Raw genomic sequence first — 57,210 nt, 5'->3', positions numbered from 1 at the left:
GGCGGGGCTGGGTGTCGGCGTCGATGACGACCAGTTCCGTGCGGCTCATCTCCGCCAGGTCGTGCAACTCCTCCACCCCCACCGCCTGCGACAGCACCGTGTGGTGCGGCGCGCCTGCGGTGATCCACGACTCCGCCGACACCGGCAGGTCCGGTCGCGGACGCCAGACCGCGCGGGCCACCGGCAGCCGGCGCAGCGGCTGCGGCGGAGTGACCACGTCGATCTCGTTGGCGACGAGCCGGAACCGCTCGCCCATGTCGGCGAGCCCGAGCACCACCGCCGGGCCGGGCGCGGCGTCGAAGACCAGCCGGACCGGGTCCTCCCGACCGCCGATGCTCAGGGGGTGGATCTCCACGTTGGGAACATCGGAGGCGATGGTCGGACAGACCTCCAGCATGTGGGCGCCGAGCACCAGCTCCTCGCCCGGGGTGAGGTCGTAGGTGTAGTCCTCCATGAACGACGTGCCGCCGTCCACGCCCACCGACATCGCCTTGAGCGTGTGCACCAGGACCGACGTCTTCCAGTCGCCCTCGCCACCGAAGCCGTAGCCGTCGGCCATGAGCCGCTGCACGGCGATGCCCGGCAGCTGACGCAGGCCCCCGAGGTCCTCGAAGTTCGTGGTGAAGGCCCGGAACCCGCCCGCGTCCAGGAACGTGCGCATGCCCAGCTCCAGGCGGGCCGCGTACCGCAACGAGTCGTGCCGATCGCCGCCGGGCAGCAGGTCGCCGCCGATGCGGTAGGTGTCCTGGTACTCCTTGACCAGGTCGTCCACCTGCGCGTCGGTGACCTGGCCGACCACCTCGACCAGGTCGTTGACGCCGTAGGTGTTGACCGAGACCCCGAACCGCAGCTCCGCCTCGACCTTGTCGCCCTCGGTCACCGCGACGTCGCGCATGTTGTCACCGAAGCGGGCCAGGCGCAGCGACCGCATCGCCGACCAGCCGAGCGCGGCACGTGCCCACGCCCCGACCCGGGCGGTGACCCGCGGGTCGCTGACGTGCCCGGCCACCGTCTTGCGGGCCACACCGAGACGGGTCTGGATGTACCCGAACTCCCGGTCGCCGTGGGCGGCCTGGTTCAGGTTCATGAAGTCCATGTCGATGTCGTTCCAGGGCAGCAGCACGTTGGCCTGGGTGTGCAGGTGCAGCAACGGCGTCTGCAACGCGTCCAGACCGGAGATCCACATCTTCGCCGGAGAGAAGGTGTGCATCCAGGCGATGACCCCGACGGCACCCTGGGCGGCGGCGTCCCGGCAGACCTGCAGGATCTCACTGCTGTTGGTCAGGACGGGCTTCCAGACCACGCGGGCGGGAATCTGCGGCGAGTCGTCGAGCGCGGCCGCGATCTGGCGGGACTGCTCGGCGACCTGCCGGAGCGTCTCCTCGCCGTACATGCCTTGGCTGCCGGTGAGGAACCAGATCTCGGGTTGGGTTTGTGGTGCCATGGGGTTGCCTTCCGCGAGAGGAACTGTCACTTGTAACGGATTCCGATGAGGCGCTGGAGGAGGATGAACGCGAAGAGCAGACCGCCGATCACGATCTTCGTCCACCAGGAGTTGAGGCTCCCATCGAAGGTGATGAGGGTCTGGATCACGCCCAGCACCAGGACGCCGAGCACCGTGCCGAACACGTAACCCGAGCCGCCGGTGAGCACCGTGCCTCCGATGACGACGGCGGCGATGACGTCCAGCTCCATCCCGACGGCGATCAACGGCGCGCCGGAGAGGGTGTAGAAGGACAGCAGGATCCCGCCGATCGCGGAGCACAGACCGCTGATGGTGTAGACGGCGATCCTGGTCCGCCCCACCGGCAGACCCATCAGCAGGGCCGACTGGGGGTTGCCGCCGATGGCGTACACGTTGCGTCCCAGCCGGGTGTAGGCCAGCACGTACGCGGCGACGGCGACCACGACGAAGGCGATCAGCACGCTGATCGAGACGAAGTTGCCCCGGGGATCACCGATCCGTTCCTGCGACATCCTGGTCCAGAACCCGTCCGTGATCGGGATGGACGAGCCGGAGATGAACGTGCACATCCCCCGGGCGAAGAACATCCCCGCGAGGGTGACGATGAACGGCTGGATGTCGAAGAAGTGGATGGCACAGCCCATCAGCAGGCCGAGCGTCGGCCCGATGAGCAGGGCGATGACGAGCACCAGCGCCGCCGGCAGGCCCTCCTGGAGCAGCCAGGCCGACACCATGGCCGTCATCGCCACGACGGACCCGACCGACAGGTCGATGCCGCCGGTGAGGATCACGAAGGTCATCCCGATCGCGACCACGAGCAGGAAACCGTTGTCGATGAAGACGTTGAAGATGACCTGCACGTTGGAGAACGCCTGGTACTGGGACACCCCGATGCCGTACATCACCAGCAGGAGGACGAGCGTGGCCAGGACCGGTATCTGCCGCCTCGGCAGCCGGAACCGGGCACGACCAGCGGTGAGCGATCCAGTGGTCATGCCGGTACCTGCTCCTTCGGCTTGTCGGCGATGGTGGTGGGCTTCGGCGCGCTGCGCCTGCGGCGGGCGAACCGGGCCCGGAAGGCCGGCGCCTGGATGAGGCAGACGGCGATGACGACGACCGCTTTGAACAGCAGCGAGGTCTGCGGTGAGATGTTCATGGCGTACACCGTGGTGGTCAGCGTCTGGATGATCAGCGCGCCGATGATCGTGCCGCTGAGGAAGAACCGGCCACCGGCGAGGGACGTACCGCCGATGACGACCGCGAGGATGGCGTCCAGCTCCACCCAGAGGCCCACCGCGTTGCCGTCGGCACTGGAGACGTTGGCCGTCATCATGAAACCGGCGATCGCGGCACAGACGGCGCTGAGCACGTACGCGAGGAAGATGACCCGGCCGGAGCGGATGCCTGCCAACCGGCTCGCCTCGGCGTTGCCACCCACCGACTCGACGATCATGCCGAGTGCGGTGCGCCGGGTGAACGCGGCGACGAGCAGTGCTGCGGCGAGGGCGATGAAGATGGCCAGCGGCAGGGTGAACAGGTGGCCCAGCCCGATCGCCCGGAACGGCTCGGAGTTGATGGTGATGATCTGCCCCTGGGTGATCAGCTGGGCGAGGCCCCGGCCGGCCACCATCAGGATCAGGGTGGCGATGATCGGTTGGATCCCGATCACGGCCACCAGCACGCCGTTCCAGGCGCCGAGCACGAGCGCGACGCCCAACGCCATCGCGAGGGCGGTCAGCACCACGACAAGGCTGTTCTGGTCGGACTGCTTGCTGATGTACATGCAGGCGATCGCGCCGCTGATCGCACACACCGACCCCACCGACAGGTCGATGCCGCCGGTCGAGATGACCAGGGTCATCCCCAGCGCGACGAGGATCAGTGGTGCGCTCAGCCGCAGGATGTCGATCGGCGAGCCGTACAGGTGCCCGTCCTTGAGCTCGATCGACAGGAACCCGGGCCGGTAGATCGTGTTCGCGGCGAGCATGACGACCAGCACGGCGACGGGCCAGAACAACCGGTGACCGGTCACCGCCCGGTAGCGGCCCATGGTGGCGTTCATCGGTCTGCCTCCTCCCGGTGGGACCCGCTGGCGATCGTCTGCATGATGCGGTCCGCGTCCAGGGTGTCGTCGTTGGCGAGCTGCGCGACCATCTGCCGGTCCCGCATCACGGCCACCTTGTGGCTGAGGCGCAGCACCTCCTCCAGCTCGGCGGAGATGAACAGCACCGCCATGCCGCCGTCGGACAACTGGGTCACGAGCTTCTGGATCTCGGTCTTCGCGCCGATGTCGATGCCCCGGGTCGGTTCGTCGAGGATCAACAGTCGCGGCTCGGTGATCAGCCACCGGGCCAGGAGCACCTTCTGCTGGTTGCCACCGGAGAGGTTGCGGACCGGCACCTCCGGGTCCGCCGGCCGGATGTTGAGTGCCTTGACGTACTTGTCGACCAGCTCGTCCTGCCGGCGACGCGGGATGGGCCGCAACCAGCCACGGGCGGCCTGCATGGCGAGGATCATGTTCTCGCGGACCGACAGGTCGGCGACGATGCCCTCCGCGCGACGGTTCTCCGAACAGAAGCCGATGCCATGGTCGATGGCCTGGGCGGGGGTGCGCAGGCTGCTCGCCGTGCCGTCCACCGCGACCTGACCGCCGTCGGTCCGGTCGGCGCCGAACAACAGCCGCGCCACCTCGGTACGCCCGGAGCCCAGCAGGCCGGCCAGGCCCACCACCTCGCCAGCGTGGATGGTGAGGCTGAACGGCTCGACCGCCCCCGCCCGGCCGAAGTTCGACACCGCCACCAGTGGGGTGCCCTCCTCCAGCGCGGCCAGGTCCCGGCGGGAGTGCTCCTCGATGCCTTCGAGGACGTCGAGTTCCTTGCCGATCATCTTCTCGACCAGGGAGAGCTGAGGCAGCTCGGTGGTCAGGTACTCGCCGACGAGCCCACCGTTGCGCAACACCGTGATGCGGTCGGCGATCTCGTAGACCTGGTCGAGGAAGTGGGTCACGAAGAGGATCGCGATGCCCTCGTCACGCAGGTGCCGCATGATGCGGAACAGCTGGGCCACCTCGCCGGCGTCCAGGCTGGACGTCGGCTCGTCCAGGATCAGCACCCGAGCCTTGATGTCGATCGCGCGGGCGATGGCGACCATCTGCTGGATAGCCAGGGAGTACGAGCCGAGCGGCGCACTGACGTCGAGGTCGAGGTCGAGGAGGGCAAGCAGCGCCCGGGCCCGGCGGCGAACTTCACCCCAGTGCACGGCGCCGAGTCGCCGGGGCTCGCGGCCGATGAAGATGTTCTCCGCAACCGAGAGATTGGTGCAGAGGTTCACCTCCTGGAAGACCGTGCTCACCCCGGCGGCGGTCGCCTGCATCGGCCCGCTGAAGGAGACCGGCTCGCCGTCGAGGGTGATGGTGCCCTCGTCGGTGTCGTAGACACCGGTCAGCACCTTGATGAGGGTCGACTTGCCGGCGCCGTTCTCGCCCATCAGGGCGTGCACCTCGCCGGGAAAGAGCCGGAAGTTGACGTCGTGGAGTGCGCGCACCCCGGGGAAGGACTTGCTGATCCCGGTCATCGTCAGGACCGGACGGCTATCCGTCATCCCATCAGACCTCTTCTGGGTTGTCGACACGGAAGGGCCGCCACCGCCCCGTGCGCCCGCCCGGTCGTCCCTGGGGATCGTCCGGGCGGGCGTGCTGCGGGATGGTCGCGGGCCATGCCCGGTCCGTTGCGGGTAGGGGGACGACGCGGCGGGGCCGCCACGCGAGCGCGGCGACCCCGGCGTCGGTCAGTACTTGCGGTTGGGCAGTGCTTCCTTGGCCTGCTCCTGGGTGAAGGTGGTCTCCTCGGTCTCGATCCGAGGCGCCACCTGCTCGCCAGCGTGCACCTTCTTGGCCAGGTCCATCAGCTGCGGGCCGAGCAGCGGGCTGCACTCCGCGATGAAGTTGAACTTCCCGTCGGCGAGAGCCTGCATGCCGTCCTTGACAGCGTCGACAGTGATGATGGTGATGTCCTTGCCGGGCACCTTGCCGGCAGCGGTGATCGCCTCGAGTGCGCCCAGGCCCATGTCGTCGTTGTGCGCGAACAACACGTCGATCTTCGGGTTGGCCTTGAGGAACTGCTCCATGACCTGCTTGCCGCCCGCGCGGGTGAAGTCACCCGGCTGGGAGGCGATGACCTTCAGGTTCGGGTTGGCGGCGATGGCCTCGGCGAAGCCCTTCTTGCGGTCGTTCGCCGGCGCCGCGCCGGTGTTGCCCTGCAACTCGACGATGTTCACCGGGCCCGAGGCGGTCTTCTTCTGCTCGACCAGCCACTCACCCGCGAGCCGGCCCTCCTTGACGAAGTCCGAGCCGAGGAAGGTCTTGTACAGGCTCTTGTCGGCCGAGTCCACCGAGCGGTCGGTCAGGATGACCGGGATGTCGGCGTCCTTGGCCTCCTTGAGCACGGTGTCCCACCCGGACTCCACCACCGGCGAGAAGGCGATCACGTCGACCTTCTGCTGGATGTAGTTGCGGATCGCCTTGATCTGGTTTTCCTGCTTCTGCTGAGCGTCGTCGAACTTCAGCTCGATCCCGGCCGCAGCGGCGGCATCCTTGATCGAGGTGGTGTTCGCGGTACGCCAGCCGCTCTCCGCACCGACCTGGGAGAAGCCCATCGTGATCTTGCCGTCGTCCTTGGAACCGCCGCCGCCGGTGTCGCTGTTGCCGCAGGCCGCCACGCCGCCGACGAGCAGCACGCTGGCGAGGACCGCGGCAGCGCGCCACGGAGCGGACTGCGTTCGCATCTTTCTCATCGGATCTCCTTGGCTCATGTGGTGGGAAACCGCGCCAACCGCCGAGGTGCGAAAGAGCGGCGTACGCGGGTGGTGCGTACTGGTGCGTGCTGGTGCGTCGGTGGTGCATCGGTGGTGCAGACCAGCGGGCTTCGACCTGGCCGAAATGGTCAGGAACCCGCGGGTGCGACTGGTTGTTGACCGTAGACGTTCTGGTAACGGTCATAAAGAGCATCGATGTCTGCCTGCGCCATCGGCACGGGCTGCCCCAGTGCGCGGGCCAGATGCGCGGTACGGGCCACGTCCTCGCACATGACCGCGGCCTTGACCGCGGCGCGGGCGTCGCGCCCGATGGTGAAGACGCCGTGGTTCTGCATCAGCACCGCAGGCGAGCGGTGACCGGCCAGCGTGGCGACGATGCCCTTGCCGATGTCGTCACCGCCGATCAGAGCGAACGGGCCGATCGGGATCTCCCCGCCGAACTCGTCGGCCTGGGCGGTGAGGTGGCACGGGATCGCCTCGCCGCAGGCGGCCCACGCGGTGGCGTACGAGCTGTGCGTGTGCACGACCCCACCGACCTCGGGCATGGCCCGGTAGACGTAGGCGTGCGCGGCGGTGTCACTGGACGGGGCGAAGTCGCCCTCGACGAGAGCGCCGTCGAGGTCACACACCACCATGTTGTCCGCGGTGAGGTCGTCGTAGCTGACGCCGCTCGGCTTGATCACCAGGAGGTCCTGGCCGGGAACCCGCGCGGAGACGTTGCCGGACGTCCAGGCGACCAGGCCGTACCGGGTCAGCTCGGAGTGCAGGCGTGCGACGGTCTCGCGCAGCTCACGGATCTGTCCGGTCACCTCAGTGCTCATGCGACCACCTCCAACGCGGCCTCGGGTGCGGCCGCAGCGGTTCCGGCTGCCGCGTTGCGGATAGCCCGCAGGCGCAGCATGACGTCGTTGCCGCCGCGACCGAAGTGGTCGTGCAGCGTCCGGTACTCGGCGTAGAGGGCGTCGTAGGCACGCGCCCGCTCGGGATCCGGTCGGTACACGGCCTCGTGCACCCGACCCATCGCCTGCGACGCCTCGTGGACCGAGGGGAACTCGCCGGCTGCCACGGCTGCGTGGATCGCCGATCCCAGCGCCGGCCCCTGCGTCGAGGCGATGATGTTCAGTGGCCGCTTGGTCACGTCGGCGTAGATCTGCATCAGCAGCGCGTTGTTGGTGAGGCCGCCGGCGATCACGAGGTCGTTCACCGCGACTCCGGCCTCGACGAACGCCTCGATGATCATCCGAGTGCCGTACGCGGTGGACTCCAGCAGCGCCCGGTAGATGTCCTGCGGCCGGGTGGCCAGGGTCATTCCGACGATCATCCCGCTGAGGTCGTGGTTGACCAGCAGTGAACGGTTGCCGTTCCACCAGTCCAGGGCGATCAGACCGTGCGCGCCGACCGGCTGGCTCGCGGCCAGCTCGGTGAGGCGTTCGTGCGAGTCGACGCCGGCCGGAGCCGCGTGCTCGACGAACCAGCCGAAGATGTCGCCGACACCGCTCTGCCCGGCCTCGTAACCCCACGCGCCGGGGCTGATGCCGCCGTCCACGACACCGCACATACCTGCCACCTCGGCGACCTGGGCGCCGTTGACCACGTGACAGGTCGAGGTGCCCATGATGGCGACGAGCCGGCCGGGCTCCACGGCCTGCGCGGACGCCGCGGTGACGTGCGCGTCGACGTTGCCGACGGCGACCGCGATCCCCTCCGGCAGGCCGGTCCAGGCGGCGGCCCGCGCGGTGAGCGAGCCGGCCCGGGCGCCCAGGGGCAGCAACGGACCGTCCAGCTTGGTCACGAAGTCGCCGAACCCGGGATTGAGCGCGGTCAGGAAGTCCTCACTGGGGTACTGACCGTCCTGAAGGATGCCCTTGTAACCGGCCGTGCAGACGTTGCGGGTCTCGGTGCCGCAGAGCTGCCAGACGATCCAGTCGGCCGCCTCGATGAAGCGCTCGGCGCGGTGGTAGACCTCGGGGTCCTCCTCCAGCATCTGGAGCCCCTTGGCGTACTGCCACTCGGCGGAGATCTTGCCGCCGTACCGGCCGATCCACGGCTCGGCCCGCTCGTGGGCCAGCGCGTTGATCCGGTCGGCGTGCGTCTGCGCCGCGTGGTGCTTCCACAGCTTGACCCAGGCGTGCGGCCGGTCGCGCAGCTCGGGATCCTCGCAGAGCGGGATGCCGTCGGCGGTCGTCGGCAGCACCGTGCAGGCGGTGAAGTCGATGCCGATGCCGACGATCGCGGCCGGATCCACCCCTGCGGCGGACACCGCCGCCGGGACGGCGTACCGCAACACGTCGCGGTAGTCCTCCGGGTTCTGCAGGGCCCAGTCCGGGGGAAGCGGTCGACCTCCCGGAAGCGCCGTGCTGATCACTGCGTCGCCGTACTCGTGCACCGCGGTCCCCAACTCGGCACCATCACCGACACGGACCACCAGAGCGCGCCCGGACAGGGTGCCGTAGTCGACACCGACGACATAGCGGTCGCCTGCTCCGTCCACACGGTTCATGTTCACCTCCACCGTTAACGGGGATAGTGTTAACGCTCACATCCAGCCTCGTCAAGACATCTACCCGCAACAGCTCCGTAACGGAACGCCGAAGGAGGGCCGACTCGGGAGGGTCGATAACGGACCGGCGCAAAAGGCGCGAATCCGGTGCCGGGCCTTTCCTCTGCACTCCGGGTGGGGTTGCCGCGCGGACCGGCCGCCGCCCGGATGCCTCTCGGCGGGCCGGACGGCAAGGTCCCACCCTCCGCCACCACGAGACGGCCGTCCGACGGCGACCGCGTGCCGCTCGCCGATGATGTTGGCGATAACATCATCGAGGCTTCGCGATCTCTTGATCGGATCTATGGAACCGGAGCCGACGGTCGCGCGGGCTCATCGGCGAGCGCCCCGGCGGGCGACCGGCGCATCTCATGATCGGACACCCGGCGGGTGTTATCGATAACATTCGACGTTTCGGTGGTGGCTGCGTCGGTCGCGTGCCCTCGGGTCGGACGGACGGCTCACGATCGGCCTCCCGCGCGCGGCGCCGTGGCGCGACGCTGGCAGTGGCGTGGCCACGTCGTGCGACCTGGTAGATCCACTCGCGTTCATTGAAATCGGGGGGTCCGAGGCACGGCGACAGGCCGAATTCATGAAACCCGAGTCGGTCAAGCCTTCGCGACGCCGCCAGCCCTGCACCACCTCGACCCCGTCCCGCGCGACGTGGCCAGGCGCCGGCGCCCCCCAGGGGGCCGCGCCGCCGGCTGTCCGTCGCGATGGCGGGGACACGAGCGCCGGTCAGGATCAGGTCGCTCGACTGCGGTTGTAGAGGGTCTTGGCCCAGAGGAAGGAGAGCGCGCTGATGACGACGCACCAGATCACCGCGATGATCCCGTTGGCACCGATCCCGGTGCCGAGGAGCAGGCCGCGGAGGGTTTCCATGACGGGCGTGAAGGGCTGGTAGTCGGCGAACCATCGAACCACGGTGGGCATGGAGTCGGTGGGGACGAACCCGCTGCCGAGGAACGGCAGGAGGATCAGTGGCATGGGCAGGTTGCTGGCCGTCTCGACACTGTCGCTGACCAGGCCGAGGGCGACCGACAGCCAGGCCAGCGCAAAGGTGATCATGGAGAGGACGCCGATGGCGGCGAGCCACTCGACCGGGTTGGCCGTGGGCCGGAACCCGACGAGCAGCGCCACACCGGTGACGGCCGCGAGGCTGAGCAGGGTCTGGACCAGGCTGCCCAGGACGTGTCCGGTGAGGACCGACGGTCGGAAGATCGCCATCGTTCGGAACCGGGCGATGATGCCCTCGGTCATGTCCATCGCGACCGAGATGGCGGTGCCCTGCGCCGCGCTGGCCACGGTGATGAGCAGGATGCCCGGCGTGACGTAGTTGGCGTACTGGGAACGGTCGCCGGTCGGCCCGAGGCCGGCGCCGAGCGTGCCACCGAAGACGTAGACGAAGAGCAGCAGGGTGATGACCGGGACGCCGACGAGCAGCAGGGTCATCGACGGGTAGCGCCGCATGTGCAGGAGGTTGCGCCGCAGCATCGTGCTCGAGTCACGGACGGCGAGGGAGAGGGTGCTCATCGCGCTGGAGCCCTTTCGTGGTCGGGGCGGCCGGCGCGGGTGTCCGGCTGGCCGGTGAGGGTGAGGAAGACGTCGTCGAGATCGGGGGTGTGCACGGAGAGCCCGGCCACGGTGATGGAGGCGCGATCGAGCTGGTCGAGCAGGGACCGCAGCGTGCCGACCCCGCCGTCACTCGGCACCTGGAGGGTGAGCGCGGCGTCGTCGCGGGTGGCGGCGGCGAACGCTTGGGCCGCCGAGTCGAGCCCTTCCTGATCGGCGAACTGCAACACGACGTGGCCGCCCGGGATGAGCCGCTTGAGTTCGCGCGGCGTGCCCTCGGCGATCAGCCGGCCGTGGTCGAGGAAGGCGACGCGGTCGGCGAGATGGTCGGCCTCCTCCAGGTACTGCGTGGTGAGCAGGATGGTGACGCCCTCGGCGACGAGGTTGCGGATGATCTGCCACATGGCCCGGCGGCTGCGCGGGTCGAGGCCGGTGGTCGGCTCGTCGAGGAAGATGACGCGGGGCTCACCGACCAGGGTCATCGCGAGGTCGAGCCGTCGGCGCATGCCGCCGGAGTACGTCGACACCGGCTTGCCCGCCGCCTCCACCAGGTCGAACTGGTCGAGCAGGTCGGCGATCCGTCGCCGGCCGGCCGCCTTGTCCAGGTGACACAGGTCGGCCATCAGGCTCAGGTTCTCTCGCCCGGTGAGCAGGTTGTCGACGGCGGAGAACTGGCCGGTGACGCCGATCAGTTCTCTTACGGCGTTGGGCTCTCGGGCCAGGTCGTGGCCGAAGACGCGGGCGTTGCCGCCGTCAGCGTTGATCAGCGTGGAGAGGATCTGCACGGTAGTGGTCTTGCCGGCACCGTTGGGGCCGAGCAACGCGAAGATCGTTCCCTCGGTGATCATGAGGTCGATGCCGTCCAGCACGACCTTGTCACCGTAGGACTTCCGCAGGTCGGTGGCGACGATTGCGGGTTTCGTGGAGCTGGTCATGGTCTCCTCTTTGCGGTCTGTGTGGCAGCGGATCAGGCGCGGCGGATCATGATGTCGCCGTAGGCGGTGTTCGCCCGGACCTCGACCGTCTCGTCGGTCTGCGCCGGGCTGTCGGCGGTTTCCAGGGCGTTGTGTACGCGGCCGTGCTTGGAGCTGACGTCGAGCCAGGCGGCGGTCCCCCGACGGATGCCGACCTCGATGGCCCCGTACGAGGTGTTCAGGTCGATCGATCCCCGTGCGACCTCGCCCAGCCGGAGGTTGCCGTAGGCGGTGCGTGCCGTCACCGAGGCCGTCGACGTGTCGAGGGTGATGTCGCCGTAGGCGGTGTTGACCCGCACGTCGCCGCCGCTGCGGCCGATCCAGCAGTCGCCGGAGGAGTTCTTGATCTCGACGGTGCCGTCGACCGCACCGATGCGCACCTTGCCGGACGAGGCCTTCACCCGGGCGTCACCGGCGACGCGCTCCACGGCGACCTCACCGTGGCTGCTGTCGATGTCCAACGGGCCGGTCTCGTCGAGCCGGATCCCACTTCCGGTCTTGATCCGGCACTCGCCGAGCCGGCCCTCGCAGCGGAATGCCGCCCACGAGGACTCTGCGTGCACCCGCGACCCGGTCGGCAACTCGATCAGGACGTCGACCGACGGGCCGGGGCCGAAGCCGTAGCGGCGCCAACTCTTCGACACCCTGATCAGCAGCTTTCCGGCGGCGTACTCGACGGTGCACTGTTCGGCGGTGCTCACGTCGGCCCTGCTCGACGGGTCGCGGGGCCGCACCGTCACCACCGTGTCGGTGCGGTCGGTCGCGCTGATCCAGACATCCCCGACGGGCAACTCGATCTGGACGGAGATGGGCTCTGGCGTTTCGAAAACAGGCATGGTGGTCTCCCGAAAGGTGGTCGGTGAATGTCGCCGCTGGTCAGCGGCACGAAAACAAAGGGGTACGGGGGGTCAGCGGGCCCAGCCGGTGAAGTGCTGCCCGGAGCGCGGCTCCACCCGCCGGGGTGGACGACGTTCGGTGTCGCCCGCCCCGATGGCACCGGCGACAGCTCGCACCAGCCAGGCGTTGACCGACAGCCCGGCTCGCCCGGCGGCCTCCTCGACGCTGGCCTTCAGGTGGTCGGGGAGCCGGAGGTTGATCCGTGAGGTGCCGCCGTCGTCGCCGTCCGGTGGGAGCACCGGCGCAGGGGGTGCCTGCGGCCCGGTGGCCTCGCTCGGCTCGTCGAGCGGCGGGGTGGCCGGGGTGACCACGAAGTCAGGCTCGCGCCCACGCAGCCGGACGTGCACCGAGCCCGGTGCCAGCTCGCGGGTGATCTCGTCGGCTGCGTCAGACAGTGCCTCCAGCAGGGTGAGTCGGGTAGCGGCCTCCAGTTGGGCGAAGAGCCGCTCGGCCAGCGCGCGGCCGTCCGCGTCGACGCCCTCCGCAGCCACGGCGAACTCGTCACGCAGGTTCTCGACGTATGACCTCAGCTCCATGGCACCATCATGGCACCACTTTGGCTCAACATGCAACACCCATGGCTCAAGGTGATGCCATTGGCTCCGTCACGGTCCGGCCGGCAGGCGCTCAGAGGCCACCGAACGAGCGCCTGACCAGGCGATTCGCGTCTTCCTGGCTCAGTCCTATGGCCACGAGGAGGTCGCTGACCGTCGTACGAACCTGCGCCACCACCACCGCACCGGAGAAGCCGACGCCCTCCCGGTAGGCGTGACCGGCCGTCTCGACCGCCAACAGTGCCTGCTTGCACGCCCGGTCCGGCTCGTCACCCGCGGCGAACTCCCGCTTGAGCAACCGGACGGCCTCGGCGAGATCGGCGACCGCCCTCGGCAGCGGCTCCGGGACCGGTTCGCGGTCCTCGATCAGAGTCACGGAGCGACGGATCAACGTTCCGCTGTTGCGCATCGTCCGGTCGATCGGCTCCGCCGCCTGCGCGTAGCGGCCCACCGGCCCGCGTCGCTGGTGCCAGTGCACCGGTGACAGGGTGCTGGCCTCCCGGGCGCCCTGGGTCGCCTCGACGAACGCCTTCAGCGGGCCCTTGTTCTGCCGCAGCTCGCTGCGGGCGGTACGCGCGCGGGCGGCATCACGCTCGGCCAGCGCGTCGGCGGTGGCGTCGAGCTGGGCGGCCAGGAGATCCAATGCCGGGCGCGCGGCCCGGTTGAGCACCCGCAGCGGGTTCAGCGGCAGCAGCACGGCGGTGACCAGCAGCGCCACCCCTCCCCCGACGAGCGCGTCCACGAACCGGGGAACCTCCAGATCGCGGATCGACGGGCTGAGCGTGGCGATGAGCACCGCCGTCGCCCCGGCCTGGATCACCACCGCGGCACTGCCCGCGAGGAACAACGCGACCATGATCGCCAGGACGACGATCAGGGAGAGCTGCCACCAGCCAGTGCCGATCACCAGGAGCAGCAGATCGCCGATCAGCACCCCGACGGTGACGCCGAGGATCAGCTCGACGGTACGACGCAGCCGTTGACCGACGGACGCGGCGAGGGTCGAGACGGCGGAGATCGGCGCGAACACCGGCTGCGACACGTGCAGCAGCTCGTGCGCCACGAACCAGGACAGCGCCGCGGCCAGCCCGGCCTGCAGGGCGAGGCCCCCGACGGCGCGTACCCGACGGAACCGCTCCCGCACCGTGTCCAGCGCACGGTCCCACAGCCGGGCCACGGTGTTCGCCAGGCCGCCGTGGGCGATGTCCCCGGCACGTGCCGGAACGCCAGCGTCTGCTCCGCGCCGACCGGCAGCGACCATGGCCGCACCTACCCCGCCCTGGTCGGATCAATCCCCTCCCCCGCCGATCGATCGGCGCCAGCGAGCAGGCGCGCGACGGCCGAGCCGACGGTAGGCTCCACGACCGTGACGTTCGCTCGGCTGATCGACGAGCACCGCGACGAGCTGACCGCCCACTGCTACCGGATGCTCGGTTCCTTCCACGACGCCGAGGACGCGGTGCAGGAGACGCTGACGCGGGCCTGGCAGAACCAGCACCGCTACGAGGATCGCGGCACTCTGCGAGCCTGGCTGTACAGGATCGCCACCAACCGGTGCCTGAGCATGATCGAGGGTCGGGGTCGCCGCCGGGAGCTGCCGACCGACCTGACCCCGGGCGCCGCCGCGGTGGCCGAAACGGCCTGGCTCGGGCCGTACCCGGACCGACGCTCCCTGCCTCCGGAACAGCGGGACCCGGCGCAGCGGGTGATCGACAGCGAGCACCTGGAGCTCGCCTTCGTCGCGTCGCTGCAACACCTGCCCGGCCGACAGCGGGCCGTGCTGCTGCTGCGGGAGGTGCTCGGCTACCCCGCCGCCGAGGTGGCCGACCTGCTCGGCACCTCCACCCCGGCGGTCAACAGCGCCCTGCAACGCGCCCGACGGGTCGTGGACGCGCTGCGCCCGACCGAGAGCCAGCAGGCGGAGCTGAGCAGCCTCGGCGACGACACCGTGCGCGAACTGGCACGGCGGTACGTGACCGCGTGGGAGCGCGGCGACGTCGAGGCCATCCTGGCGATGCTCACCGACGACGCCCGGTACTCGATGCCGCCGCTGCCTCGGTGGTACGAGGGCCGCGACGCCATCCGCCAGTTCCTGCTGGACGGCCCGTTGGCGGTGCGGTGGCGGTTCGTCCCGACGTACGCGAACGGGCAACTCGCCTTCGGGACGTACCTCTGGAACCCGGAAGCGTCGGTCTTCACGGCGGCGGCGCTGGACGTCGTCGCGCTGCGCGGCGACCGGATCGCCGAGGTGGTGTCGTTCCTGACCCCGGAGACACTGCCCATGTGCGGTCTGCCGACCCACCTGGACCAGGCTGAGCAGATCCGGTCGGCACACGGCGATGAGTTTGTCGCTCCGCGCAGGTTGTAGAGGTGAGAGCAACCCGACGCACGAGGGAGCACCATGGTCGACGACGAGACACAGATCCGGGAACTGATCGAGCGGTGGGCGCAGGCTGTCCATGCCGGTGACCTGCCCGGCGTCCTCGCCTGCCACTCCGCGGACATCGTCATGTACGACGTACCCCCGCCGCATGAGGGGGTCCGGGGCATCGAGGCGTACGAGCGGACCTGGCCCGACTTCTTCCGGTGGCAGGCGTCGGGGGCCGTCTTCGAGCTGACCAGCCTCGACATCACCGCGGGCGACACCGTCGCCTACGCCAACGCGCTGCTGCGCTGCGGCACCCCCGAGGACCTCGCCAGGCGGCCCGAGCTCCTGCTGCGCCTGACTCTCGGGCTGCGCAAGGAGAACGGCTCGTGGGTCGTGGCGCACGAGCACCACTCGTTCGCCGACGACCGCGGCGCCGACGACCGCGAGACCTCCGAGCGGGAGGTGCGGTCACTGCACGAGCGCTGGTACGAGGCCACCGAGGCGAAGGATCTCGACGGGATCATGGAGCCCGTCGCCGCGACCGTCGTGTCGTACGAGCACGAACTGCCGCTGGAGTACGTCGGCCACGACGAGGTTCGCGAGGTCTGCGCCAACGGTCTCGACGTCAGCACCGGCACCGTCACCTGGATCGTTCCGGACCTGGCGGTCATCGTCCGCGACGACCTGGCCGTGTCGTGGGGCCTCAACCGGATGACCGCGCAGCAGCCGGACGGCACCACGATCGTGAGCTGGTCGCGGGGCACCCGCGTCTTCCAGCGGGCCGGTCGGGGCTGGGAGATGATCCACCAGCACGTGTCGTTCCCCTTCGACCCGGACACCGGGCAGGCGAGGACGGACCTGACACCCGACCGGGAGCGCTGAGCCTCGCCAACGGTCACCGACCCGCTCCCGTCAGCTCGTGCGGTTGAGGCAGTCCGAATCGGGTAGACGGGGCCGCCGAGCGCCTCGGGGGGTCGTCGCATGGATCAGCGCGGTTGAGCGGGTCGGACATCCCCCGCGATGTCGTGGAGCTGCGGGTGCACGGCGTCTCGGGCGCCAGCGCCGCACAGGTGCTCGACCTTCAGCAGACGGCGCAGGTCGCGGGTGACCGCAGCGGTGGCTTCTACCGGCCGCGGCCCCGGTGCGAGGACAGCACCGGAGCGCATGGGGTGACGCTGGAGGCGTACCGCTGGGGTGACCTGCCGTCCGGGACCGTGGCCCGCACCCTGGCAGTGGTCTTCCTGCTGCCCTTCATGCTGGTCAACGTCGCGATCTGGATGCGCCCGGCGAACCCTCGCTCCGAGGCGGTGGTCAAGTCGCTGTGCCGGCTGCTGGCGCTCACACTCACCGTGCTGTACGTGCTCGCCATCGCCGGCGTCGCAGTGGACCTGGTCGGCTGGAAATGCCTCTCCTCGCCGCGCTGCCTGGCCGGGCGCAGCTGGTTGTCCTGGCTGAGCGGACGACCGGTCGGACTGCGACTGGCGGTGCTCGCGCTGGTCCCGGCCGCCGCGATCGGCCTGATCTGGCGGATCAGCAACCGCCCGGGTCGAACGTTCGAGGCGTTTCGCGCACCCGATCGGGAGTTCTCCGGGTCGCGGCTCGGCACCGTCGGTCAGTGGGACGCCGAGCCGCTGGTGGGCCGGCTGCGCTCCATCCACGTCGCCGCCGCGTTCGCGACGCTGGACCTCACCCTGCTCCTGGCCCGGGCCGCGAGCGGCGCCACGGCAACCACGATCACGCTGACGGTCGTCACCGCAGTGGTCCTGGTGGTCTGCGCGGTGCTGCTCTGCACGCCACCGTTGATCGACCGGGCCGCCGGGGACCAGCGGCTCGACCGGGTCACCCGTACGCTGCGGACCGCCGCCGTCGTCCTGACCGTCGTCGTCCTGGCTCACCTGGCGACCGGTCCACCGCAGTGGCACGAGGGGCACGGACTGCCCGGCTACGAGACGCACCTGGCCGGGTTGTTCGTCGCACAGACGGCGCTGCTGGCCGCTCTGGGCGTGGTGCTGCTCTGCCGCCGGAATCGCGGCGCCACCCCGCTGTTCGGGCTGGGCGCCCTCGTGGTCGCGGCCACCGGGATCAGCCTGGCGGTGGCCTACTCCGCGGAGTTGGTCTACCGGGTGGCGGACTTCCTCGATCGCGACGTGCCGACCGGGGAGGGCATCGCGACCGGTCCGCCTCGGGCGTACACCTGGGCGATCTACGGCTTTTTCCGGGCCCTGCTGGCCACCCTGATCGTCGCCGGCCTCGTCATCGTGCTCTCCCGGCGCAGTCGGCGCCGAGCCGCGGCGGCGATCGTCGCCCACGACTACCCGGACGCCCCGGCCGAGGCCGGGCCGCGACTGCGGCAGGTCCGGGACGCGATCGCGCGGGCTCGCTTCACCGAGAAACTGGTGCCGCTGGCCGTGCTCTACGGCTGTCTCACCGGACTCGCCACGGCAACCACCACCGTCGGCCTGCTGGGGCAGTTCCCGGCCGACGTCATCGAGCGGAACCTCGGTCTGCCCGCGGACTCGGTCATCTTCGGCATCGCGTTCGGCAGCTGGGTGATCGCGGCGATCATCCTCGGCCTGCTCGTCGGGGGCATCTTCGCCTACCGGACCGTGCCGTTCCGTCGGCACATCGGTGTCCTCTGGGACCTCGGCACCTTCTGGCCTCGGGCCGCCCACCCGTTCGCGCCGCCCTGCTATTCCGAGCGGGCCGTGCCGGAGCTGGCCCGCCGCATCACGTACCTCGTCGAGCGCGGCGACGCGGTGCTGCTCACCGGGCACAGCCACGGCTCGGTCCTGCTCGCCGCGACGGTGCTCCAGTTGCCGCCGCACGTCGGCAGTCGGGTCGCTCTGCTCACCCACGGGTCACCGCTGCGCCGCCTCTACGCGCGGCTCTTCCCCGCGTACGTCGACGACGCGGCGCTGCACGAGATCGGCCACCGGGTTGGTTGGCGGTGGGTGAACCTGTGGAGTGACGCCGACCCCATCGGCGGATGGATCTTCTCGGCTCACCGGCCGCATGCGCCGACCGGCGCCAGCGGCCCGGCCGCCACCGTCGATCGCCGGTATCGCGACCCTCGCGACGTGGTGACGCCGCCCAGCGACAGCCTCCCCCCACCCATCCAGGGACACTGGCCGGGCGAGTCCGACCAGCACTTCACCGAGGTGGTCCGGGAGTTGGTGCAGCGTCTCGGGCGAGCCGATCCGCCAGACACCCCGACGTAGCGTCAGCGACCGCCGGCCGTCCGGGCACGCCAGTCGTCGAGACGCGTACCGGCGATGCGGGCGCCGTCGGTGGGAACGAGGGAGCGTTCGCCCAGCTTGGCGCCGAAGTAGCGGGCGTCGGGGTCGGCCAACACCGAACGAGGGACCTGCCGGGCGGCGAGCATCGACCGGCCCAGTTCGTCGAGACGGAACTGCTCCGGGCCGGCGACCTCGACCACGGCGTTGGTCGGCGCCGCGACCGCGGCCTCGGCCACCGCAGCCGCGACGTCGTCTGCGGCCATCGGCTGGATGAGCACCGGCGCGAGGTGCGCGGTGTCACCGTCCGTGCCAGCGTCGATGATGCCCTGGAGGAACTCGAAGAACTGGGTGGCGTGCACGATCGAGTACGGGGTTCCGGACGCGACGATGAGCTTCTCCTGGGCGACCTTCGCCCGCATGTAACCGCTGTCCGGGATCCGGTCACAACCGACGATGGAGAGCGCGACGTAGTGGCCCACCCCTTCGTCCGACGCGGCGGCGAGGAGAGTCCGGGTGGACGTCTCGAAGAACTCCAGCACGGCCTTGTCCTCGAACGACGGCGAGTTCGACACGTCCACGACGACCTCGGCGCCGGTGAGCACGTCGGCGACTCCCTCGCCGGTCAGTGTGTTCACGCCGGTCTTCGGCGAAGCCGGCACCGCCTCGTGGCCCTGTCCGGCGAGGCTGTCCACGAGCTTGGAACCGATGAGGCCGCTGCCTCCGATGACGACGATCTTCATGGTCGTACCACGTCCTGTCTGCACCTGGTCGAATCGTGCTGCCAACCAGTAAGACGGAAAGCGTGCGCCGATGCAGGACAATCGCGGGAGAACTGTTCCACCCGCTTCCCGGAGGTCGACGTGGCTACGGTGTCCCACCCGGTGTTCGCCCGGGTCTACGAGCGGCTCAGCGTCGCCATGGACCGTGCCGGCACGGCGGAGTTCCGACGGGACCTGGTCGCCGGTCTGTCCGGCCGGGTGATCGAGGTCGGCGCGGGCAACGGGCGGATGTTCTCCCACTACCCGCCGGGGGTGAGCGAAGTCGTCGCTGTCGAGCCGGAACGCCGGCTACGGGCCGCCGCCGAGCGCGCGGCACCGACCGCGCCGGTTCCGATCAATGTCGTCGACGGCCTGGCCGAGAACCTGCCGGCCCGCGACGGCGAGTTTGACGCGGCGGTGGTCGCGTTGGTGTTGTGCACCGTGCCCGATCAGGCGAGCGCGCTGGCCGAGATCGGCCGGACGCTGCGCCCCGGTGGCGAGCTGCGGTTCTTCGAGCACGTCGCCGCGGACGAGGCCAGCAGGCTGCACCGGACCCAGCGGCTGCTCGACGCGACACTGTGGCCGAAGCTGTTCGCCGGCTGCCACACCGGCCGGGACACCATCGCCGCGATCACGGACGCGGGATTCGTGATCGAGGAGTTGCGCCGGTTCCATTTTCCGGCTGGCAGCAACAGCCCGTCCTCGCCCTGCGTACACGGGCGCGCGACCTGGCCGGCAGCCCGATAGTGGAGGCGGCCGACCCGCTGCCCTGAGATCAGGCGGCGCGGGGCCGAGGCGGCACGGGTCGTCGTGGCAGTGGGCCGGGGTGCAAACGCGAGGCCGTCGAACGGGAACGTGAGACCCGATCCTCTTTGTACGGACGACTGCGGTCGATTATTCCGTTTTGCGGGCATTCACTCGGCGTGCGTGATGTGGTGGTCAGCGCCGCTTGTCGGTGCCATATCGGCCGTAACGCGCGCAGGACGCGGCTCACGAGACGCGTTCCCGCGAGTAGTACCCACGGAGGATGTTCTGTGACAGTGAAACCGAGACTCGGCCTACGGCGGCGGGTGGTGGTGCCGGCGCTCGCGGCCGGAGCCGCCGCGACAGTCGCGGCGAGCCTACTGCTCTTCAGCTCGACTGCCGCCAGCGCGCAGGAAGCGCCGGTGAACCTCGGGACGGCGGCGAACTTCTCCGTCCTGGCCGGGGCCGAGCCCACCAACACCGGCTCCAGCTTCCTGGCGCAGAGCCTCGGGCGGTTCCCAGGAAACACCGCGGCCGGCTTCGAAACGGCGACCATCGGCGGCGAGATCCACCTCGGCGACGCGGTCGCTCTCCAGGCCCAGAGCGACCTGACCATCGCCTTCAACGACGCCGCCGGTCGGACCCCGTTTACCAACCTGCCCGCGGAACTCGGCGGCAACACGCTCAACGAAGGGGTCTACCGGATCGGGGCAGCCCAGCTCACCGGACCGTTGACCCTCAACGGGCAGGGCGACCCGTCGGCCGTGTTCATCTTCCAGGTCGACTCCTCATTGACGACGGCGTCGAACAGCAGCGTCGTGTTGATCAACGGCGCTTCGGCCTGCAACGTGTTCTGGAAGATCGGCAGCTCGGCGACGATCGGCACGGGGACAACCTTCGTCGGCACCATCATGGCGCAGGCGGCGATCACGATGGCCACGGGCGCGACCCTCCAGGGCCGCGCGCTGGCACGAACCGAGGCGGTCACCCTCGACACCAACGTCATCAGCGCACCGGTGTGTGCGGGACCGACCGGTCCGCCCGGACCAACTGGCCCCGCCGGCCCGTCCGGCCCGCCCGGTAGCCCCGGAGCACCCGGCAGCCCCGGAGCACCCGGCTCTCCTGGCGCGCCCGGCAGCCCCGGCGCACCCGGTAGCCCAGGAGCACCCGGCAGTCCCGGTGCACCGGGAGCGCCTGGCAGCCCTGGAGCACCTGGAGCACCCGGCAGCCCTGGGGCACCCGGTAGCCCTGGAGCCCCGGGTAGCCCTGGAGCGCCGGGCAGCCCTGGAGCGCCGGGCAGCCCTGGAGCACCCGGCAGCCCTGGAGCGCCTGGAAGCCCCGGAGCGCCGGGCAGCCCTGGTGGCAAGGGCCCCATCCTGCCGGTGACAGGCGGCAGTGTGGTCCCGGCCATGACGGGCGTTGGAAGTGTGATGGTCGTGCTGGGCGCGTTCGCGTTCTTCCTCGCGCGGCGTCGACGTCAGGAGTCCTGATCGGTGGTCCGGCCGGTGAACTGCCGGCCGGACCACTCCAGGCACTCTCCATTCTGCGCTGACGCCGGCGGTGCAGCCCAGCCGGCAGCCATCCATGGTTGATCTTGACGGGCATCCTGCGATGAATCATCGTGATCAGATGACGTCGCGGGTGTGGCTGCACAGGGACAAGGACTTCCGCCCGGGCGTGGAACTCTTCCGTAGCGACCGGCACTTCTCACTGTGGTCGTACTCGGCGACCCACGGGCAATTGCTCTTGCGGGCGGATCAGCTGCCCGGAGTCGAGGGCCGACTGCCCACGACCATCGAGGTGCTGTTCAGCCCAGTCGAGGCGATGCGGATGCAGAGCGACTACCGAGGTCTCGTCCTCCGCTGCGCCACCGAGGACGAGGCCGCGCGGGTCGCGCGGGACACCTCCCACCACAGCCCCGAAAACGCGCGCGTGCTCATCCTTGAGAGCGAAGGTGTGACCGGGTACGTGGTGACTCTCGGCGTCGGGTGGAGCGAGGGCGTGCTGTCGTACCTGGAGCCGTCACTCTTCAACACCTTCAGCCGATACGACCCCATCTGGCCGACCAAGCCGCTCTCCGGCGTCGGCGGCGAGCTCGACATCGCCTCGCCACAGGAGGTCGCCGAGGCGTTCCTGGCCGGACTCCCCGAGGGCGTACGCAGGCCGCGACGGCACACCGTGCACCTGCTCACCGCGAGCATCGAGGAGGACGGCCGCCGAAGCCGCCACAACGTCGGTGTCTTCCTCACGGAGGCGGACGCCGAGGAGGCCAAGAGGTTGGTCGAGGCACACACAGCGACCTGCTGGGTCGAACCTCTCCCGGTGGTTTTCTAGGGTCCGCCGACGGTCTGTGGCTGGCTGTCGTTGGTCGAGGGCGGGCGCGGCTTCAGTTGCGGGGCAGGCCGGCCAGCCAGTCGTCCAGTTCCGCCGGGGAGCGCAGCAACACCACGGGCGGCACGGAAGCGTCGCTCCGCCAGGCCCGCATCCGCCGTCGCGTCCGACCGAACGCGGTGGCGTGCCACAGCAGGATCGAGTCCCCGGACAGCACACTGCCCAACGACTCACGGTTGCCGTTGCAGATCTCCTCACCCGTCACCACCCGGCGCACGGTGCGCCGCAGCAGCTGCCAGAACGAGCGCCACCGTGGATAGTCCAGGCCGACCACCAGGTCGGCACGGGCCAGCGGAACGTCTCGCCAGCCGTGGTAGGCCCCGTCGATGATCCAGCGGTCCCGTCGGCAGACCTCCTCGATCCGGCCGCGCTGCTGGGCGACGGGCACCTCGACCCAGCCCGGCTGCCAGACCAGGTCGTCCACCGGATACCAGGGCAGCCCGAGGTGGTCGGCCAACCGCGCCGCGAGGGTGGACTTGCCGGAGCCGTACACGCCGTAGATCAGGATGCGACGCGGTGCGCTCATCGCGGCAGCGTACGACGTGAAGGAAAAAATCGTTTGTCGTACCCGGCGCGCTCGGCGAGAGTGGCGTCCATGACGTACTGACGGACTCCCTCCCCCGCTCCGCCCCCGGTGACGCCTCCCGGCGGCGTGACGTCGTCCGTTTCCACCTTCTCAACGAGAAGTGAGTACCCCTTGTCTGAGCACCACCCCCCTCGGATTTCCACGCCCTCCCCCACCTGCGCCTCGGTCACGGTGTTCGCGTCGGCCGCGAGTTGGATCGAATCAGCTGCGCTCGCGCAGTGTCAGCAGGTGGCCGCCCTCGACGGCATGGTCCACGTTGCCGCGATGCCGGACCTGCACCCGGGCAAGGGCGCCCCCATCGGCGCGGCCATGGCGTCGACGGTGCTGTACCCGTTCCTGGTCGGATCGGACATCGGCTGCGGCATCGCCGTGTTCCCCATCAAGCTCAAGCGGGCCGTACCGGAGCGGCTGGCCTCCCGGTTCCCCGACCTCGACCGCGCCCTGGACCCGGAGCGGGACGCCGACGACCCGGCCTGGACCGTCGTTCAGGGCGACGTCCCGGCCGGTCACCTCGACGGCCTGGGGACCGTCGGCCGAGGCAACCACTTCGTCGAGCTGGCCCGTGTCGGCGCCGTCCTCGACCCGGGTCACGCGAGTCGGCTCGGGCTCGACGCCGGCGATCTCGTGCTGGTCGTACACAGTGGTTCGCGCGGTCTGGGCGAGCGGATCCTGCGGGCGCACACGGAGGCCCACGGCGCCGGTGCCGCCCCAGACCCCGCCGCCTACCTGGCGCGGCACGACGACGCTGTGCGCTGGGGTTCGCTCAACCGCCGGGTGCTGGCGGCCCGGGTCGCGTACGCGTTGGGGGCCGAGCCCACCGACCCGATCGTCGACCAGTGCCACAACCTGGTCGAGATCCGCGACGGGGTGTACCTGCATCGCAAGGGTGCGGCGCCGGGTGACGGCCGCGACGTCCTCGTCGCCGGGACGCGGGGGACGGCGTCCTACCTGGTGGCCGCCCACGCAGGGCCGGAGGCCAACCACTCCGTGGCGCACGGCGCCGGCCGCAAGATGTCACGCGCCGACGCGCTGCGCCGGGGCCGCGCCAAGCACACGGTCGAGGAGCTGCGCCGCACACCGGTGGGCTCGCTGGTGGTGTGCGGCGACCGTCAACTGCTCTTCGAGGAGGCGCCCACCGCCTACAAGCGCATCGAGCAGGTGATCGCCGACCTCGTCGAGCACCAGCTCGCCACGCCGGTGGTCACCACGATTCCCCTGGTCACCTACAAGACGCCCGACCTCGGGTCCACGGCGCGGTCCGACCGGCGGGGCCACCGCGGCAGGCGAGGCGGGTCGTGAGCACGCTCCTGCTGCTGTCCGCCGGACGCGGGCCGCGGGAATGCGCCTGGGCGCTGACCCAGCTCCTGCACCGCCTCAACACCGACGGCAGCCGGCGAGGTCTGACCATCCGGCAGGTCAAGGCCGTGCCCGGTGACCGGGCCGGCACCTACCGGTCGGTGCTCATCGAGATCTCCGGCGCCGACGCGGAGACGTTCGCCGGGTCGTGGACCGGGACACTCTGCTGGCAGGCCCCCAGCCCCTACCGGACGAACGTCGGTCGGAAGAACTGGTACGTCACCGCCCAGCCGCCCCGCCTCGACGCCGCGCCGACGACGTTCTCGGAGGCGGATGTCGATATCGTCGCCTGTCGCACCGGCGGGCCCGGCGGTCAGCACCGCAACAAGGCCAGCACGGCGGTGCGGGCGACGCACCGTCCGTCGGGCATCGTCGTGGTGGTGGACGAGGAGCGGCAGTTCAGCCTCAACCGCCGGATCGCCCTGCAACTGCTGCGGCACCGCATCGAGCAGGGCGACGAGACAGCGCGGCGTGCCGTCACGACCGCGCGGTGGCGCATCCACGACGATCTGGTACGCGGCGACCCCGTGCGGGTGGAACGTCCGGAGCCGCAGCGTCCGGGCCGCCGCGGCTGACGCGCCGGGTCAGACCTCCAGCACCGCGTCCGCGAATGCCTGCGGGGCCTCCTGCGGCAGGTTGTGCCCGACACCGCCGCCGATGGTCCGGTGCTCGTAGCGCCCGGAGAACTGCTTGCCGTAGACGCTGGGCTCCAGGTGCGGTGCGCCATTGGCATCCCCCTCCAGGGAGATGCTGGGCACGGTGATCTTCGGTTTCGCGGCCAGGCGCTGCTCCACCTCGTCGTACTGCGGCTCGCCGGCGGCGAGGGCCAAGCGCCACCGGTAGTTGTGGATGACGATGTCGACGTGGTCGGGGTTGTCGAGCGCCGCCGCGCTGCGGTCGAACGTCGCGTCGTCGAACATCCACTGGGGGGATGCGGTGTGCCAGATCAGCTTGGCGAAGTCGCGCCGGTTCCTGTCGTAGCCTTCCCGGCCGCGCTCGGTGGCGAAGTAGTACTGGTACCACCAGGCAAGTTCCGCCTTCGGCGGCAGCGGCACCTTGCCCGATTCCTGGCCGTCGATCAGGTAGCCGCTCACCGAGACCAGACCCCGGCAGCGCTCGGGCCACAGCGCGGCCACGACGTCCGCCGTACGCGCACCCCAGTCGAACCCGGCCAGCTTCGCGGTGTCGATGTGCAGGGCGTCCATGAGGGCGATGAGGTCGAGCCCCATGGCCGCCGGTTCGCCGTTGCGCATGGTGTCGTCGGAGAGGAAGCGGGTGGTGCCGTAGCCGCGCAGGTACGGGACGACGACCCGGTGGCCGGCGTTGGTGAGCAGCGGTACGACGTCGACGAAGCTGTGGATGTCGTACGGCCAGCCGTGCAGGAGGATCACCGCGGGCGCGTCCGGCGGCCCGGCGTCCACGTAGCCCACGTTCAGGACCCCGGCGTCGACCTGTTTCACCTCGGCGAACGACCCCGCACCGGCCACCGCGATCGACCTCTCCCCGCGTCCCGAACTGCTCCGACCTGCTGGCCCTGCCGAATGTAGGGGCCGGTGACGGGCCTGATGGCGCTTTGCGGCAAGGACCGCTGCACGGACGCCGAGCTGGGTATGATGCCGGCCCGAAGTCAGCCGGACGCCTGCCACGAACGCGGGACGCGAACCGGACGACGGTGGAGGTCGTGGGGCCGTCGGGGGATGACCGTAGGGTGAGTGCATGGCTGAGCGACCTCTGACCCTGATGGCGGTGCACGCCCACCCCGACGACGAGGCGACGAGCACCGGTGGCGTGCTGGCCCGCTACGCCGCGGAGGGCATCACGACGGTGCTGGTGACCTGCACCGACGGGCGGTGCGGCGACGGCCCCGGCGGGGTCAAGCCGGGCGACCCGGGGCACGACCCGGCCGCTGTCGTGGCGATGCGCCAGGCCGAGTTGGAGGCCAGCTGCGCGGTGCTGAAGGTGAGCCGCCTGGAGACCCTCGGTTACGCCGACTCGGGGATGATGGGCTGGCCGACCAACGACCAGCCCGGCGCGTTCTGGACGACGCCGGTCGCGGAGGCCGCGGGTCGGCTCGCGGAGCTGATCCGGCAGCACCAGCCGGACGTCATCGTCACGTACGACGAGAACGGTTTCTACGGCCACCCGGACCACATCCAGGCGCACCGGATCACCATGGCCGCCGTCGAGATGACCGACAGCCCGGCGAAGGTCTACTGGACCACCGTGCCGCGTACGGCGTTCGAGCAGTTCGGCCGGATCATGCAGGAGCTCGGCGTGGAGTGGTCCGAGCCGGACCCGGCGGCGGAGCCGATGCCGCAGCTCGGTCTGCCCGACGACGAGATCAGCACCTGGGTCGACACGAGCAGCTACGGCGGGCAGAAGTTCGACGCGCTGGCCACCCATGCCAGTCAGACCGAGAACATCTTCTTCCTGCAACTGGGCCGCGAGCGGTTCACCGAGCTGATGGGTGTCGAGACGTTCGTGCGGGTCCGGGACCGGACCGGCGCGCCCATCCCCGAGGACGACCTCTTCGCCGGTCTGCGCTGACCGCGCGGGTCAGCTCCCGTAACGCCACCAGGCATCGTCGGCCACCCGGTCGACGGTGCCTCGTTGCGTGGCAACAGCACGCTCACCGGCCTCCGAAAGTTTCGCCGACACACCAGGCGATCCCCCCGCAGGTCATATGACGAATTTCCGGAAGTTTTCAGCGTTGACGCCCGGACATAGACGGCCTTAACGTTTCGAGCAGGTTTCCGGTCACCGACCGGAACTACCGGCCCCTCGCCCGGACCAGGGCGCTCGATTCCGAACCCCGCTCCCCACCCGCCCACACCGGACCCGCACCTTCTTGATCGACACGTGTCGATCAAGGGTCTGGAAAGGAAGGCACATGAAGCTGAGACAGTGGACGACCGTCGCCGTGGTCGCCGTCGCGACCGTCGCGGCGTTGAACACGGTGCCGGCCACCGCGAGCCGGCCCTACGACCCCACGGCGCAGAGCCTCGGCGCCCTCGGTCTGCGCCACGGCCTCCACGTCGGCACCGCGGTCAACATGGATGCCCTCAACGACGCCGGTGACCCGCAGTACCGCGCGCTGGCCTCCTCCGAGTTCACCTCGGTCACCGCCGAGAACGTGATGAAGTGGGAGGTCCTGGAGCCCACCCGCGGCACCTACAACTGGGCGGCGGCCGACCAACTGGTCGAGTTCGCCAAGCGCAACCGGCAGAGCGTGCGCGGCCACGTGCTGGTCTGGCACAACCAACTGCCCGCCTGGCTGACCGCCGGTGTCGCCGACGGCTCCATCAGCAAGCAGGAGCTGCGCGAGATTCTGCGCAAGCACATCACCACCGTCGTCAACCGTTACAAGGGCAAGATCTGGCAGTGGGACGTGGTCAACGAGGCGGTCAGCGACCCGTGGGACACCCCGTCGACCCTGCACTACAAGGGCTTCTGGGCGCAGAACCTCGGGCCCGGCTACATCGCCGACTCGTTCCGCTGGGCGCGGGCCGCCGACCCGAAGGCCCTGCTGTTCTACAACGACTACAACATCGAGGCGTTCGGCTCCGGCAACCCGGCGGACGACAAGACCCAGTTCGTCTACGACATGACCAAGGGGCTGCGCGCACAGGGTGTCCCGATCGACGGCGTCGGCTCCCAGGGCCACCTGGGCACGCAGTACGGCAACTTCGACACCCTTCAGGTGACCGCCGCGCTGAAGAAGTTCAGCGGGCTCGGCGTCGCCACCGCGTTCACCGAGGTCGACGTCCGTAGTCAGATGACGGCAGGTGTCCAGGCCGGCAACTCGGAGGAGATCAACCCTCGGCTCCAGGCGTCGGCCGCCAACTTCAGCGTGCTGATGAAGGCGTGCCTCGCGGTGCGCAGCTGCCTGTCGTACACGGTCTGGGGTTTCAGCGACAGGTACTCCTGGGTGCCGGACTGGTTCGACGACCCGCCGGAGGGCCTGGCCACCATCTACGACGAGAACTACCAACCCAAGCGGGCGTACCAGGAACTGAAGTCGGACCTGATCCTCGCTGGACCGCCGTACGTCCTGCCGCGCAGCACGCCCAGGCCCCGCCGCTGACCCGCGGGCCCGGCTGATCCGACGGCACGTATGCCGGCGTAGGGCCGTGTGGGGCGCGGCGGAGCCCCACACGGCCCGTACGTCACCACGGACGTCGAGGTTCGACTCACGTTCGGACGTACCGGGCGGCCATCCGGACGCCATCGGAGGACTGGTGCCGGTTCTACCGGCTTATTGATGGTGTTGGTGTCACTATGGCAGGCGTGGGAACTGCGAAAACTGCCATGCCTGCGATCTCGCCGCTCACCGGCGACCCGATCAAGCGGGCCGATGCCGAGCGGCTTGCGGGGGTGCTGAAGGCCTTCGCCGATCCGGCGCGACTCCGGCTGCTCAGCCTGATCCAGTCCGCCCCGGAGGGTGAAGCGTCCGTCAGCGACCTCACCGCGGCGCTCAACCTCTCCCAGCCGACAGTGAGTCATCACCTGCGGATCCTCACCGAGGCTGGCCTACTCGAGCGGGACAAGCGCGGGGTCTGGGCGTACTACCGCCTGGTGCCCGCCGCGATCGCGCAGATCGCCGATCTGCTGACGCCGCCTCGAAAGCGGGCCACGAAGAAGGCCCGCTGACCCGGCGGCTGCCCCGTCACATCCGCTCCAGGGTGCGGATGCCGAGCAGGTGCAGCCCCTGCCGCAGGGTCCGGGCCGTCAGCTCGGCCAGCAGCAGCCGACTCTCCCGCAGCTCGTCCGGCGCGCGCAACACCGGGCAGCGCTCGTAGAACGCGTTGAACGCGGTCGCGAGCCGATGCAGGTAACCGGCGAGCTGGTGGAAGTCGAGGCTCCGCTCCACCTCGGTGACCACCGCGCCGAAGCCGAGCAACTCGACAGTCAGCGCCCGCTCCGCCGGCTGCGCGAGCACGATGGGGGCGTCCCTCCGCGCCTCCGTGCCGGCACGCCGGAACACCGACCGGATACGGGCGTACGCGTACTGGAGGTAGGGCGCGGTGTTGCCGTCCAGGGAGAGCATCCGCTCCCAGTCCAGCACGTAGTCCTTCCTCCGATCGGTGGACAGGTCGGCGTACTTGACGGCGCCGATACCGACGGCCCGCCCGATCTCGGCGGCGGCCTCGGCGTCCAGCTCCGGGTTCCTGCTCCGGGCCAGGTCGGTGGCGCGGGCGACCGCTTCCTCCAGCAGCCCGACCAGCTTCACCGACTCGCCGGTCCGGCTGCGCAGCATCCGCCCGTCGGCGCCGAGGATCGACCCGAAGCCCAGATGCTCGGCCCGGACCGGCGGGCACAGCCAACCGGCCGCCTGGGCGACGGCGAACACCATCGCGAAGTGCTGCCGCTGCGGTAACCCGACCACGTACAACAACCGGGTCGCTCCCAACTCACCGGTGCGCTGCCGCAGCGCGGCCAGGTCGGTGGCCGGATAGCCGTACCCACCGTCGCTCTTACGCACGATCAGCGGCAACGCTTCGCCGTCCCGCCCGGTGAACCCGGGTGGGAAGACGCAGTCGGCCCCGCCGCTGGAAACCAGCAGCCCCAACCGGTCCAGGTCGTCGACGACGCCCCGAAGCAGGTCGTTGTAGGCGCTCTCGCCCCGAAAATCGTCCTCGGACAACGTCACGTCGAGCAGGTCGTACACGGTCAGGAAGTACCGCTCGGACTGCTCCACCAGCAGCCGCCACAACCGCAGCGTCCGCTCGTCGCCGCCCTGCAACGCGACCACCCGCAGCCGCGACCGTTCCCGGAACGCCTCGTCGGCGTCGAACTTCACCCGTGCCGCCCGGTAGAAGCCGTCCAGGTCACCCATCGACAACTCGTGCGCCGCTTCGGCTTCACCGAGGTCGGCGAGGTGCGCGATCAGCATCCCGAACGGTGTCCCCCAGTCACCCAGGTGGTTGACCCGCACCACCCGGTGCCCGAGCCAGTCCAGCAGCCGCACCGCCGCGTCGCCGATGACGGTCGAGCGCAGATGCCCGACGTGCATCTCCTTCGCCACGTTCGGCGCCGAATAGTCGACCACCACGGTCTGCGGTGCTGCCGCCAGCGGCACGCCGAGCCGGGCGTCGGCTGCCAGCCCGGCGACCAGGTCGGCCAGTGCCCGGTCGGCGATGGTGAGGTTGAGGAAACCCGGCCCGGAAACCTCCGCCGACACGCAGACGTCGTCGAGCACCGCGTGCTCCAGCACCGCGGCGGCGATGTCGCGCGGTGGGCGGCCGAGCCGCCGGGCCAGCGCCAGCGGCGCGTCGGACTGGAAGTCCGCGCGCGGAGACCGCCGCACGAGCGGGTCGACAGGGGCGCCGGCCACCGCCGCGAACGCCGGTGCCAGCCGGTCGGACAACAACTTTTCAAGATCCATGAGTACGCCGATCTCACTCGTACCCGCGCCGTCACGCGAGTCGTTGAAGGGGGAGATGCGGGCGGACCGAGGACGACCAGCGGATGACCGGCGGCTCGATCCGCCGGTCGCAGGAAACAGGTCAGCGGGGGCGGGCGACGGATCGCCGGCGTCGCCGCGCACCGACCAGGACGTCACACGACGGTCCGGTGCGGTGGGCGCTCACGCTGGTCATGCGGGGCAGCCTAACGGCCCGACCGCAGTGGCGGCACCCCGTTTCCCGAGGCCCGGTCCGGCCTCCGCCCACTGTCGTTTCGGACGACTCGTCGCAGGGAACTGCGTCGGAACAGACAAGGGGTGACCATGAGCCGACACGTGACACTGCCGACCTCCCGTACGCGAAGTCTGCTTGTGCTGGTCCCGCTGCTCGGCAGCATCGCACTCGCGAGTGCCTGCACCACGGCTGAGGACTCGCCCGACGCGACCCCGTCGAGCGCGGCGCCGACGACCGCGGGGGCGGCAACGAACCCGAGCGACCCGCCATCGTCGAGCGCGAGCGCTCCGGCGACCATCCCGACGTCAGCCTTCGTCGAGCTGCCCACCGAGCTGCGGAAGTCCCCCCGACGGACGACGCCCGTCGAGGAGGCCCTGCCGAAGCTGTGCGCCAACGAGTTCGGCACCGGAGGTCGACAGGTCACCGCCAGCGCCGCGATGACCGTCACCTACAAGAAGGCCGGCGAACCAGAGACCAACGTGCCGCAGGGGATGATCCACCAGACCATCTTCACCTTCGAGGGCGACGGCGCCTCGGCGTACATGGCGCGCCTGCGTACCGCCGTGCAGGCGTGCCCCTCCTACGACCACTTCGGGAGCCCCGGCACCGTGAAGAGCCGGGCCCTGTCCGGCGTCGGCGACGAGGCGCTGCTGCTGGACCGGACGTGGGCCGGGACGAACCTGAACGGAGACCGCACCGGCGGCAGCTCGTCCAGCCAGATCGCCGTGGCGCGCGTCGACACCACGGTGACGGTCTTCGACGACCAGGGGTGGGAGGGCACCAACGGCGACCCCGCCATGGTGGACCGGGTCCTCCGCGACGGCGTACGCACCATCGACGCCTGGCAGCGGTAGATCAGGCGTTCCTGCTGGCGACAGCCGATCGAGTCAACGGTTGAAGGCGACGTAGAGCCCCAAACCGAAGTTCACGACCAGGATGATTGCGCCGAGGACGGCGAACCAGCGCTGCCATGCCGTCCACCGGACCGTCCGCTGGGATGTGACGATGTCCGCCTCCTCGACCCGGGCCGCGGCGATCCTCTCCCGCTCAGTGTCGTCCCGGCGATCCGAGGTAACGGTGGCGCGGAACGCGGCGGCATTGGCACGTAACTCCTCGGTGAGGGCATGCAGCGCCCGCGTCATCGAGTCGATCGAACCGTTGATCTGCCGCAGGTGTTCATCGTGCCCCTGCAGACGCTGCTCGATGCGTCCCGCGCCGAGACCGCGGTTGTAGGCAGCCGTGTTCTCGGTGTCCTCCGGGCCCGTCACGATGGTCTCACCGGTCGCAGTGGTGGGGCGCTGAACTCGAACACTGACGTGACCATTGCGTCACCCCGATCGGTGGATGCTTCAGTCGTACCACTCACAGACCACGAAAGCCACTGCTCGGATCTGACAAAACCGCAGGTCAAGACCGCTTTTGGCCAGCCGGCGCTGATCACGGGAGACAACTGCGGCGGTACGCCGGGCGGTGTGCGTACATCCCCTGGGGTAGGCCCATCGACATCGTCGGCATGACGACTCACGCGCACTTCGGTTCATACGCTGCGGCGGTAACCGTCGTGGGACCGAAGGGAAACGTGATGTCGATCCGTCGCCTGCTCACCGCCGCCGTTGCCGGCGCTACCGGGGCAGTCGCCCTGGCCGCGCCGGCAGCCGCGCACGCCTCCGTCCAGCCGACCGCCGCCACCGCCATGAGCTCCGGGCGACTCGGCGCCAGCGTGGGCGTACTGCTGGGGTTGGTCGGTGCGGTCATCGGCGGGCTGGCCCTGGCCCGCCCCGCCGGTCGCCTCGGCACCGGCTCCGGGCTGCTCGGCGCCGTCCTGGCCCTGGCGGCGGGCCTGCTCGGTCTGGCGCTCGGAGGGCTGGTGGTGGCCACCTCCGACAGCGGCATCGGCACCGGCAACGGGCGGGGCGGGGCGTATGTGGCCGTGGCGGTCGGCCTGGTCGGCGTGGTCCTCGGTGGGCTGGCGCTGGCCCGCGCCCGCCGCACCGGCCGGCTGGCCGCCTGAGAGTGGCTCAGGATCGGGTGAGCCAGCCGGGAACGGTCAGACCCGACTCATAGGCGAGGATCACCAGCTGGGCTCTGTCCCGCACCTGCGCCTTGGTCATGATCCGGCTGACATGCGTCTTGGCGGTGGCCGGGCTCAGCACCAGTCGCGCGGCGATCTCGTCGTTGGACAGGCCCGCGGCGACCAGTGTCAGCACCTCACGCTCCCGCTCGGTGAGCACGCTCAGTCGCGGCCCCGGGTCCGGATGCCGGACCCGGGCCGCGAACTCGGCGATCAGTCGACGGGTGATCGCCGGCGCGATCAGCGCGTCACCGCGGGCGACCACCCGCACCGCATGGATCAGCTCCGCCGGCTCGGTGTCCTTGACCAGGAACCCGCTCGCGCCGGCTCGCAACGCCCCGTAGACGTACTCGTCCAGGTCGAACGTGGTCAGGATGATGACGCGGGCATCGGTGCGCGCGACGATCTGCCCCGTGGCGGCGAGGCCGTCCAGCACGGGCATCCGGATGTCGATGAGGACGACGTCCGGCCGCAGCCGCACGGCGAGCCGCACCGCCTCCGCCCCGTCGGCGGCCTCACCGACCACCTCGATGCCATCCTCACCGTCCAGGATGGAGCGGAAGCCGGCGCGGACCAGGGTCTGGTCGTCGACGAGCAGCAGCCGGATCACGCCCGCTCCCCCACCGGCGTCGGGTCGGGCCGCAGCGGCAGGCGGGCGCGGACCCGAAAGCCGCCGTCCGGCCGCGTGCCCGTGGTCAGCGACCCGCCCAGCGCCCGGGCCCGTTCGCGCATGCCGAGGATCCCACTGCCGGGCGTGCCTGGTGCGCCGGTGCCGTCGTCCTCCACTTCCACCAGCACGTCGTCGCGGTCGGGTCGGACGCGGACCACCGCGTTGGTGGCGCCTGCGTGCCGGGCCACGTTGGTGAGTGCCTCCTGGACGATCCGGTAGACCGCCAGGTCGACCTCCGGCGGCAGCGCCGGGATCTCCGCGAACTCGGTGCGGATCTCCAGCTCGGAACGCCCCGCCGTGGTGATCAGGTCGTCAAGGCGGTTGAGGCCCGGCGCGGGCACGATCGGCGCCTCACTCTCCTGCCGCAGCACGCCCAGCGTCGCCCGCAACTCACGCAGTGTCTCCTTGCTGGTCTCCTTGATCGCGGTGAGCGCCTGCTCGGACCGGGCGGGGTCCGGTCGGTGCAACGCGGCACTGGCCTGCACGTTGATCAGCGAGAGATGGTGGCCGAGCACGTCGTGCAGCTCGCGGGCGATGCGCAACCGCTCCTCGGTGGCCCGTCGCCGGGACTCCTCCTCCAGCCTCTGCTCGGCGGCAACCGCCCGGGCCTGCGCCTCGGCGAGGTAGGCCCGGCGGTTTCGGGTCACCCCGACGATGACCGCGACGAGCCAACCGGCGTGCAGCAGCGTCGCACCGTTCCTGGTGTCCGGGGAACGGTTGCCGCTGTCGGCGACGGCGAAGGCGATCACCGAGGCGAGGCCGAGCCCGATGGCGGCCCGGAGATGGCCCTCGTCGACAACGGTGTAGAGCGCCACGACGAACACCAACATGATCGGGCCGGTCTTGTGCAACAACGCCCCGTACGCGCCGACGGCGACCAACGCCACCACGCCCACCGGCACCGGGTGGCGGCGGCGGACGTACAGCGCACCGGAGGAGGCCAGCACCGCCAGCAGCGCCGCCGACTCGGCTGCGGTGTCGATGCCGCGCGACTGCACCACCAGGCCGACGAGGGCCACCAGCCCGACGCCGAGCACCAGGCCCGCGTCCGCCGCCCGGCCACGCCACCGCGACCCTGACATGGTCCGAAGCCTAACCTCCGGCGCACAGGCGGGAGTACGCCCGAACCGTCGAACGTGGCCGGCGCTCGTGCCCCCTTTCCCCGCGTCGTTGTTCAGTGGGAGGTCGCGGTGCCCTGGTGCGGAAGCTGGGGCTCCCTGGTCAGGTTGGCGTCGTAGCCAGCGGCCTGGAGGGCGAACAGTTCGGCGTACCGACCGCCGGTGGCGACCAGCTCGTCGTGGGTGCCGGCCTCGACCAGCCGGCCGTGGTGCAGGACGAAGATCCGGTCGGCGTGGCGGACGTTCGCGAGCCGGTGCGTGATGAGGATCGTGGTGGCCCGGCCACGACGGTCGCGGATGGCCTGGAACAGCGCGTCCTCGGCTCGGGGGTCGAGAGCGGAGGACGGCTCGTCCATGATCAGCAGTTCGGCGTCGCGCAGGAACCCGCGGGCCGCGGTGATGCGCTGCCACTGACCGCCTGACAGATCCTGACCTCTCGCGAAGGTACGGTCGAGCAGCGTCTCGTACCCGTGCGGAAGCTCGTTGATCATGTCGTGGGCGACCGCGCGGGCGGCGGCGGCCTCGATGAGGTCCTGCCGGGCCTCGGTGTCGACGTCGCCGATGGCGATGTTCGTCGCCGCGGTGAACGGCCACTTGTGGTATTCCTGCGTCACCACAGCGATTCGGGCCCGCAGCCCGGCGACGTTCCACTCCGACAACTGTCGGCCGTTCCATTCGATGCTGCCCTCGGAGGGGGCCCGGAGGCCGGCGATCATCGCGGCGAGGGTCGTCTTGCCCGAGCCGTTCTCCCCGACGAACGCGACCGTCTGGCCTGCGGTGATCGTCAAGGTGACGTCGTCCACGGCGGGGGTGTCCCGGTCCGGGTAGCGCAGGCTCACCCTGCTGACGGTCAACTCCCGCAACCGTTCCGGACCGGCGGCGGCGGGTCGTGTCGCGTCCGGCAGGTAGGCGTCGGCGCGGGTCATGAAGCCGGTGTAGTCGCCGAAATGCTGGCCCTCGGTGTAGACGTGGTCCACCTGAAAGGTGGCGATGGCCAGGGACCGCTGCGCGGACTGCACCGCGATGACGCAGGTCGCGGCGGCGGCGAGCGGGATCTGCCCGTCCAGGAGCAGCAGGCCGAGCAGTGCGTAGACGGTGCCCGTGGCGAGACCGCCGATCATCGCCCCGATCGTGGTGGTCGTGGTGACCCGACGGGCCAGGGCGAGTTGGATGTCGGTCTCCACCTGCATCACCCGGTCGTACTGATCGAGCAGGAACCCGCGCAGCCCGTACGAGCGCAGTTCCGGGGCGGAGGCCCGTTCGGCCATCAGCTTGTGCAGCAGCCACAGTCGACGTCTGCGCACGGATCCGGCGGTGTACGTCTGGTAGCGCAGGTGCCCGGCCCGCAACGACGCCCACGCGTTGGGCACCGTGGCCACCAACAGTGCCAGCAGCAGCAGTGGGTGGATGATGACGACGGCGGCCGCCACGGCGAGCAGCCCGGCCAGCCCGGCGAGCAGGTTCATCGACGCCTGCACCAGCCCGATCGTCGACTCGGTGCCCCGGGAGGCGCGCTCCATGTCGTCGGCGAACGCGTCGGCGTCGAACGCCTCCAGGCGTACCGCGGTGGACACCTCGAACAGACCCCGTTCCACCTCGCGGCTCACCCGCGGCGTCAAACCGTTCTGCGCGTACCCCGTGGCGATGCCCATCCCCGCCCGCAGGGCGACCGCCGCGGCCAGCACGGCCAGGGCGGGCATCGCCGCCCGCACCTTGTCCGCGGTCGGCCCGCCGGCGAACAACTCCACCAGCACCCGCTGCGTGGCCAACAGGCCGAAGGCGGCCATCACCCCCGCGCCGACCGTCGCCGCGGCCACCACGCCGGTACGCAGTCGGTCGGCGCGCCAGCTGATGCCCAGGGCTGTCCGTACGAGCCTGGGCAGCTCGGCGAAGACGGCGAAGACACCGGCCTCGGCTCGGGCCCGCACCCCCGTCTCCCACCACATCTCCCGCAGCTCCGGCAACACCGACTCGGTGCGCCCGGGGCCGGGGCGACCTGACCGGGTGCGGTGGGGCTCTGCGGCGGCGGTCTCGATCATGGTCGTACCTCCCGGGGCGGCGCAGCCGTCGCCGTCTCAGCCAGGACAGGCGGATTGGCGGGTTCCTTGAGGATTGGACCACTCGGAGATAGCCGCTAGCAATTGCCTGATCACTCGCAGTCATGAGTGAAGGGATGGTTGACGGAAGGCCGCGCCGCTCCATTCCGTCGGACGCTCGTGCCATGATCGCGCTCACTTCACAGCAAGGAGCATGACGGCATGGCCACGGCGATCGTTCGGGACGAGACAGCGACGGGAAAAGCCATCGACCACTGGCCGTTGACCGGGCTGCCGGAGCGCATCTCCGCTCGGGAGCTGGTCCGGCTGCGGGTCCGTGAGGAGGTCGCCCGGTTCAACGCCCAACAACCTCGGCACTTCCGAGGTCTGGTGCAGCCGACTGACACCGAGGCCACGTTGAACGGTTACCGGGTCACCCCGGGCAGGCGGCTCGACTGGGAGCAACAGGCGGATGCCGCCTGTGCCGCCTTTGCCCGCAACGGTTTCCTGCTGCTGGTCGGGCACCGCCAGATCGAGGACCTCGACGAGGAGATCGACCTGCTCGCCGACCCGGATGTGGCGTTCGTGCGACTCGTTCAGCTGGTGGGTGGCTGACGTGGAGGACTGGGCAGCGCTCCTTCCCACACTGACCGACGTGGACCGACGTCGCGTGGAAAGTGATCTCAACGAGGCCGACGCTCGGATCAGGGCGGTTCTGCACGTCGCCAGCACGTACCACTGGGGGTCCTCGATCACCAGCGTTCCGGAATGGAGCGCGGTCGAGTCGTGGCCGGTCGAGGCACGCCGCAGCGCCGCACTGGCCATGCACCTGGAGGCGACGACCAGTTCGACTCCCACCGCGCTCAACGACGTGGTGCGCGCTCTGGCCGACGGCGCCCTGCCCTGGACGCGGGCGGATCTGGTGTGGTGCCTGGAGGTCGTCGCGCGGGGAGAGTCCTATGACAACGGGGCTCACCTGGAGTTGCCAGCCGTGATCGCCGCAGCCCTGCCGCCGACCGAGCTGGGCGACCTGGTGCCGGCCCTCGACGCCCTCGTCAGCGAACTGGTCGGCGACCATTTCGTCGCGGTGGAGCCTCGACGACGCGCTGTCCTGCTGATCGGCCAGGGCCTCGATCGCGCCACCGGTCGACGCGTGCCGTCCTGGCTGCTCCACGACGGAGACGGGTTCGGGCCATCAGCCCGCGCTGAGCTCGGTGCCGTCCTCGCCGCGCCGGGCGTACCGGAGCTGCTCGCGCACTGCGCCTCGCTGGCGAAGCCGGCAGCGCCCACGAAATGGCAGCGCCGCGTCGGCGAGCTCCTCGACACCACACCGGTTGGCGCCACGGCCGTGCGATCGATCCTCGAAGCGTTCGCCTCCTACAACCGGCCCCTGCACGACGACACCGACCGCCTGCTCCGCGGGCTGGTCTGGGCACTGTCACGCCAGCCGGACGAGCGGGCAACGGACCTGTTGGCGCGGGTCACGGCCGCCGCGGCGGCAGCGCCACGACAGGCGTCCGGCTATCCCCATGCCCAGAAGACGGCAGTGGCGGCCATTGCGCTGCTCGCGGCACGGGGCGGCGAGGCACCGGTACGCACGCTGGCGAGGCTGGCGGTCACGGTCCGGAACAAGGCGGTGCAGAGCCGAATCCAGGCCGCGCTGGCCCACCTCGGGGCGCTGCGCGGGTGGTCGCTCAGCGAGGTGCTGGAACTCGCCGTCGACGACCACGGGCTCGGTCCCGACGGGCGACTGTGCACGCGGATCGGGCCGTACGAGGCGGCGGTCGAGGTGACCGGGGAGAAGGCGCGCCTGACCTTCGCTCGTGACGCCGTCGCGCTCAAGGGCGTTCCGGCTCCGGTCAAGCAGGCGTACGGCGACGAGCTCAAGGAGCTGCGTGACCTCGCCAAACGCGTCGGTGCGACCCTCACCGCCGAGCGCCAGCGGGTGGAGGGGCTGCTGTCCGAGGAGCGCACCTGGTCACACTCGGACTGGTCGTCCCGATTCCTCGAACACCCGATCACGGCGGCCTACGGGCCTCGGTTGGTGTGGGAGACCAGCACCGACGGCCACCGGTGGACGGCGGGTCTGCCCCGACGCGACAGCGACGGGTGGACGATCGCCGACCGGGAGGGCCTGGCCATTCCCGGCGACCGGGTCAGACTCTGGCATCCCGCCCGGGCGACGACAGACGAGGTCCTCGCCTGGCGTGAGCACGTCATCGCCACCGGTCTGGCGCAGCCGTTCAAGCAGGCCTTCCGGGAGGTCTATCTGCTCACGCCCGCCGAGGAGCGGACGCACACCTATTCCAACCGGTTTGCCGCCCACATCCTGCGTTACCGGCAGGCGAACGCTCTCATGCGCGCCCGGGGTTGGCAGGCGGGATACCTCGGCACCTGGGACGGCGGCTACGAGACCGAAGCCACCAAGCCCTTCGGCGGTGGTGCGTGGCGGGTGTCGTTCCACCACCAACTGGTCGACAACGCGGATGAACGCCGCTACGACGTCGAGTACTGCTCCACCGACCAGGTTCGTTTCGCCCGACGCGACGGCGCGACGTGGCAACCGACGCCGGTCGTCGACGTGCCACCGTTGGTGTTCAGCGAGTCCATGCGCGACGTGGACCTGTTCGTCGGCGTCACCTCGATCGCCAGCGACCCGCAGTGGGCCGACCGCGGCGAGGACCGCTTCCACGCCTACTGGCACAGCACGGCCATCGCGGAGTTGACCCCGTCCGCGCAGGTACGCCGAGACGCGCTGGCCCGGCTGCTGCCACGCACGACCATCGCCGACCGGGTGAGCCTCTCCGAGCGGCACCTGCACGTCCGCGGCACCATCCGCGCGTATCGGATCCACCTCGGGTCCGGCAACATCCTGATGGAGCCCGACGACGCGTACCTGTGCATCGTCGCGGCGCGCGACCGCACCGGCCGGCTGCACCTGCCGTTCGACGACGACCCGATGCTGTCGACGATCCTGTCCAAGGCGTTCATGCTGGCCGCCGACGACACGATCAGCGACGCCACGGTGCTCGCACAGCTCGCCAGATGAGAGATCAGCCCTTGCCCACGACGTCGAGGCGCGCTCGCAGCGCCGCGGCGATCTCGCCCGCCGCGACGATCTGATCCGGTGTGAGGGCGTCCACGAAGAGTTCACGGATGGCGCGCAGGTGCGGAAAGGTGGCCCCGGCGAACGCGTCGGCTCCGACCTTGGTGAGCAGCACCTCGGCTCCCCGGGGCACGGTGGCGCACTCCTGGCGCCGGATCAGGCCCCGTCGCTCCATCCGCCCCAGGTGGTGGGAGAGGCGGCTCCGCTCCCAGCCGATGTGTGACGCGAGTTCGGAGGACCGCATCGCCTGGCCCTGCGCCTCGCTGAGAGCGAGCAGCACGGCGTAGTCCCCCGTCGACAACGCAGAGTCGCCCTGCAGGCGGGACTCCAGGCGCGAACTCAGCGCTGCCGTCGTCTCGATGAAGTCCCGCCAGATGCGTAGCTCCTCGGCGGTCGGGAGCTGGCGTCCTCCCCGCCGGCCGGGTGTGGTGTCCGTCATGTCATTCTCCCGGGAATTGACGTGTCAATCGCCAAGTTAGCATGATTGACACGTCAACCGGCAGGAGGAGACGATGGCAGCAACAGGCTTCGAGCTGGGGCTCAACTCGTTCGGGGAGGTGGCCACCGACGGCGGCCGCGTCCTGAGCGACGCCGAGACCGTCCGGCTCCTCGTCAACGAGGCGCGACTCGCCGAGTCGGTCGGGCTCGACGTGTTCAGCGTCGGCGAGCACTACCGGGAAGGCCACAACGACTCGGCGACACCCGTCCTGCTCGCGGCGGCCGCGACGGCCACCGAGAGGATTCGCCTCGGCACCTCGGTCACGGTGCTCAGCACGAACGACCCGGTACGCCTGTACCACGAGTTCGCGACCCTCGACGCGGTGTCCAACGGGCGCGCCCAGATGGTTCTCGGACGCGCGTCGGCCACCGAGTCGTTCCCGCTGTTCGGCTACGACCTGACCGACTACGAGCGGTTGTTCGAGGAGAAGCTGGACCTCTTCCTGCGGCTCCAACGGGACGAACCGGTCACCTGGTCCGGCACCGTGCGAAGTGCTCTGGTCGAGCAGCGCCTGCACCCACGGATGCAGCCGGGCGGCATCCCGACGTGGATCGGCGTCGGAGGAAGCCCGAACTCGGTGATCCGCGCCGCCCGGCACGGACTCCCACTGATGCTCGCGATCATCGGCGGGCGACCCCAGCGGTTCGCCGGCCACGTCGAGCTCTACACCAAGGCGCTGGAACAGTTCGGGCATACCCCGCAGCCAATCGGGCAGCACTCTCTCGGCCTTGTCGCAGACACCGACGAGGAGGCGGTGGAGACGTGGTGGCGATACTGGCAGCCGGTGGTGGCCGCGCTGGCCGAGGAACGCGGCTTCTACAAACCCGACCGCGCGCGCTACGAGGCCGAAATCGACCACGGGGCGCTCTTCGTCGGGTCACCCGAGACGGTGGCGCAGAAGATCGCCACGGTCGCCCGCGACCTGCGACTGAGCCGCTTCGACCTGAAGTACGACATCATGCACCTGCCCCGCGAGGCACGCGCGCGCACCATCGAACTGCTGGGCAGTGAGGTCGCGCCGCGGGTCCGGGAGCTGCTGGCGAAGGAGCCCACCCATGTCTGATCTGTTGTTCGGCCTCGACACGTTCGGCGACGTACCGGAGGACGACTCCGGCAAGCTCGTCTCCCACGCCGCCGCGATCCGGCAGGTCGTCGACGAGGCGGTGCTCGCCGACCAGCTCGGCGTCGACGTCATCGCCCTGGGCGAGCACCACCGGCCGGAGTACTCGGTGTCGACGCCGGAGACGGTGCTGGCCGGTATCGCCACCCGTACGTCGCGGATCCGGCTGGCCTCCGGCGTGACGGTGCTGAGCTCCGACGACCCGGTCCGGGTGTTCCAGCGCTTCGCCACCGTCGACGCGCTGTCCCACGGCCGGGCCGAGGTGATCCTCGGTCGCGGGTCGTTCACGGAGTCGTTCCCCCTCTTCGGCTACGACCTGCGCGACTACGACACGCTGTTCGAGGAGAAGATCGAGCTGTTCGTGAAGTTGCTGGACGAGAAGCCGGTCACCTGGAGCGGCACCCTGCGTGCGCCCCTGGAGAACGCCGACGTCTTCCCCAAGACGGAGTCGGGTCACCTGAGCACCTGGGTCGGCGTCGGTGGCTCGCCGCAGTCGGTCGTCCGCACCGCCAAGTACGGCCTTCCGCTCATGCTCGCCATCATCGGTGGCGCGCCCGAGCGCTTCGCGCCCTACATCGACCTGTACCGCCGGGCGGCCGATCAACTCGGCACGACGGCGCACCCGGTCGGAATGCACTCGCCGGGCTTCATCGCCGACACCGACGAGGAGGCCAAGGAGGTGTACTGGCCGCACTACCGCGTGATGCGCAACCGCATCGGCGCGCTGCGGGGCTGGCCACCGATCCGCCGCCAGGAGTTCGACTCCGAGGTGGAGAACGGCTCGCTCTACATCGGCTCCCCGGAGACCGTGGCCCGCCGGATGGCCCGCGCGATCCGCAGCCTCGGCGTCGGCCGGTTCGACCTCATCTACTCGGCCGGGGCGCAACCGGTGAGTGCCCGGATGCGCGCCGTGGAACTGTACGGATCCAAGGTGATCCCCATGGTCCGCGACATCCTGGCGAGCTGACCATCGCACGCACTTCGTACCGGAAGGACGACATGTTCGACAACGACCGGAGCCGGCCGGTAACCCTCGGCATCCTCGGGGCCGGCAAGGTGGGCACTGTGCTCGCCCGTCTCGCCGTCGCCGCCGGCTACCGGGTGCTGGTCGCCGGCTCCGGCGACCCCGCGAAGATCGCCCTCACCGTCGAGGTGCTCGCGCCGGGGGCGGTAGCCACCACCGCGGGTGACGCGGCAGCGGACGCCGACATCGTCATCCTCGCCCTCCCGCTGGGCAAGTACCGCAGCGTTCCCGTCGACGCACTGCGCGGCAAGCTCGTCGTCGATGCCATGAACTACTGGTGGGAGATCGACGGTATCCGCGCGGACCTCACCGATCCGCACACGTCGTCGAGCGAGATCGTCCAGGCCTTCCTGTCCGACTCGCGCGTCGTCAAGGCCTTCAACCACATGGGCTACCACGATCTTGAGGATGAGGCGCGGCCGGCGGGGACGACCGGCCGCAAGGCCATCGCGGTCGCCGGCGACGACACCACCGCCGTCACGGCGGTCGCCTCCCTTGTGGACGCGCTCGGCTTCGATCCGGTCGTCGCGGGCCCCCTGGCCGAGGGGGTACGGCTCGAACCGGGCAGCGAGATGTTCGGCGCGAACGTCAGCGCCGACGAGGTACGCGCCATGCTCGACCGTTTTCCCGAGTCGGAGCGCGGACGGACCATCGCGGCAGCCCGAGAGGCGTCGTAGTCGACAGTGGCCTCGCCCGTCAGACATCGCGCCCTGGGGCGTACCGGACGTCGGTCGACGCCTGACCGGCGACCAGCGGTCACCGGCCCTCAGCGCTGGTCGCGCGCGAAGGCCGCCCGTGGTTCGAGGCCCTGACCCGCCGCGTACTCCGCGTCGAAGGCGGCGCGGCCGAGCGCCTCGATCGCGGCGGTACGCATCGTGGCGAGGTCGGCCGCGTCGTCCGGGTCCGGCACCTGGCCCAGGGCCGTGAACGCGGCGTCCGCGACACCGATCATCAGCGCCGCCCGCGCGTGATCGCCCTCGGCCGTCGCGAGCGCGGCGCCCGCGACGCAGACGTACGGCACGAAGTCTGCCCAGTCGTTGGCGAACACCCGCTCGCGGTTCTCGGCGAACAGTGCCCTCGCCGTTTCGAGATTGCCCAGCCCTAGCTCACAGAACGCGAGGTTGTGGAACTCGGAGTTGACCATCATCGGCCGGCCCAGCGACTCGTTGAGCGCGATGCTCTCCCGGTACAGGTCCCGAGCCCGCAGCAGATCGCCGGACATGCGCGCCACGCCGGCCAGCACGTGCCTCGGCCGTTCCTCCAGGCTGCGGTCGCCGGAGCGCAGCGCCACCTCCAGAGCTTCCCGGGCCCGCGCTTCGCCGCCCGCCAGGTCGCCGCCGCGGATCGCCACCCGGGCCAGGCTGTAGCGGGCCTCCACCTCACCCGCCGGGTCACCGGCCGCCTGGGCCCGCTCGATCTCGGCCTCACTCATCCGCACCACAGCGTCGGTTTCACCACGCCGAAAGGCCGAACGCACGCTCTCACTGAAGGTCACGAAGCCTCTCCCCCACCCATGTGTCCGAATCACCGCCCGGACGCCCTGACGGTGCCTGCCGTCCCGCCGTCCCGAGCTCGCGTCCGTCCGAGCGGCGAAACCGATCAGGAATCGAGAAGCCCGACGGGCACGACCCGGCCTAGCCTTTTCCCAGGTCACCGGCAGCGCGCCTGACCTGACCAACGAGAGGGAGCCTAGATATGTCCGCGAAGACCTCCACGACCACCTCCGACGGCTTCAGCGCCGACGAGCGGGCCGCGATGAAGGAGCGCGCCGCCGAGCTGCGCGCCGAGGGCAAGAAGGGCGCCAAGAAGGCCGACGGGCTGCAGGCGATCCTCGACCGGATCGCGCAGATGGAGCCGGACGATCGCGCGCTCGCCGAGCGCGTGCACGTGACGGTGACCGCCGCCGCCCCGGAGCTGACGCCCAAGACCTGGTATGGGATGCCCGCCTACGCGAACGCGGACGGCAAGATCGTCGTCTTCTTCCAGGACTCCGGCAAGTTCAACTACCGGTACTCGACGGTGGGCTTCCAGGACGCGGCCAACCTCGACGACGGAGACCTGTGGCCGGTGGCGTACGCGTTGCAGAAGTGGAGCCCCGCGGTGGAGAAGAAGGTCACCGAGCTGGTGAAGGCTGCGGTCTCCTGACCTATGCCCGCCGCGTCCGTCCATCGGCACGGACGGCGTCCGGCCCTCGCTGACCGGACGGCGGTGACGTGGACGATGATCAGGGGCCGGAGGCTGAGGGAGGCAGGCAGTGCGAACGATGTGGCACAGGCCGACAGCGGTGGGACGGGTCGCCCGGTGACGGGCCGGGCCGGTGAGGTGTTCGACACCACTCGGGCGGTGTCCGACATCGAGAAGTTGCTCGCCGCGGATCTGCCCACCAGCGGCGCGACGGTCAGCGAGGGTGACCCGGCCACCGGGGAGTGGACCGGCACCCGGGGCGCGGGTTTTCGGATCATCCCGCTGTGGGAGAGCGAAGCCCTCACTGGCGTGTACGGCGCCGAATGGAACCAGGCCGAGGATGCCGCCGAGGCGAACCTGGCTCTCGTCGTCCGGGAGTCGGACCATCGGTGGGGCCCGCACCGCAAGGTCTCCATGCGCGTGCCGCTGTTTCGGCACCAGGCCCGCGCACCCCTGCCGGCACTGTTCCAGGCGCTTGGCGACCTGGACTGCTTCGGCGACCTGACGGTCTGGGGGCCCACGGCGACCGGAGGCCGATGGATCGCGGTCTCGGTCAACCAGTGTGACGGCGACGCCCCAATGATCATGACTGCGGTCGTCAGTCATGCCCCGATCACCGAACCGGCGGAGTGACCGTTGTCCACCACAGACCATGCGCTGGCCATCGAGGCGGCGGAGGCCGGAGCCGCGGTGGTCCGTTCGCAGTACGGATCCTCGCTGACGCGCTTCGCGAAGGTCGGCACCGACTTCGCCACCACCGCCGACATCGAGGCGGAGAAGGCCATCCTCGACGTCCTGCGGGCGCCACGTCCGGACGACGGCCTGCTGGGCGAGGAGAGCGGACGCACGGGCACCGGCGGAAACGGACGTACCTGGCTGGTCGACCCGTTGTGCGGCACGCTGAACTACAGCGCGCGGACGATGCTGGTCTCGGTCAACGTCGCTCTACGCACCGGCACACACCTCGCCGTGGCCGCCTCGGCGGACCCGTTCAGCGAGGAGGTTTTCTGGACCGACGGCGTCGCCTCGTACGTCCGACGCGCAGGGACGGACCAACGACTCGTGCCGTCGGCCGAGTCGACGCTGGTCGACGTCAATCTTGATCCACCGTTTCCTCACCGGGACGTGTTCCTGGCCGCCCGGATGCTCGCCGACGACGGCTTCATCGCACAGTTCCGCCCACGTGTGGTCTCCACCACCCTGGCCGTGGCCTGGGTCGCTGCCGGCCGACGCGCCGCCTACGTGACGGACGGCCGCGACCTGCGCCAGAGCGTCCACTTCGCGGCCGGCATCGCCCTCTGCGAGGCGGCCGGTTGTGTGGTGACCGGGATCGACGGCCGGCCGTTGCACGCTGGCGGCGAAGGCCTCGTCGCCGCCGCGGACGAGCAGACACATGCCGCTCTGCTGGCTCTCATCCGCAGACAGCGCACCGAAAGGGACTGAAGGCCGAGGCCTGGGCCCGGCAGCTTGACATGAACCGCGGTTCAGGTTCTAGCGTCGGGTGGTGGATCACGTTGACGGCCGGAAGGCGGACGAGCTGTTTCGCCGGACGTCCGTCACCCCAGCACTGCCGCCGGAGGAAATCTGATGTACCTGCCACGCCTTCTGCGCCCGCGCACCGTCGCGAGCGCACACTGCGACCTGCCCTGCGGCGTCTACGACCCGGCGCAGGCCCGCATCGAGGCCGAGTCGATCAAGGCGATCTCCGAGAAGTACCAGGCCAGCGACGACCCGGAGTTCCGCACCCGATCGCTGCTCATCAAGGAACAGCGGGCCGAGCTGGTCAAGCACCACCTCTGGGTCCTGTGGACCGACTACTTCAAGGCGCCGCACTTCGAGAAGTACCCCGAGCTGCACAGCCTCTTCAACGAGGCCACCAAGCTGGCCGGCGCCGGTGGCGCGAAGGGCGCCGCTGACCCGGCCGTCGCGGACCGGCTCCTCGGGAAGATCGAGGAGATCTCGAAGATCTTCTGGGAGACCAAGCAGAGCTGAACCGACCGGGACCGGGTGGCGCGGGCCACCCGGTCCGGCGTACCGCCTTTCAGGAGGACCGCATGACGTCGCGCACAGACCTCGTCGAAGAGCTGATGAGCCGCTTTCCGCAGGTGCCACGAGAGGCGGTCCTCAAGGAGGATCTGCTGCGCGGCGGGCTCGCCTTCGACGACGCGGCGCTGACCGACAACGAGAGCGGGACGGTCAAGCCGAAGTCGTACTTCATCTTCTCATTCGATCATCGGACGCTGCCGGAGTTGGGGACGGCCGCGCTGCGTCGGCCGCCCGAGGAGATCGTGCTCACCGGGGGTCCGTACGAGCTACGTCGTACCGTCGTTTCGGTCCGCATCAATCCGAGCTCGCCGTACCGGGTCGGGACCGACGGCGACGGTCGACTGCGGCTGTTCCTGGACGGACGGCCGATCGCCGATGTCGGGCTGCCGCCCATGCCGGCCTACTACCGCCACACGCTCGCCAACGGCAAGTCGGTGATGGAGGTCGCCCCGACGATCCAGTGGGGCTATCTCATCTACCTGACCGCGTTCCGGGTCTGCCAGTACTTCGGTGCCAAGGAGGAGTGCCAGTGCTGCGACATCAACCACAACTGGCGCCAGCACAAGCAGGCGGGTCGGCCCTACACCGGTGTCAAGCCCGTGGACGAGGTGCTGGAGGCCCTGGAGATCATCGACCGGTACGACACCGACCGCGCCTCGCAGGCGTACACGCTGACCGGCGGGAGCATCACCTCGCAGGTCGACGGGCTGGCTGAGGCGGACTTCTACGGCCGGTACGCGCAGGCGATCGAGGAACGGTTTCCCGGGCGGTGGATCGGCAAGGTCGTCGCCCAGGCGCTGCCCCGAGCCGACGTGCAGCGCTTCCACGACTACGGGATCCGCATCTACCACCCCAACTACGAGGTGTGGGACAAGCGGCTGTTCGAGTTGTACTGCCCGGGCAAGGAGCGCTACGTCGGCCGGGAGGAGTGGCACCGCCGCATCCTCGACTCCGCCGAGGTCTTCGGGCCGAGCAACGTGATCCCGAACTTCGTGGCGGGCATCGAGATGGCGGCACCGCACGGCTTCGCGAGCGTGAGCGAGGCGATCGACTCCACCGCCACGGGGCTCGAATACTTCATGTCGCGTGGGATCACGCCGAGGTTCACCACCTGGTGCCCGGAGCCCACCACGCCGCTCGGCCGAGCCAACCCCGAGGGTGCACCGCTCGAATATCACGTCCGCCTGCTGGAGGTCTACCGGGCGACGATGGACGCCAACGGCCTGTCCAGCCCACCCGGATACGGCCCGGCCGGACCGGGCCGGGCCGTATTCTCGGTCAGTTCCTTCATGGACACCCTGCCGGCCACGCCCTCGTGACGGGTGCCCGTGGCACGGTCACGCCGCGACGGCTACCTGGCCCACCGGGAACCGCACGCCGGTGAGGTCTTCCGAGACGGCCCAGAGGCGTTGCTGCACTGTCACGTCGTAGGACTCGGGGCTGGACGTGACCAGCCTCGGGTGGCCGCGCACCTCACCCAGGCCGTCGGGGCCGTAGTACTGCCCGCCGAGGACGGACGGGTCGGTGGCGGCCCGCAGGGTGGGTAGCGCGCCCGCCGTCGCGGGCTGCGTGATCACCGGGGCGAGCCAGGTGACCGGTCGGCGGACGACCGACGGGGTGTTGCGGGCCAGTTCGGTGTTGGAGACGCCGGGGTGTGCGGCCACCGCGACGGTGGTGCCGTGTGCGGCGAGCCGACGCTGCAACTCGTAGGTGAACATCAGGTTGGCGAGCTTCGACTGGCCGTAGGCGGCAGCCCGGCCGTAGGACCGTTCCCACTGCAGGTCGTCGAAGTGGATGGCTGCGCGGATGCGGTGGCCGGTGCTGCTGACGGTGACCACCCGGGAGCCGGGCACGGGCAGCAGCAGGTCGAGCAGCAGGCCGGTGAGGGCGAAGTGGCCCAGGTGGTTGGTGCCGAACTGCATCTCGAAGCCGTCGCGGGTGGTCTGCTTCGGGGTGTACATCACGCCGGCGTTGTTGATGAGCAGGTCGATCCTCGGGTGGGCGGCGCGCAGGCCGTCGGCGGCGGCGCGTACCGACTCCAGCGAGGTCAGATCCAGCTCCCGTACGGAGACGTCGCCGTTGATCCGGGCGGCGGCCAGCTTGCCCTTCTCGGTGTCGCGCACGGCCAGGACGACTGAGGCCCCGCGCTCGGCGAGCAGCCGGGCGGTCTCGAAGCCGAGTCCGGTGTTGGCGCCGGTGACCACGGCCACCCGGCCGTCCTGGCGTGGAATCTGCTGCTCGGTCCACTTCATGTCAGGCTCCCCAATGTACCGCCGGTAACTTATGCTCGAACGGTAATGTACCGCCGGTACGATGTCAAGGGACCGCCGGTACCTAAGCTAGGGTTGACGTCATGACGTTCCAGCGGGCGCGCAGCGAGGAGCAGCGTGAGATCCGGCGCCGGGCGATCCTGGAGACCACTTCGGCGATGCTCGACGAGATGCCGGTCGCCGAGGTGACCCTGAACGAGCTGAGCCGGCGGGTCGGCCTGGCCAAGACGGCGGTGCTGCGCTATTTCGAGTCCCGCGAGGCGGTGCTGCTCGACCTGATGGACGACCGGACGACGACCTGGCTGGCCGAGCTTGACCAGGAGTTGGCCCACGGCGTCGACCTGGGCCGGTCCGCGTTGGAACGGGCGGAGCAGGTGGCCGACGTGCTCAGTCGGTCGCTCGCCGCCCAGACCGTGCTCTGTGATCTCTATGGCGCGCAGGGCGGGGTGCTTGAGCACAACGTGTCGGTCGAGGTGGTCCGCCGACACAAGCGGGCCTCGCTGGGCAACCTCGCGGTGATGGCCGACCTGGTCCGGCGGCACCTGCCCGAGGTCGGCGACCGCGCCGAGCTGTTCTGCCTGAACGCCCTGCTCGTGGGTGGCGCGCTGTCCGCCTACACCTCGCCACCGCCGAGCCTGCTCGCCGTCTACGAGTCCGAGCCGGCGCTCGCGGTCCACCAGGTCGACCTGCGGACAGCCCTGCGGGTCGCGATCATCACGTCGCTCGTGGGCATGCTGCCGCGCTCCTGAGTCCGGAGCGCGGCAGCGCCCGCGATCAGAAACCGCCCTAGCTGGCGTACGTCTCGAACTCGCCGACCCGCGGCGTACCGCTGGAGCTGTTGATCTTGAAGGTGATCTTGCTCAACGACGTAGCGGAGAAGCTGATGGAGCCCGCCCCGCTGCCCGAGGCCAGGACGGCCCCGGTGTCGTGGTTGACCAGCTGCCAGGACCCGATGGAGCCCTGGGTTCCCGACGGCTCACGAATGATCACTCGGGAAACCCGGGTGGCCGAGCCCCACTTGATCGAGATGGAGCCGGTCGAGCCGGCCGGTGACCAGTAGCTGCTGATGTTGCCGTCGCGCACGTTGCCGTAGCTCGTTCCGCTGGCCTTGCTGGAGCCGTCGGCACTGGCACCCAGGCTGAGGTTGGTCCCACTGGGCGGAGGTGTGGTCGGCGGAGGCGTGGTGGGTGGGGGCGTGGTCGGCGGAGGTGTGGTCGGCGGCGGGGTCTGCGGTGAGCAACTGCCGTTCGACACCCGCAGACCCGTGTTGGCGCCCACCGTCTGCCGAACGATGTCCGGCACGCAGCTCGCGCCGTCGAGGCTGTACGGGTACGGGATGCTGACAGTGGTGGTGGACGTCAGGTTGGGGCCGGCGGGGTAGTTCTCGCTGCCGGTGCCAGACCAGGTCACGTTGTCGAGGATGTTGCCGCTGACCTGCCAGAAGCCGTGCTCGTTGGTGTAGAAGGTGCCGAGGACGTCCTTCGAGTCACGGAAGTAGTTGTTCTCCACCTTGGCCTTGGCGCCGGCCCGCGAGTTGATGCCGGACTCGTGCAGGCTCACGTAGTGGTTGTTGTAGATGTGGGCCGTGCCGCCGCGCAGCAACGGCGTACGGGAGTCGATGTTCTCGTACAGGTTGTGATGATAGGTGATGAAGCCGTTCGAGAGGTCGCTCTCGCTGGAGCCGACGAGGCCGCCGCGACCGGAGTTGCGCAGGATGCTGTAGGACAGGGTCACGTACTGCGTGTTGTCCTTCATGTCGAAGAGGCCGTCGTACCCCTCGGACTCCCCGCCCGACGCCTCCAGGGTGACGTGGTCGACCCAGACGTTGCGGACCGTGCTCTCCATGCCGATGGCGTCTCCACCGTTGGAGGTGGGTGAGCCGGACTTCTTGACGTTCCGGATGGTCACGTTCTGGATGATGATGTTGCTGGAGTCGCGGATGTGGATGCCGAGCTGGTCGAAGACGGCTCCGCTGCCGACCCCGATGATGGTGACGTTGCTGATCTGCTTGAGCTCGATCACGCCCGCCGCGGTGTTGCAGCTCGACCCCGACACCTTGGTGGTGTTGCCGTGGTTGATGGTCCCGGTGACCTCGATGGTGATCGGGGTGCTGCTGCTGGCCCGGCCGCACAGCGCCGCGTGGATCGCCGTGCCGGTCGTGGCCCGCACCGTCTGCCCACCCGCTCCGCCGGTGGTCCCGCCGTTCTGGGTGGCGTAGCCGGTGGCGCTGCCGACCGCCGCCGACGCCTGAGGGGTCGGCATGGCAACCACGACCGCGATCCCCACGGCTGCCGTGGCCAGCGCTGCCGGTAGTCGTACCGAAACTGCTCGTCTCATCTCGCCTCACTTCGCATTCGTCTGGTCTTTGCCGACGCAACGCGACGGCCGTCGCGACCGGCCGGAACCTCGCGTCTCAGAAATTGGCGGTAGTGAATCGCCAGGCTGTCCTCGACATCCCCTTGCCCCTGGTGAACGCAGTGGGCGTCGCGCAATCGGCACCCACTGCTGGCATCGCCCTAAATGCGATCACCCGGGCTCATGAATGAAACATCGATGTAACGCAATCGTAGGAAAGCGGTTTCCTCAAGGCAAGGGTTAGCGCTTGCAGGTTTGTTGCAGTGGTCGACGGGGAGCCCTCGTCGTTGTTCTCCACCGACGCCACCAGCAGCGCTAGCCGTGACGACCACCGGATCTGGGTGGCGACCGACGAGACCATGCACGGGCCTACGGAACGGCTCCTCGACCGGGCTGAGCGTGGTCGAGGAGCCGTAACCGCGCAGGCCCGGGCGGGGCGGTGTCGCCCCGGCCCGGACCTGTTGACGCACGCCGCAGTCTCAGCTGCGCAGCTGCCACTGCTGGTTGGTGCCGCCGTTGCAGGACCAGAGGATCAACTTCGTACCGTTCGCCGTTCCGGCACCGTTCGCGTCGAGGCACAGGCCCGACTGCACGCCGGTGATCGTGCCGTTGGCGTTGACGTTCCACTGCTGGTTGGCCTGGCCGTTGCAGTCCCAGATCACCACCGTGGTGCCGTTGGTGGTCCCCTGGCCGGAGGCGTCCAGGCACTTGGTGCCGTAGACCATGAGCTGCCGGCTGGCGGTGTGGGTCCACCGCTGGTTGGTGGCGGAGCTGATGCAGTCCCAGATCTGGGCCTGCGTGCCGTTGGTCGTGCTGGAGTTGCCGATCTCGGCGCACCGGCCCGACTGGACGCCCACGATCTGCACGTTCTGCGGGTTGGTGCTGCCGCCGCTCTGCACGCCAGCCGCGTTGATCACCGTCTGCGCGCCCGACGGCCAACTGCCGTTGCTGACCGTGACGTTGCCGTTGACGACGTTGCCGCGATCGCCGTTGGTCACGTTCGTGGAGTTGTTCGACGACCAGTTGTTGGTGACGGTGAAGTTGCCCATGTTCTCCGCGTACCAGTAGTTGGCGGTGGCCCAGGTGCCGGTGGAGGAGAACACGTTGTTGCGGGCGGTGTAGTAGCGGGAACCCTCGTCGAAGTAGAGCCCGAACCAGCCGTTGGTCCGCAGGCAGTAGTTCTCGTTGATGGTGCCGCCCGGGTTCGCCGACAGGGTGTAGATGCACCCGCCGTCGGTCATCTGCTGCATCACGTCGTGGACGTAGTTGCCGATCACCTGGTTGTTGGCCGCGGTGGTCGCCGTGGTGTAGCGCGGCTGGTAGTTGTACAGGCCCCGGTTCGCGTAGTGCTGGCTACCGCCGGCGTCGTTGGCGCCCCAGCCGTAGCCGACCGACAGACCGGTGTACGGCATGTTGTAGACCTCGTTGTGCGAGATCAGCGACGTGTTCACGTAGGTGGTCAGGATCGAGACGACCCCCCGGTACTCCAGGCCGAGATCGTGCACCCGGTTGTTGCTCACGGTGATGTTGCGGTTGACCATCCGCTGGTCGCCGGGGTGGTGCGCGTCGGCGCGTACGCCGCCGACCACGATGCCGCCGGCGGAGTTCCGGGCGATCTCGGATCGGGTGACGGTGATGTTGCTGGCGCCCAGGCCGACACCGCTGGCGTGGGCGTTGGCGTCGTTACCGATGCCGATGGCCGTCTGCCCGAGGTTGACGAACTGCGAGTCGCTGAAGGTGATGGTGTTGGCCGCCGACACCTGCACGGCGGCGGGCATCTGGTTCCAGTTCGGCCGGGTGGCCTCGAACTGGGGGCAGCCGGCCTGGCAGGAGGTCAACGCGTCGGACGGACGCGCCCAGGTGCCGGTGATGTGCGCGCCGGTCTGCTGGTCGGCGAAGCCGTTGCTGCTGCTGGGGCCGAGCCAACTGGTGCCCGTGAAGGTGATGCCGCTGAACGAGATGTGGTGCGCGGGCGCGTCGTAGGTGCCACCGACGTTGACCAGGGACTGGAGTTGCGGCAACTCCACGCTGACGGAGCTCATGTTCTGCCCCGCGAGCGGGATGTAGTTGAGCTGACCGTTGCCCGGGTTGAGATACCACTCCCCCGGTGAGTCCAGGAACTCGTACGCGTTGGTCAGGTAGAAGGGACCGGCGCGGTGCGGGCTGGAGAGGGTGTCGAACCCGAAGGTGTTGTTGTTCCACGCGGGCTGCTGCATCGTGAGGAAGTTGCCGCTGATGCTCTGCACCGGCGAGTACCGGTCGGTGAACGAGCCGACGCTCTCCACCTCGACCCGGTTCTGGTTGCCGAGGTTGTTGAGATAGTTGAGAGCGCTGTTGCTGAACCGCATGCCGGCCGTGGTGAAGGTGAAGTCGGAGCGGTTCACGGCGGTGCGCGCCCGGGTGGCGACGGCCCCGTTGACGTAGAGCTGGCGGGAGTCGAGCCCGGCGCCGACGTTGGCACGCCAGATGTTCCTGCCGGAGTCGACCTGCGACCAACCGGTGACGGCCCGGGCACCGGTGATCGTCGGACGGGCGGACGGCGCCGCCCGCCAGATCACCTGGTAGCCGTTGTTGCCGGAGTCGGCAGCTGTCAGGCGCATCGGTGACGAGAGCCGGTACATGCCATCGGCCAACTGCACGACGATGTCACCGGACATCGTGGCGTTGCTCGCCCGGACCGCTGCCTGGGCGGCGGTCAGCGAGCACGGTTGGCTGGCCGAGCAGCTGGTGCCGGTGCCAGCGGGCGACGCGTAGAGGGTGGTGGTGGCAGCGGAGGCCGGGGACGCCGAGGCGGCCACCACGACCAGCGCGGTCAACGCTGTCGCGGCGGCGCCGGCCAGCATTCGGCGCAGCGGCGGAAGGGACGAGGACACGGGACGGTGCTCCTGACATGACAAAGGGATGGGGGTGGGCGGATCGCCTCAACGAGCGCGGGGTTGGCGCGCGGCGCCGGTCAGCCGAGGATCTCCCGGAGATAGCGCAGGCCGTCCGTGGCGAGGCGGTCCTGTGAGGGGGCCAACGGGCGCCAGATCGCCGCGGCGGTGGCGATGGTCTCGTTCTCCGCCGTGAACGACTCGATGCAGATCGCGCCCTGGTAGCCGGTGTCCCGCAGGACCGTGAAGAACCGGGGCCAGTCGAAGTGGTCGGCACCGGGAGCGCCACGGTTGGTGCCACTGACCTGGACGTGCTTGATGTGCGGGCCAGCGACCGCGAGGGCCGCGTAGGGGTCGGCCTCCTCGATGTTCATGTGATACGTGTCGATCATGATGCCGACGCTCGGCGGTAGGCCGTCGATCAGCTCGACCGTCTGCTCGATCGTGTTGACGACGCTCGTCTCGTAGCGGTTCAACGCCTCGACGCCGATGCTCACCCCGCACTCGCCCGCCCGCTCGGCCACCGGCGCCAGGGCCCGCCGGAAGTCCTTGTAACAGGCCGCGCGAGCCGTCGGTGACATCCGCCAGGTGCGGCCAACCGAGGCGTACACCGGGCCGCCGACGCACGGGGCGCCGACGGCCGCGGCGCTCGCCACGCATCCCATGAGGTACGCCACTGTCGACTCCACGACGGCCGGTGCGGCGTCCACCAGGTCCCGCCCCGGCGGGGTGACCGCGCAGACCCCGGCGGCGGCGAGGCCGTGCGCGGCCAGCAGGTCCCGGGTACGGACCGGGTCCCAGTCACCGGGCTGCTCGATCGGCAGCTCGACGGCGTCGAAGCCGAACTCGGCGATCCGTGGGATCAGCTCGGCCAGGGCCTCGTCGTCGACCGGCGAGGCCCACACCCAGGGGTTGACACCGATGGCGTACACCCGAACCTACTTCCAGCGCTGCGGGTAACCGGGCAGGTCGGTGCAGCCGCACATCGCGTAGTGCAGCGGCGGCATGCTCGGATCGAGGTACCGGTCCAGGTTGTCCTGGGTGACGGTCGGCTGCGGCAGCTTCCACGGGTTGGAGACCTGCTCGCCGTCGAGGATCCGCAGCGCGGCGATGATCGGCGTACGCCACTGGTAGGTCGGGTAGGTCGGCGCGATGGCGGTGAGCTGCTTGTCCTTCCAGATCTTCAGGAAGTCGAGCTGGTCCTCCCCGTTCATCGGCGGAACGGGCTTGCCCGCGTCCTGGAACGCCTCGACCGCCGCGACGGCAACCGCTCCGGCGTCCATCCAGACGCCGTCGATCGTCCCGTAACGCTGGATGTAGTCGTCCACGATCTTCTTGGTCTTGGCCGGGTCGCCGTCGGTGAACTCGACACCCACGACGTCGACCTTCGCCTTGTCGAACGCCACCTTCGCCGCCGACCACCGGGTTTCCAGGACGTCGACACCAGGCAGGATCCGCAGGGCGAGGACCTTGCCGCCGGGCTTCATCTTCTGACTGACGAACTCGGCGCCGACGTGACCGAACCCGTAACCCCCGATGGGGTTGATGAAGGTCACCGGGCACTTCGTGTTGACGCCACGGTCGAAGACGATGACCGGCAGACCCGCCTGGCAGGCCGCCTCGACGGCCGGGGTGAGAGTGGCGGTGGTGTTGGGCGAGACGATGAGCGCGTCGCAGTCCTTGCCGAGCAGGTCGTTGATGTCCGCGATCTGCTTCTGGTCCTTGCCTTCGGCGTCGACGTGCACGAACTCCTTGATGCGGCTCTTCTGTGCCTCGACCTCGGCCTGCATGGTCTTGAACCCGACCTGCCGCCACGGGTTGTTCAGGGCCGCGTTGGAGAAGCAGATCTTGTGCGGGCCCTTCTTCTTGAACTTGGCGGTGTCCACCATCGTCGGGTTGAGCACCTGCTCCCACGGCTTGTCGGCCGGGCCCGTGGCGGCGGCGTCGAGCAGCGCGAGCTCGGCGTCGTAATCGGCCTGCACGAAGAACTTCGACTGGTCCCCGGTGCCCGAACCGGCGGCGGGGGCACTGCCCGAGGGGCCGGCGGCCGGCTCGTCGGTGGAACAGGCGGTGACGGACAGCAGGGTGACAGCGGCCAGCGCCGCCATGAAACGTCGCACTATGGTTTCCCCTTTATCTCGACGAAGAACGAGTTGCGGAGACCGCCACGGCGAGCAGGATGATCCCGCCCTGGACGGCCGACCTGAGGGCGCCGGAGACGCCGTAGAAATTCATGAGGGCGAAGAGCAGTTCGAGGGTCAGCGCCCCGAGCATCGCGCCGACGACCGCGCCGCGGCCCCCGCCCAGAGCGACGCCACCGAGGACGACCGCGGTGATGGCACCGAACTCCAGGCCCGCTCCGGCCTGGAACGAGACGCCGCTGTAGCCGCCCAGCAGGATCGCCGCCACGGCCGCCGCGAGCCCGCTGAGGATGAAGGCGATGGTCCGGGTACGCCACACGCGTACGCCGCTCAACTCGGCGGTGCGCGGGTTGTCGCCGACGGCGACCAGCGTCCGGCCGAAGTCGGACCGCATCAGCAGCACGGCCACCACCGCCAGGACCAACAGGACCAGCAGCGCGTACGGCATGCGGCCGAGCACCGGCACGTCCTCGAAGGCGCGCCGGCCGAACCGCCGGAACTCCTCGGAGAGCCCACCCTTCGGTGCGCCGTCGGACCACAGGTAGACCGCCCCGACCAGGATCAGGAACATGCCCAGGGTGGTGATGAACGACGGCACCCGCAGCCGGGTGGTGATGAGGCCGTTGACCAGCCCGACGAGCGCTCCGAAGGCGAGCAGGAGCAGCACCACCGGCCAGGTACGCGCCGGGTCTCCGTCGATCAGCCGGGCGGCGACGACCACCTGCGCCGTGACCAGGGAACCGACCGAGAGGTCGAACTCACCGGAGACGATCACGAAGTACTGACCGGCGGCGAGCAGGATGATCG

General features: G+C 69.9%; 52 protein-coding genes and 1 pseudogene (2 of these 53 running past the window's edge). 24 read left to right on the top strand and 29 right to left on the bottom strand.

Features of this window, described 5'->3' with window-relative positions; genetic code table 11:
• The 12 genes from araA to KBX46_RS18700 all read right to left on the bottom strand — a co-directional run.
• On the bottom strand, nt 1-1,444 hold the 5' portion of the coding sequence (araA, locus tag KBX46_RS18755; RefSeq protein ID WP_099851814.1) for an L-arabinose isomerase. Its footprint begins 59 nt before the window's first position; 1,444 of the gene's 1,503 nt are visible here — the first part of the coding sequence; it begins with the start codon at nt 1,442-1,444; its stop codon lies off the left edge, out of view.
• Between the two features lie 26 nt (nt 1,445-1,470).
• Nucleotides 1,471-2,460: a galactofuranose ABC transporter, permease protein YjfF gene (gene yjfF / locus KBX46_RS18750; RefSeq protein WP_088947120.1), complete on the bottom strand. Its 990-nt coding sequence runs from the start codon at nt 2,458-2,460 to the stop codon at nt 1,471-1,473.
• Complete coding sequence (locus KBX46_RS18745; RefSeq protein ID WP_210793447.1) at nt 2,457-3,527, bottom strand: ABC transporter permease; 1,071 nt, start codon at nt 3,525-3,527, stop codon at nt 2,457-2,459. The genes yjfF and KBX46_RS18745 overlap by 4 nt, the downstream gene beginning before the upstream one ends.
• Nucleotides 3,524-5,065, bottom strand: coding sequence for a sugar ABC transporter ATP-binding protein (locus KBX46_RS18740; RefSeq protein WP_210793446.1), 1,542 nt, complete (start codon nt 5,063-5,065; stop codon nt 3,524-3,526). Before KBX46_RS18740 ends, KBX46_RS18745 begins: the two co-directional genes overlap by 4 nt.
• A gap of 186 nt (nt 5,066-5,251) precedes the next feature.
• On the bottom strand, nt 5,252-6,256 hold the full coding sequence (locus KBX46_RS18735; protein WP_370452996.1) for an ABC transporter substrate-binding protein: 1,005 nt from the start codon (nt 6,254-6,256) through the stop codon (nt 5,252-5,254).
• Nucleotides 6,257-6,405: 149 nt separating this feature from the next.
• Nucleotides 6,406-7,098 (bottom strand): L-ribulose-5-phosphate 4-epimerase, encoded by a 693-nt coding sequence (locus KBX46_RS18730; protein WP_088947116.1) that lies wholly within the window; start codon nt 7,096-7,098, stop codon nt 6,406-6,408.
• Nucleotides 7,095-8,777 (bottom strand): ribulokinase, encoded by a 1,683-nt coding sequence (gene araB, locus KBX46_RS18725; RefSeq protein ID WP_179782957.1) that lies wholly within the window; start codon nt 8,775-8,777, stop codon nt 7,095-7,097. The genes KBX46_RS18730 and araB overlap by 4 nt, the downstream gene beginning before the upstream one ends.
• Before the next feature lie 783 nt (nt 8,778-9,560).
• The gene (locus KBX46_RS18720; RefSeq protein ID WP_210793445.1) at nt 9,561-10,349 is read right to left on the bottom strand and encodes an ABC transporter permease; all 789 of its coding nucleotides are present in this window, start codon (nt 10,347-10,349) and stop codon (nt 9,561-9,563) included.
• On the bottom strand, nt 10,346-11,323 hold the full coding sequence (locus KBX46_RS18715; RefSeq protein WP_210793444.1) for an ATP-binding cassette domain-containing protein: 978 nt from the start codon (nt 11,321-11,323) through the stop codon (nt 10,346-10,348). The genes KBX46_RS18720 and KBX46_RS18715 overlap by 4 nt, the downstream gene beginning before the upstream one ends.
• Nucleotides 11,324-11,355: 32 nt before the next feature.
• On the bottom strand, nt 11,356-12,198 hold the full coding sequence (locus KBX46_RS18710) for a DUF4097 family beta strand repeat-containing protein (RefSeq protein WP_210793443.1): 843 nt from the start codon (nt 12,196-12,198) through the stop codon (nt 11,356-11,358).
• 72 nt (nt 12,199-12,270) lie between these two features.
• Complete coding sequence (locus KBX46_RS18705) at nt 12,271-12,795, bottom strand: hypothetical protein (protein ID WP_088947112.1); 525 nt, start codon at nt 12,793-12,795, stop codon at nt 12,271-12,273.
• A gap of 91 nt (nt 12,796-12,886) precedes the next feature.
• Entirely contained in the window at nt 12,887-14,074 is a 1,188-nt protein-coding gene (locus KBX46_RS18700; RefSeq protein ID WP_210793442.1) for an aromatic acid exporter family protein, read from the bottom strand.
• A gap of 30 nt (nt 14,075-14,104) precedes the next feature.
• Between KBX46_RS18700 and KBX46_RS18695 the strand changes: the two genes are divergently transcribed.
• From KBX46_RS18695 to KBX46_RS18685, 3 genes are all read left to right on the top strand, one after another.
• The gene (locus tag KBX46_RS18695; protein ID WP_210793464.1) at nt 14,105-15,181 is read left to right on the top strand and encodes a sigma-70 family RNA polymerase sigma factor; all 1,077 of its coding nucleotides are present in this window, start codon (nt 14,105-14,107) and stop codon (nt 15,179-15,181) included.
• Between the two features lie 33 nt (nt 15,182-15,214).
• On the top strand, nt 15,215-16,063 hold the full coding sequence (locus tag KBX46_RS18690; RefSeq protein WP_210793441.1) for a nuclear transport factor 2 family protein: 849 nt from the start codon (nt 15,215-15,217) through the stop codon (nt 16,061-16,063).
• 113 nt (nt 16,064-16,176) lie between these two features.
• Entirely contained in the window at nt 16,177-18,399 is a 2,223-nt protein-coding gene (locus tag KBX46_RS18685; protein WP_210793440.1) for a hypothetical protein, read from the top strand.
• Nucleotides 18,400-18,401: 2 nt separating this feature from the next.
• Here KBX46_RS18685 and KBX46_RS18680 read toward each other — a convergent pair whose 3' ends face one another.
• Nucleotides 18,402-19,181, bottom strand: coding sequence for an SDR family oxidoreductase (locus tag KBX46_RS18680; RefSeq protein WP_308159590.1), 780 nt, complete (start codon nt 19,179-19,181; stop codon nt 18,402-18,404).
• Nucleotides 19,182-19,277: 96 nt separating this feature from the next.
• On the opposite strand from KBX46_RS18680, the gene KBX46_RS18675 reads away from it, so the two are divergent.
• Nucleotides 19,278-19,922 (top strand): class I SAM-dependent methyltransferase, encoded by a 645-nt coding sequence (locus tag KBX46_RS18675; RefSeq protein WP_210793439.1) that lies wholly within the window; start codon nt 19,278-19,280, stop codon nt 19,920-19,922.
• A 176-nt stretch (nt 19,923-20,098) separates the two neighbouring features.
• Nucleotides 20,099-20,866, top strand: a pseudogene (locus KBX46_RS33150) (ice-binding family protein); the annotation flags it as partial.
• Between the two features lie 58 nt (nt 20,867-20,924).
• Here the strand turns inward: KBX46_RS33150 and KBX46_RS33145 are convergent.
• Nucleotides 20,925-21,230, bottom strand: a complete 306-nt coding sequence (locus KBX46_RS33145) for a hypothetical protein (protein ID WP_308159592.1) — start codon at nt 21,228-21,230, stop codon at nt 20,925-20,927.
• A 318-nt stretch (nt 21,231-21,548) separates the two neighbouring features.
• On the opposite strand from KBX46_RS33145, the gene KBX46_RS18665 reads away from it, so the two are divergent.
• Complete coding sequence (locus KBX46_RS18665) at nt 21,549-22,253, top strand: hypothetical protein (protein ID WP_210793437.1); 705 nt, start codon at nt 21,549-21,551, stop codon at nt 22,251-22,253.
• Nucleotides 22,254-22,305: 52 nt separating this feature from the next.
• Here the strand turns inward: KBX46_RS18665 and KBX46_RS18660 are convergent, their stop codons facing one another.
• Nucleotides 22,306-22,836: an adenylate kinase gene (locus KBX46_RS18660; RefSeq protein ID WP_210793436.1), complete on the bottom strand. Its 531-nt coding sequence runs from the start codon at nt 22,834-22,836 to the stop codon at nt 22,306-22,308.
• 171 nt (nt 22,837-23,007) lie between these two features.
• Between KBX46_RS18660 and KBX46_RS18655 the strand changes: the two genes are divergently transcribed.
• Both KBX46_RS18655 and prfH read left to right on the top strand, forming a co-directional pair.
• Nucleotides 23,008-24,195, top strand: a complete 1,188-nt coding sequence (locus KBX46_RS18655) for an RNA ligase RtcB family protein (RefSeq protein WP_210793435.1) — start codon at nt 23,008-23,010, stop codon at nt 24,193-24,195.
• Nucleotides 24,192-24,827: a peptide chain release factor H gene (prfH, locus tag KBX46_RS18650; RefSeq protein WP_210793434.1), complete on the top strand. Its 636-nt coding sequence runs from the start codon at nt 24,192-24,194 to the stop codon at nt 24,825-24,827. Before KBX46_RS18655 ends, prfH begins: the two co-directional genes overlap by 4 nt.
• A 9-nt stretch (nt 24,828-24,836) precedes the next feature.
• Here prfH and KBX46_RS18645 read toward each other — a convergent pair whose 3' ends face one another.
• Nucleotides 24,837-25,739 carry an alpha/beta hydrolase gene (locus tag KBX46_RS18645; RefSeq protein ID WP_308159588.1) on the bottom strand — a complete coding sequence of 301 codons (903 nt, stop codon included), beginning with the start codon at nt 25,737-25,739 and terminating at the stop codon, nt 24,837-24,839.
• A 229-nt stretch (nt 25,740-25,968) separates the two neighbouring features.
• Between KBX46_RS18645 and KBX46_RS18640 the strand changes: the two genes are divergently transcribed.
• The 3 genes from KBX46_RS18640 to KBX46_RS18630 all read left to right on the top strand — a co-directional run bounded on the left by KBX46_RS18640 (nt 25,969) and on the right by KBX46_RS18630 (nt 28,902).
• Nucleotides 25,969-26,799 carry a PIG-L family deacetylase gene (locus KBX46_RS18640; RefSeq protein WP_210793433.1) on the top strand — a complete coding sequence of 277 codons (831 nt, stop codon included), beginning with the start codon at nt 25,969-25,971 and terminating at the stop codon, nt 26,797-26,799.
• A 343-nt stretch (nt 26,800-27,142) separates the two neighbouring features.
• Complete coding sequence (locus tag KBX46_RS18635; protein WP_210793432.1) at nt 27,143-28,336, top strand: endo-1,4-beta-xylanase; 1,194 nt, start codon at nt 27,143-27,145, stop codon at nt 28,334-28,336.
• Nucleotides 28,337-28,560: 224 nt separating this feature from the next.
• Nucleotides 28,561-28,902, top strand: a complete 342-nt coding sequence (locus KBX46_RS18630) for a helix-turn-helix transcriptional regulator (protein WP_088947102.1) — start codon at nt 28,561-28,563, stop codon at nt 28,900-28,902.
• Between the two features lie 16 nt (nt 28,903-28,918).
• Here KBX46_RS18630 and argS read toward each other — a convergent pair whose 3' ends face one another.
• A complete protein-coding gene (argS, locus tag KBX46_RS18625) occupies nt 28,919-30,637 on the bottom strand; it encodes an arginine--tRNA ligase (protein ID WP_210793431.1) in 1,719 nt (572 codons plus the stop codon).
• A gap of 342 nt (nt 30,638-30,979) precedes the next feature.
• On the opposite strand from argS, the gene KBX46_RS18620 reads away from it, so the two are divergent.
• A complete protein-coding gene (locus KBX46_RS18620; RefSeq protein ID WP_210793430.1) occupies nt 30,980-31,744 on the top strand; it encodes a hypothetical protein in 765 nt (254 codons plus the stop codon).
• Between the two features lie 33 nt (nt 31,745-31,777).
• Here KBX46_RS18620 and KBX46_RS18615 read toward each other — a convergent pair whose 3' ends face one another.
• Nucleotides 31,778-32,158 (bottom strand): hypothetical protein, encoded by a 381-nt coding sequence (locus KBX46_RS18615; RefSeq protein ID WP_210793429.1) that lies wholly within the window; start codon nt 32,156-32,158, stop codon nt 31,778-31,780.
• A 314-nt stretch (nt 32,159-32,472) separates the two neighbouring features.
• Here KBX46_RS18615 and KBX46_RS18610 point away from each other — a divergent pair, with 314 nt between their 5' ends.
• Entirely contained in the window at nt 32,473-32,901 is a 429-nt protein-coding gene (locus tag KBX46_RS18610; RefSeq protein ID WP_247667750.1) for a DUF6223 family protein, read from the top strand.
• Nucleotides 32,902-32,908: 7 nt separating this feature from the next.
• Here KBX46_RS18610 and KBX46_RS18605 read toward each other — a convergent pair whose 3' ends face one another.
• The 3 genes from KBX46_RS18605 to KBX46_RS18595 all read right to left on the bottom strand — a co-directional run bounded on the left by KBX46_RS18605 (nt 32,909) and on the right by KBX46_RS18595 (nt 36,695).
• The gene (locus tag KBX46_RS18605) at nt 32,909-33,571 is read right to left on the bottom strand and encodes a response regulator transcription factor (RefSeq protein ID WP_088947097.1); all 663 of its coding nucleotides are present in this window, start codon (nt 33,569-33,571) and stop codon (nt 32,909-32,911) included.
• On the bottom strand, nt 33,568-34,713 hold the full coding sequence (locus KBX46_RS18600; protein WP_210793428.1) for a sensor histidine kinase: 1,146 nt from the start codon (nt 34,711-34,713) through the stop codon (nt 33,568-33,570). Before KBX46_RS18600 ends, KBX46_RS18605 begins: the two co-directional genes overlap by 4 nt.
• Nucleotides 34,714-34,805: 92 nt before the next feature.
• Nucleotides 34,806-36,695, bottom strand: a complete 1,890-nt coding sequence (locus tag KBX46_RS18595) for an ABC transporter ATP-binding protein (protein WP_210793460.1) — start codon at nt 36,693-36,695, stop codon at nt 34,806-34,808.
• 312 nt (nt 36,696-37,007) lie between these two features.
• Here KBX46_RS18595 and KBX46_RS18590 point away from each other — a divergent pair, with 312 nt between their 5' ends.
• Both KBX46_RS18590 and KBX46_RS18585 read left to right on the top strand, forming a co-directional pair.
• On the top strand, nt 37,008-37,400 hold the full coding sequence (locus KBX46_RS18590) for a hypothetical protein (RefSeq protein WP_210793427.1): 393 nt from the start codon (nt 37,008-37,010) through the stop codon (nt 37,398-37,400).
• Nucleotides 37,401-37,440: 40 nt separating this feature from the next.
• The gene (locus KBX46_RS18585; protein WP_210793426.1) at nt 37,441-39,834 is read left to right on the top strand and encodes a DUF4132 domain-containing protein; all 2,394 of its coding nucleotides are present in this window, start codon (nt 37,441-37,443) and stop codon (nt 39,832-39,834) included.
• A gap of 4 nt (nt 39,835-39,838) precedes the next feature.
• Here KBX46_RS18585 and KBX46_RS18580 read toward each other — a convergent pair whose 3' ends face one another.
• Nucleotides 39,839-40,330, bottom strand: a complete 492-nt coding sequence (locus KBX46_RS18580) for a MarR family winged helix-turn-helix transcriptional regulator (protein ID WP_210793425.1) — start codon at nt 40,328-40,330, stop codon at nt 39,839-39,841.
• A gap of 73 nt (nt 40,331-40,403) precedes the next feature.
• On the opposite strand from KBX46_RS18580, the gene KBX46_RS18575 reads away from it, so the two are divergent.
• Genes KBX46_RS18575 through KBX46_RS18565 form a run of 3 tightly spaced genes read left to right on the top strand, consistent with a single transcriptional unit; the run spans nt 40,404 to nt 43,211 of the window.
• The gene (locus KBX46_RS18575; RefSeq protein WP_210793424.1) at nt 40,404-41,453 is read left to right on the top strand and encodes an LLM class flavin-dependent oxidoreductase; all 1,050 of its coding nucleotides are present in this window, start codon (nt 40,404-40,406) and stop codon (nt 41,451-41,453) included.
• Complete coding sequence (locus KBX46_RS18570) at nt 41,446-42,477, top strand: LLM class flavin-dependent oxidoreductase (RefSeq protein ID WP_210793423.1); 1,032 nt, start codon at nt 41,446-41,448, stop codon at nt 42,475-42,477. Before KBX46_RS18575 ends, KBX46_RS18570 begins: the two co-directional genes overlap by 8 nt.
• A 32-nt stretch (nt 42,478-42,509) precedes the next feature.
• The gene (locus tag KBX46_RS18565; protein ID WP_210793422.1) at nt 42,510-43,211 is read left to right on the top strand and encodes an NADPH-dependent F420 reductase; all 702 of its coding nucleotides are present in this window, start codon (nt 42,510-42,512) and stop codon (nt 43,209-43,211) included.
• Between the two features lie 89 nt (nt 43,212-43,300).
• Here the strand turns inward: KBX46_RS18565 and KBX46_RS18560 are convergent, their stop codons facing one another.
• Complete coding sequence (locus KBX46_RS18560; RefSeq protein WP_247667749.1) at nt 43,301-43,966, bottom strand: tetratricopeptide repeat protein; 666 nt, start codon at nt 43,964-43,966, stop codon at nt 43,301-43,303.
• A 263-nt stretch (nt 43,967-44,229) separates the two neighbouring features.
• Between KBX46_RS18560 and KBX46_RS18555 the strand changes: the two genes are divergently transcribed.
• The 5 genes from KBX46_RS18555 (at nt 44,230) to KBX46_RS18535 (ending at nt 48,083) form a co-directional block, all read left to right on the top strand.
• A complete protein-coding gene (locus KBX46_RS18555; RefSeq protein WP_210793421.1) occupies nt 44,230-44,679 on the top strand; it encodes an iron chaperone in 450 nt (149 codons plus the stop codon).
• 156 nt (nt 44,680-44,835) lie between these two features.
• Nucleotides 44,836-45,351, top strand: a complete 516-nt coding sequence (locus KBX46_RS18550) for a hypothetical protein (RefSeq protein ID WP_210793420.1) — start codon at nt 44,836-44,838, stop codon at nt 45,349-45,351.
• 3 nt (nt 45,352-45,354) lie between these two features.
• Complete coding sequence (locus tag KBX46_RS18545) at nt 45,355-46,161, top strand: inositol monophosphatase family protein (protein ID WP_210793419.1); 807 nt, start codon at nt 45,355-45,357, stop codon at nt 46,159-46,161.
• Nucleotides 46,162-46,305: 144 nt separating this feature from the next.
• Nucleotides 46,306-46,710, top strand: coding sequence for a superoxide dismutase, Ni (gene sodN, locus KBX46_RS18540; RefSeq protein WP_088947088.1), 405 nt, complete (start codon nt 46,306-46,308; stop codon nt 46,708-46,710).
• 62 nt (nt 46,711-46,772) lie between these two features.
• The gene (locus tag KBX46_RS18535) at nt 46,773-48,083 is read left to right on the top strand and encodes a radical SAM protein (RefSeq protein ID WP_210793418.1); all 1,311 of its coding nucleotides are present in this window, start codon (nt 46,773-46,775) and stop codon (nt 48,081-48,083) included.
• Nucleotides 48,084-48,101: 18 nt separating this feature from the next.
• Here the strand turns inward: KBX46_RS18535 and KBX46_RS18530 are convergent, their stop codons facing one another.
• Nucleotides 48,102-49,016: an SDR family NAD(P)-dependent oxidoreductase gene (locus KBX46_RS18530; RefSeq protein ID WP_210793417.1), complete on the bottom strand. Its 915-nt coding sequence runs from the start codon at nt 49,014-49,016 to the stop codon at nt 48,102-48,104.
• A gap of 101 nt (nt 49,017-49,117) precedes the next feature.
• Between KBX46_RS18530 and KBX46_RS18525 the strand changes: the two genes are divergently transcribed.
• Nucleotides 49,118-49,783, top strand: coding sequence for a TetR/AcrR family transcriptional regulator (locus KBX46_RS18525; protein ID WP_141908564.1), 666 nt, complete (start codon nt 49,118-49,120; stop codon nt 49,781-49,783).
• Between the two features lie 37 nt (nt 49,784-49,820).
• Here the strand turns inward: KBX46_RS18525 and KBX46_RS18520 are convergent, their stop codons facing one another.
• The 5 genes from KBX46_RS18520 to KBX46_RS18500 form a co-directional block, all read right to left on the bottom strand.
• Entirely contained in the window at nt 49,821-51,371 is a 1,551-nt protein-coding gene (locus KBX46_RS18520; protein ID WP_210793416.1) for a polysaccharide lyase family 1 protein, read from the bottom strand.
• A gap of 497 nt (nt 51,372-51,868) precedes the next feature.
• Nucleotides 51,869-54,262, bottom strand: coding sequence for an RICIN domain-containing protein (locus tag KBX46_RS18515; RefSeq protein WP_308159587.1), 2,394 nt, complete (start codon nt 54,260-54,262; stop codon nt 51,869-51,871).
• An 80-nt stretch (nt 54,263-54,342) separates the two neighbouring features.
• Nucleotides 54,343-55,194, bottom strand: coding sequence for a sugar phosphate isomerase/epimerase (locus tag KBX46_RS18510; RefSeq protein ID WP_210793415.1), 852 nt, complete (start codon nt 55,192-55,194; stop codon nt 54,343-54,345).
• Between the two features lie 6 nt (nt 55,195-55,200).
• Nucleotides 55,201-56,382 carry a substrate-binding domain-containing protein gene (locus tag KBX46_RS18505; protein ID WP_255508763.1) on the bottom strand — a complete coding sequence of 394 codons (1,182 nt, stop codon included), beginning with the start codon at nt 56,380-56,382 and terminating at the stop codon, nt 55,201-55,203.
• Nucleotides 56,383-56,395: 13 nt separating this feature from the next.
• On the bottom strand, nt 56,396-57,210 hold the 3' portion of the coding sequence (locus KBX46_RS18500; protein WP_210793414.1) for an ABC transporter permease. 169 nt of this gene lie beyond the right edge of the window; only the last 815 of its 984 coding nucleotides appear in the window; its start codon lies beyond the right edge, outside the window — the gene reads right to left on this strand; its stop codon occupies nt 56,396-56,398.

Source organism: Micromonospora sp. C81 (assembly GCF_018070425.1).
In the GTDB taxonomy this organism is placed as follows: Bacteria; Actinomycetota; Actinomycetes; order Mycobacteriales; family Micromonosporaceae; genus Micromonospora; species Micromonospora zamorensis.
This window is presented reverse-complemented; position numbering and strand designations above follow the sequence as displayed.

Bases quoted from the DNA above. Each gene is read 5' to 3' on its own strand.
- yjfF (WP_088947120.1), bottom strand. From the start codon at position 2,460: ATGACCACTGGATCGCTCACCGCTGGTCGTGCCCGGTTCCGGCTGCCG.
- KBX46_RS18745 (WP_210793447.1), bottom strand. From the start codon at position 3,527: ATGAACGCCACCATGGGCCGCTACCGGGCGGTGACCGGTCACCGGTTG.
- KBX46_RS18740 (WP_210793446.1), bottom strand. From the start codon at position 5,065: ATGACGGATAGCCGTCCGGTCCTGACGATGACCGGGATCAGCAAGTCC.
- KBX46_RS18735 (WP_370452996.1), bottom strand. From the start codon at position 6,256: ATGAGAAAGATGCGAACGCAGTCCGCTCCGTGGCGCGCTGCCGCGGTC.
- KBX46_RS18730 (WP_088947116.1), bottom strand. From the start codon at position 7,098: ATGAGCACTGAGGTGACCGGACAGATCCGTGAGCTGCGCGAGACCGTC.
- araB (WP_179782957.1), bottom strand. From the start codon at position 8,777: ATGAACCGTGTGGACGGAGCAGGCGACCGCTATGTCGTCGGTGTCGAC.
- KBX46_RS18720 (WP_210793445.1), bottom strand. From the start codon at position 10,349: ATGAGCACCCTCTCCCTCGCCGTCCGTGACTCGAGCACGATGCTGCGG.
- KBX46_RS18715 (WP_210793444.1), bottom strand. From the start codon at position 11,323: ATGACCAGCTCCACGAAACCCGCAATCGTCGCCACCGACCTGCGGAAG.
- KBX46_RS18710 (WP_210793443.1), bottom strand. From the start codon at position 12,198: ATGCCTGTTTTCGAAACGCCAGAGCCCATCTCCGTCCAGATCGAGTTG.
- KBX46_RS18705 (WP_088947112.1), bottom strand. From the start codon at position 12,795: ATGGAGCTGAGGTCATACGTCGAGAACCTGCGTGACGAGTTCGCCGTG.
- KBX46_RS18700 (WP_210793442.1), bottom strand. From the start codon at position 14,074: ATGGTCGCTGCCGGTCGGCGCGGAGCAGACGCTGGCGTTCCGGCACGT.
- KBX46_RS18690 (WP_210793441.1), top strand. From the start codon at position 15,215: ATGGTCGACGACGAGACACAGATCCGGGAACTGATCGAGCGGTGGGCG.
- KBX46_RS18665 (WP_210793437.1), top strand. From the start codon at position 21,549: ATGACGTCGCGGGTGTGGCTGCACAGGGACAAGGACTTCCGCCCGGGC.
- KBX46_RS18660 (WP_210793436.1), bottom strand. From the start codon at position 22,836: ATGAGCGCACCGCGTCGCATCCTGATCTACGGCGTGTACGGCTCCGGC.
- KBX46_RS18640 (WP_210793433.1), top strand. From the start codon at position 25,969: ATGGCTGAGCGACCTCTGACCCTGATGGCGGTGCACGCCCACCCCGAC.
- KBX46_RS18635 (WP_210793432.1), top strand. From the start codon at position 27,143: ATGAAGCTGAGACAGTGGACGACCGTCGCCGTGGTCGCCGTCGCGACC.
- KBX46_RS18630 (WP_088947102.1), top strand. From the start codon at position 28,561: ATGCCTGCGATCTCGCCGCTCACCGGCGACCCGATCAAGCGGGCCGAT.
- argS (WP_210793431.1), bottom strand. From the start codon at position 30,637: ATGGATCTTGAAAAGTTGTTGTCCGACCGGCTGGCACCGGCGTTCGCG.
- KBX46_RS18620 (WP_210793430.1), top strand. From the start codon at position 30,980: ATGAGCCGACACGTGACACTGCCGACCTCCCGTACGCGAAGTCTGCTT.
- KBX46_RS18610 (WP_247667750.1), top strand. From the start codon at position 32,473: ATGTCGATCCGTCGCCTGCTCACCGCCGCCGTTGCCGGCGCTACCGGG.
- KBX46_RS18600 (WP_210793428.1), bottom strand. From the start codon at position 34,713: ATGTCAGGGTCGCGGTGGCGTGGCCGGGCGGCGGACGCGGGCCTGGTG.
- KBX46_RS18595 (WP_210793460.1), bottom strand. From the start codon at position 36,695: ATGTGGTGGGAGACGGGGGTGCGGGCCCGAGCCGAGGCCGGTGTCTTC.
- KBX46_RS18590 (WP_210793427.1), top strand. From the start codon at position 37,008: ATGGCCACGGCGATCGTTCGGGACGAGACAGCGACGGGAAAAGCCATC.
- KBX46_RS18580 (WP_210793425.1), bottom strand. From the start codon at position 40,330: ATGACGGACACCACACCCGGCCGGCGGGGAGGACGCCAGCTCCCGACC.
- KBX46_RS18575 (WP_210793424.1), top strand. From the start codon at position 40,404: ATGGCAGCAACAGGCTTCGAGCTGGGGCTCAACTCGTTCGGGGAGGTG.
- KBX46_RS18570 (WP_210793423.1), top strand. From the start codon at position 41,446: ATGTCTGATCTGTTGTTCGGCCTCGACACGTTCGGCGACGTACCGGAG.
- KBX46_RS18565 (WP_210793422.1), top strand. From the start codon at position 42,510: ATGTTCGACAACGACCGGAGCCGGCCGGTAACCCTCGGCATCCTCGGG.
- KBX46_RS18560 (WP_247667749.1), bottom strand. From the start codon at position 43,966: ATGAGTGAGGCCGAGATCGAGCGGGCCCAGGCGGCCGGTGACCCGGCG.
- KBX46_RS18555 (WP_210793421.1), top strand. From the start codon at position 44,230: ATGTCCGCGAAGACCTCCACGACCACCTCCGACGGCTTCAGCGCCGAC.
- sodN (WP_088947088.1), top strand. From the start codon at position 46,306: ATGTACCTGCCACGCCTTCTGCGCCCGCGCACCGTCGCGAGCGCACAC.
- KBX46_RS18535 (WP_210793418.1), top strand. From the start codon at position 46,773: ATGACGTCGCGCACAGACCTCGTCGAAGAGCTGATGAGCCGCTTTCCG.
- KBX46_RS18530 (WP_210793417.1), bottom strand. From the start codon at position 49,016: ATGAAGTGGACCGAGCAGCAGATTCCACGCCAGGACGGCCGGGTGGCC.
- KBX46_RS18525 (WP_141908564.1), top strand. From the start codon at position 49,118: ATGACGTTCCAGCGGGCGCGCAGCGAGGAGCAGCGTGAGATCCGGCGC.
- KBX46_RS18520 (WP_210793416.1), bottom strand. From the start codon at position 51,371: ATGAGACGAGCAGTTTCGGTACGACTACCGGCAGCGCTGGCCACGGCA.